Raw genomic sequence first — 57,671 nt, 5'->3', positions numbered from 1 at the left:
CGTCGCTGGCACAGCGCGTGTTTGGTGGAGATCCGGTCGAGGTCGAGGATATCGACTGAGCTTACGCAGAACTGCCGACAGGAAAACGGGGCCAATCGGCCCCGTTTTGCATTTTGACCCTAAAGGGCAAGCTCAGCCAGCTTGTCACCTGCAGACAGGAAACTTGCGGGGTTGCTCGGCTTGTCGTGACGGCGGATTTCGTAGTGAAGATGCGGCCCTGTGGAGCGACCGGTTGAACCGACATTGCCGATCAGATCTCCTGCCAGGACGTGATCGCCTTCGGCCACCTGGATGCGGCTGAGGTGGGCATAACGCGTCACAAAACCGTTGGCATGGCGAATCTCGACCATCTTGCCATAACCGCCCTTCCTCTTTGCACTGAGAACGGTGCCCGGGGCGGAGGAGAAGACACGGGCGCCATAAGGAGCCTTGAAGTCGATGCCGGTATGCATGGCAAGACGTCCCAGAAACGGGTCGACGCGCGGTCCATAACTGCTGGAGACCGAGCCGTTTCGGATCGGCCGTTTGATCGGCAGTCTCAAGGCGGTGAATTTCACGCGGCGCAAGGCGGTCAGCGCGGCATTGGCACGCTCTAGCCGGTCCGGAAAATTCTCTTCGGTGATAGGCTGAAACGGACCGCCCAAAGCGGATTGCTTGCGCAGGGCCTTGTTCACGCCGGGGGTGATTGCGCTGGTAATACCGAGAATTTCCTCGATCCGGCTTTCGGTGGCCACGGTAATGGCGTCGACGGCCGCGGTACTTTCCACGTCCATCTCGGAAATATTGGCTTTTATCGCGTCGAGAGCGGCCTGCTTCTCAGAGTTTTTTTTTAACGCATCCGGCACGCCTGCCTCACCGGAGATCGGCTGTTGCAGGATGGTGAGCGGGTCAAAGCTCTTGCTGGCGCCATCGCGCAGACCGAGCGCCTTGACCGGTTCGTCGATCAACTCGCTCTCGCCGCCAATGGCTGTGTTGTCGTCGCCGCCCAGAGCTGCCAGTCCGCGGGAGTCGAGTGACGGTTTTTGCGGAGGCAGAGGCTTGTCGTTGCTCAGGTAGATGCCAACACTCTCGGCGCGTGCCACGAGGTCGGTGACGATAGCATGGCGTTGACTGAGATCGTGCTGACGACGCAGCACGTCCATGACCTGGATTTCAACCGTCTCCCGATCCACCATCTGGCGGCTTGTCAGCGTCTCGATCTCGGCGCGCAGGCGGTCGATGTGATTCTGGTATTCCAGCACCAGTTCCGTGCGCTCCGCACTGGCTTCCGCGATCATGTCACTACGCATCATGTAGTAACCGATCGTTCCGGCAATGGTGAGGGTAGTCGCCACACAAGCCAGGGCGCCGCATATCAGATGCACGGGTCGCATCGTGTATGTGGTTTTTTTCGCCGCCATTCCGAGCGCCGCTTCTTGCGGTGCTGACCGGGGGCTTGATAAGTCTGCGTCGTTTCTTGGCGCTGTTGCATCATCACTCAGTCACTGTCTGCATTCTGCATGAGAACTGAGTCTGATTAGAATTTGGTAAGGTTAATAATTCGTCTTCATGGGGCCGGAAATTACCCTACGAGAGGCGCAAGAGGCTTGTAAAAACCGGGGGTTAGTCCGGCTTCCGAACGCGCGCGGTCGTTGAAGGGAGGCTTCAGCGCTCCGCGGAAATGCCGTCGCACATACTCATGGAAGGCCGGTTCGGGCCTGATTCCCTGGCGGTCACACAAGAATCGGAACCATTTGGCGCCGAAAGCAACGTGGTTTTTCTCATCCCTGTAGATGATGTCGAGACACCTGGCGGTGTCCTCGTCGCCGATCGAGCGCGCCTTTTCGATCATCGGGGGCGTGATGTCGAGGCCGCGGGCCTCCAGGACAAGAGGTATGATGGCCAGTCTGGCGGCAAGGTCATGACCCGTGTCTTGTGCTGCCTGCCACAGACCGTCATGAGCGGGCAAGTCGCCATAGCTTGCGCCAAGTCTGGCAAGCCGGTCCTGGAGCATGGCGAAATGTTTCGCTTCTTCCAGTCCGACCCGCACCCAGTCATCGTAATAGGATCTCGGAAGGCGGATCGCGGCAAAACGACCGATCAGGTCCCAGGTGAGGTCAACGGCGTTGAGCTCGATATGAGCGAGGGAATGGATCAGCGCCAGACGGCCTGCGGTGCCTGTCAGGCTGCGCTTGGGCATGTCCCTTGGCGCTCGCAACTCAGGTTTGCCGGGGCGGCCCGGGCGATCCGGCATGGCACCGTCTTTCGAGGGGCTCCCGAGCGCGAGCTTGCGCTGAAACCATGCCTTGGACACGGCATAGGCGAGACGGACTTTTTCCGCCGTATCACCAGAGGCTACGATCGCCCGTGCGCCGGCGACGAGGCTGGAAGCCGGACAGGTTTCTTCAGATGATTGCATGGTCATGGATCCCGGATCGCCTGTCAGGCTTCGTCTTCAGAGGGCTCGGGCTGCCTCCAGGACCGCTTCGGCGTGGCCCGGAACCTTCACCTTGCGCCAGATCTGGGCGATTTTTCCGTCCGCGTCCACCAGAAAGGTTGAGCGTTCCACGCCCATGTATTTCTTGCCATACATGTTTTTCTCCACCCAGACGCCATAGGCCTGCGCGGTGCCGGTTTCCGTGTCAGCGCCCAGACGAAGATTGAGATCATGCTTGGCAATGAACTTGTCGTGTTTTGCGGCCGTATCGGGCGAAAGTCCGATGACGGTGATGCCCAAACTGTCGAAGTTGCTGCGAAGCGAGGTGAAAGCGATCGCCTCCTTGGTACAGCCCGGGGTGTCGTCCTTGGGATAGAAATAGACCACGGCGGGTTTTCCCTTCAGGGCGCTGAGTGTCACGCGCTCGCCACCATTGCCTTCAAGATCAAAATCCGGTGCGCTGTCTCCAATGGCCAATTCGCTCATCATGCCTTCCTTCTGTCAAAGTTTGTGCGTTAATGCCGGTTTGCGTTGCTTCCCGAACCACCGCTGTCGCTTTTTCTGGTCCAATCGCGGTATCATGAAAAGGTGAGCGACTCACGCAGGGTTGCGAAGGGTTAGCGCAAAGTCCCGTTTTGAATCAAACCGAAACGCCTGTTTTACGCATGCAGGCAGAGAACTGGATTGACGGATTTGCCACAAAAGGGCGGATTAGAAGCTGCAGATAAGACCAGGCCGCAAAAACGCAGGCGTCTGCGTTTGCGATGGCTGGTCGCTGTACTTCTGATTTCGGTCGGCGCCGGGCTGGTTGCGCTGTTCGCATCCGGACCTGTTCGTGTCCCCCTGCTGGGCAGCCTTCTGGCCCACCAGGGAACGCGCGGACCTGTCCAGCTTTCTGTTGCACACGCCAGCCTCGACTTTACCGCTCCGGATGGAATCAATGTGCTGATTTCGGATGTGGAGGCAGAGATTGGCGGGGCTTCTCCCGTCAGGATCAGCCTGCCGGAACTGGTCGCCCCGCTCGACAGGGATGCTCTTCTCGGCGGCAACATCCACTTCAGCTGGCTTGATCTGAAAAACCCTGAGGTCAGAGTGGGGCTGCCCGGCGGCCCGGCAAAGGTTCCGGAAATGGAACCGCTCATGGAAGCGATCGATCGGGTCAGCGATGTCATCGACGATCAGTTTGCCCGCCGTGCCTTGCGGTTCGTGCGTATCCGCAACGCTTCGGTGGAACTGTCCGGCAAATCGCTCCGGCGTTTTGACGGTATCGATGCCGATATCTTTCGCAGCGAGAACAGGGCGATACGCGCATACGCCAAGGTGACCGGGAACGTCTCGACCTGGCGCATGGAACTGGCACGCAGCGCACCGGAAGGTGGCAGCCAAAAGAACATCGGTGTCGTGGTCAACGGAATTACATTGGCCGAGCTGCTGGGGCCCGATGCGACTGTGGCGCAAGGCAAGGGGTTTGGGTTGCCGGCCTCGGCCAAAATTGAAAGCCGGCTGACAGCGGATGGAAAGTTTCTGACCGCAAATGCCGTAGCACGTGTCCGCAACGGCTGGTTCCAGATGGGCAAAACGCTTGTCGCCTTTGACGATGCTGCGGTTTCCTTGTTGTTCCGCCAGGGGCGCAACGACATCGAGATTACCAGGTCTCATATCATTCGCGGAAACACGCGGATCTTCCTGAACGGGGGGATCGCTCCCGTGGAGGGAGACAATGCCGAGTGGAGGATTTTTCTGGACTCCGAGAATCCGCAATTCGGATCAGCGGACGTGCCGGAAGCGCCTCACATGATGGACGGTATTCAGGTCCGCGCGCGCTTCGACCCACAAAAGCGGCTCCTGTCCATCGACAGGTTCACCGCACGGTCTGGCAAAGCTGTCGCCCATGGCGTGGCCTATCTCGAGATTACGCCCGAGGGGCCTTACCTCGCGCTGGCCGCAGAAGGTGAGCAGATCCCGGTCGCCGTTGCCAAGCAGCTCTGGCCGATCACGCTGGTACCGCCGGCGCGGAAATGGGTCAATGAACGGCTCAAGGCCGGGTTGATCGAAAAGGTTTCCTTTACAGGGGCGGTTCGTCCTCCAGCGTTCGATCATCGCGATCCGAACCCGGGCTGGTCAGGCAACGATATGCGCCTGGACATGACCTTTTCCGATGCGGCCGTGACGCCGGTCGGCGATATTCCGGAAGTCAGTGGTCTCAACGGCACGCTTGTTGTTCAGGATGAGACATTGACGGTAACGGCCCGGGACGGCGGGGCGACGGCGTCCACGGGCGGTCCTGTCCAGGTCCCGCAAGCAGTCTTCAAGATCTTGAGGCTGCCATTGCGGGACGGAAAACTGGCCGAGATTTCGACTAGGATCGAGGCTGCTGCCCTTGATCTTGGTGCTGTGATTAACAGTGCACCTTTCAAGGTTCTTGAAAAGGCCGGACTTGTGGCAGGCGGCGTCGAGGGTGACGGACAACTCGATATTGCCGCAAGTTTTCCGCTCGAAAAGACGATCGATATCGCCAAGATCGATTGGCAGGCAACCGGCAACCTGACCGACTTCACGGATGCAAATCCGATCCTGGGGCATACTGTGGCCAAGGCGGACCTTTCACTGGTCGCGGACCGTGATCAGGTCGCAATTACCGGCCGGGGTATCCTGGATGGCCTGAAGGCGGACATTGACCTTGTCGTGCCGCTAGGGGAATCCGGGATTGCGGCCCGGCAGGATGTTGTGGTCAGGGTCTCGGCCAAGCAGCTCAAGGACAAGGGCATCGACCTGACCGCCTTCCTGGACGGCGCCATGACCTTGAGCGTCGCAAAGGCGGCCGAGGGGCAGGATTTTGTAATCGACCTGAAACAGACTGACCTGCGCCTGAAGGCACTTGGCTGGCAGAAGGCCAAGGGCGTTCCGGCAACCGCGTCATTCCGGCTGGTTGAGACGGATACCGACCGAAAGATTCAGGGCTTCAGGCTGTCCTCGGAGGGCGTCGATGTTGCCGGCAACATGAACCTGTCCGAAAAGGGCGATCTCGTCAGCGCCTCCTTCGACACTTTCCGTCTGCGTCCCGGAGACAATGTTGAAGTAGAAATTCAGAAGGCCTCCGACGGCCGTTACGACATCATATTCACCGGTGCGTCCTTTGACGGTCGCGGTCTAGTGCGCAACATGCGTGACCCCGGTGGCAGCAAGGGCGCTGGCGATTTTTCGGAAGGTGCCCGGATTGCTGCGACCATCGACAAGGTGACCGGTTTCAACAATCAGTCGATCGACCAGTTCAGCGGTCAGGTGGAAACCGGTGCAAAAGGTCTGATGTCCGCGGATCTGAAAGGGCTGGTCAACGGACGTTCGAAATTCGAGTTCGTCGTTGCCGACCAGGGCGGAGCCCAAACGGCAAATGGCCGCTTTGAAGACACGGGAGCGACACTGCGTTTTCTCGATCTTTACGAGCGCATGCAGGGCGGCGCCGGATCGCTCAGTGTTGCGATGGCGGATGAGGACAGCTGGGTTGGTGAATTCAATGTGCGGTCCCTGCAGATCACGGAAGATCCCGCCATCAAGCGGATCCGTGAACGGGACCGGTCGAAGTTTAACCAGGACGGATCCGTCGCCAGCACACGCGAAGCAAGCGGCAACGCAAGTTTCGACACGCTCGTGATCAATTTCGCCCGCGAAGGCGATCAGTTGACCATCAGTCGGGGGGCTTTGCAGGGCAATGCGCTTGGCGGAACCGTCAGCGGAACCGTCGACCTTGCGCAGCAGACCATGAGCCTGACGGGCACCTTTGTGCCGATCTACGCTCTCAACAACTTCTTTGCCAAGATCCCGCTTTTGGGATTTGCGCTTGGGGGCAATTCCGGGGAGGGGTTGATCGGTGTGACCTACAAGTTGTCGGGATCCGTGTCCGACCCGGTCCTTTCCGTCAATCCGATCTCCGCGATCGCCCCGGGTATCTTCCGCAAGATGTTCGAGTTCCAGTCCAACTAGCTGCAGAGTTTCCGTTTAAAGAAAAAGGGCCGCAATGCGGCCCCTTCACCTATTATCCTGTCGGCCTCGGAACGCCGAGGTTGCCTAGACTGGCTTCAGCAAGACATGTTTCTTCTTGCCCAGGGACAGTTTGATGATGCCGTCATCGGTCAGGTCGGCGGTGGTGAGCTGGCGCTTGTCGTTTTGCTCGCCCTGGTCGTTGATCTTGACCGCACCGCCCTTGATGTTGCGGCGAACGTCGCCGTTTGAGGCGCACAGACCTGCAGTGACGAAGGCAGACAGAACCCCAAGGCCTGTTTCCAGCTCTGCCTTTGCGATTTCAACGGTTGGCAGCCCTGCGGCGGACTGGCCCTCCTCGAAGGCCTTTCGCGCCGTTTCAGCCGCAGCTTCCGCCTTTTCACGGCCGTGGATCAGCGCTGTCGCTTCGGTGGCCAGCACTTTCTTCGCATCGTTGATTTCAGAGCCCTGAAGCGCGGCGAGGCGGGCGATTTCGTCCATGGGCAGAACCGTGAACAGTTTGAGGAAGCGTTCAACATCAGCGTCCTCGGTGTTCCGCCAATACTGCCAGTAGTCATAGGCGGAAAGCTGTTCCTCGTTGAGCCAGACTGCGCCGGCTGCCGTCTTGCCCATCTTTGCTCCCGACGAGGTGGTCAGGAGGGGCGAGGTGAGAGCAAAGGCATCGACTTCCGTCAGACGCCGCACAAGGTCAGTGCCTGACAGGATATTGCCCCACTGGTCGGAACCGCCCATCTGCAGGCGGCAGCCCGTGCGGCGGTAGAGCTCCAGATAGTCGTATCCCTGGAGCAGCATGTAGTTGAACTCCAGGAAGGACAGGTGTTGCTCGCGTTCCAGCCGCAAGCGGACCGAATCCCGCTGGATCATCTGATTGACAGAAAAATGTCGGCCGATGTCGCGCAGGAAATCGACATAATTCAGCTTCAGCAGCCAGTCGGCGTTATCAAGCATCAGGGCATCGTTCGGGCCGTCACCGAAGGTGAGCAGCTTTTCGAAAACCTTCTTGATCCCGGACTTGTTTTCCTCGATCAGCTCTTCGGTGAGCATCTTGCGCGATTCATCCTTGCCGGACGGATCTCCGACGCGGGTGGTGCCGCCACCCATGAGGGCAATCGGCCGGTGCCCGGTCTTCTGGAACCAGTGCAGCATCATGATCGGCACCAGCGAACCGGCATGCAGGCTCGGCGCGGTGCAGTCGAAACCGATATAGGCTGTTACGGTTTCCCGGGCGCATAGCGCGTCCAGTCCTTGCGGATCTGAAATCTGATGAATGAAACCGCGCTCTGAAAGAACGTTTAGAAAGTCCGATTTGAACTCGCTCATGCCTGCCTGTCCGTGCTGTTTGCCATTTGGCGTCCTCGGCGTCGTGCTCTAGCGCGTGCAGCCGGTCTTGTAAATTGCAGCTGGCTGGAAATCAGCCCATTGCAGACGCGAAGCCAAAGCGGATCGGTACAAATGCGTCTGTTGCCAGGGCCGCAAGGAGCAGCAAGGCAAAGGACGCGGCGATCAGCAGCACCTGTACGGGGAGCGACAGCTTCGCCATCTACATGGCCCGGTGGCCGCCCTGCGAGGTCCCGTGATTGTGGGGGGCCATGTCTTCCATCGGCATTTCCGGAGACCGGTGCCCGAGAGCGGGCGTATCCTTGCCGGGCAAGGTCATGCAACCATGTTTCAAATGAGCTGTGACCAGCCAGAAATTGACGGGGTAGGCCGTCACCAGCCCCACGACGGAGGCCAGGCTCATCCGGAACCAGAATTCTGCTGAGAGCGGGTTCTCGGACCCGGGCCACAGGCCGGTGAGGGCAATCATTGTCGGGAGCATGCCTGCCATGACGCAATTCATGGACACGGTTTCGGCGAAAAAGGTCTTGCGAACCGCCTTCCAGTAGTCTCCATCGAACATGGCGCGCATCATCAGCGCCTGAAACACAAACAGCCCGCACAGAAAGCCGGCGGCATATTCGAATGTACTGTCCCAGCCGTTGGTCAGCCCGAGCATCGGGACAATGGCGGCCGCAATGACAATGCCGGTGGCGTCGCCTGCCAGGCAGTGCATCTCGCTGTTGATCGCCTGCTTCCAGGGTTTGTTGGTGAACTGGTCATGCCCTCCGGGGAAAGGCCGCCGGCAGGTCATCAGGAAAAGAAAGCACCCGATGGGGCCGGTATAAGCCACAACAAGTATCCACGCGAGACGTTGGACCCAGCTGGTGACACCGTTGAAGAATGAGTCCCAGATCACGAATGCGAGACTGGCTGCAGTCAGCGAGAACCAGACAATCATGGCGCCTTGCAACATGATTTCACCTCCAAGGTCGCCGGATTGAAGCGGTGTACGATCGTCAGCTGGATTATCGATTGGCGAATATGTTTCGAGCGGGTCAGGAGCCGCGGACCTTTACGCAGACGAATTTCAATTCGCTTTGCTCCCAGGCCAGCCGCATGCCATCGGACAGGGTGCGCGGAACGGCTTCCGACAGGGCGGCTTCACAGTCTGCTTCACTTTGAAACGTGCCCTGATCGGCAACCGCCCAGCTGTTCGGGCCGACGAGCAACTGAACGGAAACAGCCATGATCACCCACATGAAAAATTCTCCGGAAAAAACGACTTCGGTTCGTCCTGTTTAACACATTCGCGCAAAAGTGACCCCGCGTGATTGCGGTCACAGCTCATGCGGGCAATGTGACGTAGGGTTTTCCTATCAGCGGCGAGTAACCCGCTGTGATACTTCGAAAGGACCCCACATGTTCCGCAAGTTCGCAATCGCCGTTTCCGCCGTGGCCGTTCTGGCAACCGCAACCGTTGCCGTGGCTCCCACCCAGGCACATGCCAAGAACCGCGCCGGTGCAGTGGCTGCAGGCGCCATCATCGGTCTGGCCGCCGGGGCCATCATCGCCAATCAGGCCCGCCCGCGATACCACGCCCCGGTTCGCTGCACCTATCGTCCGGTCACCCGCTGGGATCCCTATTTCGGTCGATATGTGGTCGTTGCCCATCGCCGGGTCTGCTACTGATTTTAGAACCTGAACCTGAGAACGAATGGCCTCCTTCGGGAGGCTTTTTCGTGTCCGGTTTGTGTAAGCGCGTGCGCTTGCCTAAGGCGTGATGTTCTCGCCGGCATCCTTGTCGGTCAATCCGTGCACCACGATCTTGCCGCCCCGATCGTCGATTTCGCCTTCAATCAGGCCGAATACGGTCAGGCTCGCGTCGGGTTCAACAATGACCGGGCCCTGAAGAATGCCGTGAAGGTTGACGGTGACACCCCTGCGTATCGTCAGTCCAGCTTCGGCAATGCCGTGAAAGTCCATATCCTCGTCAGCGATGTAGTGGCTTGAACTCACGCCGTTAAATTCTTTCATGACAACTCGCTTTGCCGGAAAAGTTTTTATCAATTCATTGGAAAATATCATCCAGGACCTGTTGAGGCGATTAGACAAACGTCAAAATCGCGGTTTGTCTCAGGGGAGCTGGCAACTTCAACTGCCGCCGGGATCGTCGCTCGTTCAGGGGGCAAGTTCCGTAAAAGAAAGACGGGTGCACAACGCTTGTGAGCCGGGGCAGGCGACGCCAAGCTGTGTTCAAACGATTCCCTTGCCAGCAGGTCCCACATGTCAGCTAACTCCGTATCCCCGTCGCGGTCTTTTCACCTCGTGTGTGGGGCCATGACGCCCGGGCCGGCCAACACGATTGCAGATGTTGCAGGGGTGACGGTAGGCCATAGAACGCTTGAAGAAGGCGACCTGCGCACCGGCTTCACGGCCGTGCTGCCACACGCCGGCAACCTGTTCCGCGAAAAGCTGGTTGCGTCGGTAGACGTCATCAATGGTTTCGGCAAAAGCGCGGGTCTAGTCCAGGTCGAGGAACTCGGTACCCTGGAAACGCCGATCCTGTTGACCAACACCTTTGGCGTGGGCACAGGTGTCAATTCCCTGATCCGCCGCGCAATCTCCGAAAACCCCGAGATCGGACGATCGACCGGGACGGTGAACCCGGTGGTTCTGGAATGCAATGACGGCTATCTGAGCGACATCCAGGCGATGGCCCTGACGGAAGCGGATGCGGAGGCTGCTCTGGCGACCGCTGGCGTCGATTTTGAACAAGGCAGCGTTGGCGCCGGAACCGGCATGAGTGCTTTTGGTTTCAAGGGCGGTATCGGTTCGGCTTCGCGCCAGTTCGAACTGGACGGGCGCATCTTCACGCTGGGCACCCTGGTCCTGGCGAATTTTGGCAAGCCGGGAGATCTTGTCTTGCCAGACGGCCGAACGCCGCATCCGAAATCCTTTGGGCAAACTGAAGAGCGCGGTTCGGTCATCATCGTTCTGGCCACGGATGTGCCGCTCGAAAGCCGGCAGCTGAAACGGGTGGCGAGGCGGGCCGGGGCCGGACTTGCCCGGCTTGGTGCCTACTACGGCAATGGCAGTGGCGACATCGCGCTTGCCTTCTCCACCGCAACCCGTCTCGAACATTTCGAAAAACGCGATCTCATCGTGCGCGATATTCTGCGGGAGGATAAGATTGATTTGCTGTTTCAGGCCTCGGCCGAAACCACGCAGGAGGCCGTTCTGAACGCCATGATCGCGTCGCCGGCAATGCGCGGCCGAGGGCGGAGCAAGCGTGCGAGCCTGGCGGACTGGTTGAGCAGCTTCGCCGAATAACAACTTCTGCTGAAAATTTTTCCATTTATGATACGCTGATCCATATTTTTTAACTTTGGGTCGAAAATTTGATTGTGCTGGCTTTGCCAGCCTGGCCCTGCGGTTATTGGGGAAACACCGTGGCAGAAGAAAGTTCAATACAATTTGACGAGGTCTTCTCTGGTGAACTGAAGGATGTTGTCGCGCGTCGCGAAGCGAAAAATCTTCCGGCTGGTGATGTCGAATTCACCACCCTCAATCCGGACACAAACGAGTCTGAGCAAAACCCCTCTACCAAGCGAGGGCTGATTGGTGTCTCTCTGTCAGGAGGTGGCATCCGGTCCGCTGCTTTTTGCCTTGGTGTGCTGCAAGCCCTGGAAGCCAAGCCCGGCATCTTTGAGCGCATCGACTACCTGTCGACGGTTTCGGGAGGAGGGTATCTCGGCAGCTCGGTGGCTGTCGGGTTGAGCCAGGACGACGACGGTGCTTTTCCGTTTCCGAGCCGGCTTGGCCGTGACGAAGATCTGAGCGTGAGGCGGCTCCGTGACTTTTCGAATTATCTGGTGGCGGGGCGTTTCCCGGACGTTCTGGGCGGAATCGGTGCGGTCTTTATCGGTTTAATCGCCAACGCGCTGCTGGTGCTGCCGTTTCTCCTGCTCTTTGCCGGTCTGACCCTGTTGCTAAGATACGACTGGGATTTCGCATGGCTGGCGTCTGCCAGGGAGCTTTTGCAAAGCTGCAACATTTTCGGCCTGTCGGGCGACTTTGTCGTTACGATATATGCGGCCTTGTTGGCCGTTGGCCTCGCGGTTGTCACGATTGTCTGGTCGTCGATTGGATCCAAGGACGATGCACAGTCGCGCGTAAAAAGGAGGCGGTGGGCCGGGCTGATACTGTTGTTGCCGGTTTTCGTCGCCTTCCTCGAGCTTCAACCTGCCGCCGTTGACTGGTACCGGCAGATATCTTCAGCTGAGGGCGGTGCGTACATCTGGTTCAAGGACTATTTGACGTCGATCCTGGCCGGGGCCAGTGCGCTGTTCGCTGCCGCAGGCAGCTGGATCAACAAGCTGGTAAAGCGCGGTGAGGAAGGCAGCGGCTGGACTGCTCTCACCTCACGGCTGACAGGGAAGGCGCTTTATATTGTCGCCGGATTTGTGGTGCCGCTGTTTCTCTGGATTGTTTATCTGAATCTGACCGTTTGGGGATTGCCGGATACGCCGGACATTGCATCCAATGTACCGATTTGCGCCGATGGCTGCACGTCAAAGCCATCTGCGGTAATTGAAAGCGGTGAGGCTACACACGGCTGGTGGCTGGGAACCGGCCTTGGTTACCTGGCGGCAGGACTTGTCCTGATCATCATCGGCCTGCGCGTCCCTCCAAATGCGTTCACGTTGTATTTCCTCTACCGGGACCGGCTGGCAAAAGGATTTGTCGGGGCACATTTTGAAGAGGACAAAAAGAAAAAGGGTTTCTTCAGTTTTCCCCTTACCAACCTAAATCGGCACAGAAGTCCTGTTGTCCTGATCAACGCCGCTTTGAACATCCAAAGCGACAAGAAACTCAACCAGCGTCGGCGCCACGCGGAGTTCTTCACCTTCAGTCGGCACTATTGCGGCAGCAGGGTGACCGGGTATTGCAAGACTGAAGCGCTGCAAAAAAAGGACCCCAATCTCGACATTGCAACGGCAATGGCGATTTCCGGGGCTGCCGCATCCGCGAATATGGGCAACAAGACCAAACGGCCACTGGTCTTCAGTCTGGCCATACTCAACATCCGGCTGGGCTATTGGTTGCCCAACCCCAAGCAGATAGGTCATGCGGTCAATTCAGTAAAACTCAACGGACTGCGCTGGTTCTATCAGGAGGTCTTCGGATATCTGAACGCCAACAGCGCCAAGATCTATCTAAGCGATGGCGGGCATATCGAAAATCTCGGCATCTACGAGCTCGTCAGGCGCCGCTGCAAGGTGATCTTCGCCGTGGATGGCGAGGCGGACCCGTCAATGAATTTCTCGTCCTTCGTCAAGCTTCAGCAATATCTGCGGATCGACATGGGGGTGCGGATCGAGATGAACTGGGACAAGATCCGCGAGGCGACACGGAAATATGACAGCGAAAAACGATACGCCGAAGCCGGGCCGCATTGTGCCATCGGGATCATTCATTACTCCGGTGACGAGGTTCCGGATGACGAGAAGGAAACCGGTATCCTCGTCTACATCAAGTCCTCGGTGACGGGTGACGAGAACGACTACATCTACGACTACAAGCGGCGTAATCCAGACTTTCCGCATCAGTCGACAGGTGACCAGTTCTTCTCGGAGGAACAGTTCGAAGTCTATCGCGCCCTTGGATTTCACGCTGCAGGAGGTCTTTTCGACGGCAAGGGTGTCGTTCAGGGGCTCAAAGGAGCTGGAACGGCGGTTTTCCGGGATCGGGTGAAGACCGACCTGAAAGATTGCCTGGGTTTCACACCCACGATAAACTGGGCCTGATCAGGGCAACAAAAAACCCCGGCCGTCTGGCCGGGGTTTTCCGTTCTGTCAGGAGCGGTGCTCTTAGACGGAGTAGTACATGTCGAACTCGACCGGGTGCGGGGTCATTTCGAAACGCTCGACTTCTTCCATCTTCAGTTCGATGTAAGCGTCGATCTGGTCGTCATCGAAGACACCGCCGGCTTTCAGGAATTCGCGGTCCGCATCAACAGCTTCCAGGGCTTCACGCAGGGAGCCGCAGACAGTCGGGATCTCTGCGAGTTCTTCCGGCGGAAGGTCGTAGAGGTTCTTGTCCATGGCATCGCCCGGATGGATCTTGTTCTTGATGCCGTCGAGGCCGGCCATCAGGAGAGCGGAGAAGCACAGGTACGGGTTCGCGGTCGGATCCGGGAAGCGCACTTCAACGCGCTTGGCTTTCGGCGACGCGGTGAACGGAATACGGCAGGACGCCGACCGGTTGCGCGAGGAGTAGGCCAGAAGAACCGGAGCCTCGTAGCCCGGCACCAGACGCTTGTAGGAGTTGGTGGACGGGTTGGTGAAGGCGTTGAGGGCCTTGGCGTGCTTCAGGATGCCGCCGATGAAGTAGAGGCAGGTCTCGGAGAGATCAGCATACTGGTTGCCGGCAAAGGTCGGCTCGCCGTTGTTCCAGATCGACAGGTGGCAGTGCATGCCGGTACCGTTGTCGCCGAAAACCGGCTTCGGCATGAAGGTCGAGGTCTTGCCATAGGCATGAGCGACCTGGTGCACGACGTACTTGTAGACCTGCATGTTGTCGGCGCAGCGGGTCAGATGGTCGAATTTCATGCCGAGTTCGTGCTGGGCAGCAGCCACTTCGTGGTGATGCTTTTCGGTCGGAACGCCCATTTCGCCCATGACGGACAGCATTTCGGAACGGATGTCCTGTGCGCTGTCGACCGGCGGGACCGGGAAGTAGCCGCCCTTGGTGCGCGGACGGTGGCCGAGGTTGCCGGTCTCATACTCGGAACCCATGTTGGACGGCAGTTCGGAGCTGTCCAGGACAAAGCCGGTGTTGTACGGGTCGGCGTTGAAGCGGACATCGTCGAACATGAAGAATTCGGCTTCCGGACCGACATAGATGGTGTCGCCGAAACCGCCGGACTTGACGTAGGCCTCTGCCTTTTTGGCAGTCATGCGCGGGTCACGGTTGTAACCTTCGCCGGTGATCGGGTCGACGACGTCGCAGAAGATCGCCATGGTGGACTGGGCAAAGAACGGATCCATGTGTGCGGATTCCGGATCCAGGATCAGCATCATGTCGGACTCGTTGATGGCCTTCCAGCCTGCAATGGACGAGCCGTCGAAGGCAACGCCTTCAGCGAACATGTCTTCGTCGACAAGTGCAACATCCATGGTGACGTGCTGCATTTTGCCCTTCGGATCGGTGAAGCGCAGATCGACGAATTTCACGTCCTTTTCCTGAATCTCCTTCAGGACTTCAGCGGCAGTGGTCATAATGTCCATCCCTTTGATTTTTCGTGTGAACGGTTGGGTTTCGTTCCGGTCCGACAGAGCGTCTCGAAATCTGGCTCTGGAGCTTTCGAACCGGAATTAGGATTACCGGCGGATGCCGGATTGGTGGGTCAGATGGCGTCGATGCCGGACTCGCCTGTCCGGATGCGGACCGCCTCTTCAATATTGGATACAAAGATCTTGCCGTCGCCGATCCGGCCGGTCTGTGCGGCGGAGCGGATGGCTTCGACGGCCTTTTCGACCATGTCGTCGCCCAGGACGATTTCCACTTTCACCTTCGGCAGGAAATCGACCACATATTCTGCGCCGCGATAGAGTTCCGTGTGGCCCTTCTGGCGGCCGAACCCCTTGGCTTCGGTCACCGTGATGCCCTGGAGACCAACCTCCTGCAGCGCCTCTTTGACCTCGTCCAGTTTGAAGGGTTTGATGATCGCCTCGATCTTTTTCATCACCTTGTGTCTCTCTCCACTATGAAGGCCATTTGTCGGCAGGACCTTTTCCAGGTGCAATGGGTCAAAGCGACCCATCGAGCCCAGCAGGGACCGTTGTCCTCTTAAAGCACGATGTGTGCCAACCGTTGGTCGTGATGTTGAAAAAAATGCGAAGCCGGGAAATCCGCCGCAAAAAGTGGCAGAACTCACGGGCCGGTCAATGCATATGGGCGCGCAGACACCTTGGGGTGCATAAAATATAATCAAACAGAACAAAAAATAGGCAGAATTTGTGGTCACTTGCGCATCAGATCTTCCAAACTCGACAAGTTTGACGATCACGGTCACCTTGCAGCTTCGAGCAGGAGAAACCGTCACATGAACTCATCGAAGACCTGGAAACGTGCGGCTTTGCTCACACCGGACGAAATGGCCGAAGCCGACCGGCGCACGATTGCTGCCGGAGTGCCGGGCATTGTGCTCATGGAACGGGCAGGGCAGGCCGTCGCGCGGGTCACCGCAAATCTTGCACCGGACGGGGGCAACATCCTGCTGCTCTGCGGGCCCGGCAACAATGGCGGCGACGGCTTCATTGCCGCCCGGTGCCTGTCAGCGCGTGGTTTTCAGGTGGATGTCCGTCTTGTGAAGCCGGCCAGCGTGCTCAAGGGGGACGCGCTGACAGCTTTTCAACGCATGGGCCTGCCAGATGCTCCAGCGCATCAGGGCGAGGCGCTCACTGACGATCTGTCGCGCGCGCTCTCAAGAGCAGATGTTGTTGTTGATGCTTTGTTTGGTGCCGGGCTCGACAGACCCCTGTCTGGTGCAATTGCGGACTTGATTGCAGCCGTCAATCAAGCCGGAAAACCAGTTGTTGCCGTTGATCTTCCCTCCGGCGTCAACGGCGCGGACGGCGCCGCTCTCGGCACTGCGGTGGCCGCGCGGGAAACCGTTACCTTTTTCAGGCCGAAGCCGGGGCACCTGCTTTATCCCGGGCGTGCGCTCTGCGGCAAGCTGACAGTGGCAGATATCGGCATTCGGGACGAGGTGCTGGACGGGATCCGGCCGGTCGCTTTCGCCAACACGCCAGACCTTTGGCAGGATGCCTTCCCCGTGCCATCGGTCGTGGATCACAAATACACAAAGGGGCATGCCGTGGTGTTTGGCGGGGCGCCTTCGGCGACGGGCGCCGCTCGTCTTGCCGCAGAAGCGGCGCTGAGAGCGGGCGCCGGGCTCGTCACTCTGGCGTCGCCCCCCAATGCGCTGATGGTCAATGCCTGTCACCTGACGGCCGTGATGCTGAAAAAGCTGGCAGGTCCGGAGGCCATTCCCCGCTTTCTTGAGGACAAGCGCCTTAACGCTGCCCTGATCGGTCCGGCTCACGGCGTTGGCGAAAGAACGCGCCATTCGGTCCTGGAGATTTTGAAGACGGACAGAGCGACCGTGCTGGATGCAGACGCCCTTACCAGTTTCGCGGAGGCGCCCGAGATGTTGTTCCGAGAGATCGGGCAGCGCACTAGCCCGGTCATCCTGACACCGCATGAAGGTGAGTTTGTCCGGCTGTTTCCGGATCTTGAAGGCGGCAAACTGCAGCGGGCGCGGGCGGCATCGGCGCGATCCGGCTCTGTGGTTGTTCTTAAAGGACCCGACACCGTTATTGCCGCGCCTGATGGCCGCGCCGCGATCAACCGGAATGCGCCGCCGTGGCTGGCAACGGCGGGATCCGGTGATGTGCTTGCCGGTATTGCCGCCGGGCTGTTGGCCCGGTCCGTGGAAGGGTTTGAGGCTGGCTGTCAGGCAGTCTGGCTGCATGGTGCTGCCGGATGTGAAGCCGGCCCGGGTCTCATCTCGGAAGATCTGCCGGCTGCGCTGAAAGCGCCCATCCGGCGCTTGATGGAGCCGGCCACCAGTGAGCGCTGACGGCCGGTATCCTTTCCCTTTTTACTTGCCGCCGGCCCGGCGGGCGAACTCGTCATTGAAGAAGGACGAGATCTGGCCGTACTTGCCATTGTCGACAATGCGCTGAAGGCCGAGGTTGAAGGCGTCGAGATAGCCGGTCGTGTTGAGCGGATTGTCCTTGTGCGCAAGCAGGTAGATGCGGTGCGGCACCGTGAAGGGGGCCATTTCGACATTTTGACGGATGCCCATTTCCGTTGCCGTCGCAATGCCGGTAAACCGGTTGAGCACGACAAAATCCACTTCCCCTTGCATCAGCAGATTGAAACAGGCGGCGGGCGAGTCCGTTCCGACCCAGTTGTCCGGCGACAGTCCGTTTTCAACCAGCTCAAAGGTGGACCAGCCGGTCGGACGGCACAGGCGTGCGGTTTTCAGATCTTCAAATGTCATTTCCGCCAGATCGGAGCGGCCGATTTCGCGGAAGAAGCCGAGGGTCGTCGTGAGGATGGGCTTCGACTTGTCATAGCTGCAGCGGACCTGCATGTCGGCCGGAAGTCGGTTGCAGGTCTTCCAGAACCCCATGTCCGGCATCGCCCAGCCGAAGGTCAGCTGGTACCGGTTTGCAGGCACCAGTTCCTTGATCTGGGCGTTCCAGTCGTTGATGTGATGAACACGGATGCGATCCCCCAAGCCTGCTTCCTCAAAAGCGGCCTTCACGATCAGGGTTGCCATGCCGCCCTTGGGCCAGTCCTTGGAAACATAAGGCGCCCAATCGTCTCCGGTGACGATGTAGATGATCGAGGGCAAAAGGGCGTCGTCCTGCGTTTCGGCGACAATCTCAGGATCCGGAACAGCGGTTTCGTCGGGCGCGACCGTCACGGAGCCAGGGCAGGGCGGCAGTTTCAAGACCGTGCCGATCGTCAGCACGTTTGGATTGTTGCCGATGGCGGACGCGTTCCCCGGGTGTTCGAAAATGCGCGGCCAATGACCTTCCTCCCCATAGGCCGCCTTGGCGATGCGTGACAGCGTGTCGCCCGACGCGACGGTATGGTCGACGACCCGGCTTGTACAGGTGGTTGCGGCGGCGGGAGCGGCCGCGGCCAGCGGAATGGCGAGGCCGAGCATCGCCAGGAACACGGGAAGGCGGATCATCTTTTTTCTCCTTGGAAGGTCTTCAGCGGGCGAGGCGGAACCCCACCGTTGAATAGGGCGCCGTGGTGGCTCTGCTGCTTCTGTGGGTGAGGCGGGCGGTCTCCTGCGAGAGATTTCCCAAGGGGGCGCCGCGTACCACGCCGAGATTGCGGAAACAGCCGCCGGAGGCCAGTTGCGCGCCCCAGCAATCGGAGACACGTTCTTCTGCATTGTCCAGGATCCCGGCAAGTCCGTTGAAAACCGGTGCATCGGAGACCGGCACCAGGTCGTGCCTCTTTTCCAGCCTTGTTGCGTCGAAGCGGTCGCCCCAGGCAAAGGCAACGGCGTGACGTGTTCCACCCCTGGCGGCCACCACCCATTCGGCTTCGCTCGGCAGGCGGAGAGGTTTGTCGGCGTCGTCGTTCCAGCTGTTCAGCCAGTCGATATAGGTGTTGATCTGCTGCAGCGTCACGGATGTGGCCGGTAAATCGAGGCTGGTTTCATCGAAATAGCGGTCCGGAAATCCGTCCTTGTCACAGGCACCATCTTCCGCGCAGGCAAGCCAGTCGCGTCTGCTGACTTCTGTGCGGGCAATCTGAAAGGGCTTGAGTTCCACCTCCGTGAGTGTGGAGGCCGCGGCAACACCCTCCTGCGGTGCCGTCAGCGCATAAATACCCCCTTGAACGGAGACGAAAACCGGCAGGCGTGGAGCCGGTGTCGGCAACGTTGCTGGTGCCTCCCGTGTCTCGGTACTCGTGCTGGTCACTGCCGGGAGGATCGGTGCCGCGGCATGCTCGCTGGCCGAAGGGCTTGTGCTTGAAACGGCCGGTGGGGGCGGAGAAGCATCTGGTGACGTCTCGGCTTTTGCTGCCGGTGTCTTTTGCAGCTTTGTGGACGGACTGGCCGTGTTTATTGCTGTTGGTTCGGTCGATGGAGTTGAGGCTGGCGTCTGCTGCACGCCGCCCTGTCGGGCGTTGATTGCTTCCTTCAGGGCGGCCCGGGCCTTTGTTTGCAGTTCGGGGGAAAGGTCAGGCCGCACGGTTGACGAAGTCGTCGAAGCGTCATTGTCGGCCGGAGGTGCCGCCGATCCGGGCGATGCATCGGCGAACAAGGACTGAGAATAAGCGATGAACTTGTCCCCAATATCTCCGGCAGACCGGTTGTAGAGGAAGGCTCCGGTCCCGAGCAGTGCGGACAGAGCGAGCGCACCGACGATGTATTTTCTGGTCAGGCTGCCATGAGAGGACAGTGCGGGCGCATCCTGTCTGAGGAAGACCTCCGGCATGTCCGAGAATTCATCGTCTTCGTCGTCCGTCCATCTGATCCGCGGCTGTTTGCGGCTGCCGGCGCCTTTGCGTGATGTAGCCGAAAGTGTGTGCTCTTCTGTGTCGGCAGAATCGTTTTTGGCCAGCCATTTTTGCAGGTCGGGCCTGTCAGCGTCAGACGGCGCGTCCTGTGTGTGGCCTGGGTCAAGCGAACCCGAATTGGCGGAAGTGGATCTGTCCGACATGCAACGACTAAACCCAGATTGCTCAACGGAAGGTGCGGTGGAGGAAGTGTAAATACATTGATATTTTTATCATTCGTATTTTAGCGGTGCTTAGGGTCGATTTAAGGCGGAAATGTGACAAATTCGATTTGTATTGAGTCCAAATGAAGGACTACTTCGAATTGGGCGCAGAGAAATTAAGGTATGACTTGGTGGATTCCATGTGACTTCTGTCACTTGAAAAACATAAAACCTGAGGCAGCGTTCATTATTTTTTCTCCTCCTGTTAATGCTTTTTGGGATCCGAAATATACAAAGGTGCGTGTATTTTTTTCTTCTGCGCAAAGTCGAGTGGCGCGCTGTCATTGGTCTTTGATTGGTTTTTCAAAGAGCTTGTGACCGGACTCTATTTCACGTGTGAAATCTATGATTGAAGCCGCCGGCCCTGAAAACGCTGAAGAGGAAGAGACTGCTTTAAGTGCTTCTCTCGTTGCTGCCATCTGAAAAGATCAGCGGATCATGTGATCTGGGGTGATCGGACTGCTGTGGAGAAGTCGGGCAGGGGCCACGAGGCCTCGCCGCTTTTTCCTTTGACGGGAAAATCAGTGGTGCTATAGAGGCCCCGCTTCAAACGCAGGGCGCCCAAAGCCTTGCGATGCGGATGTGGTGAAATTGGTAGACACGCCAGATTTAGGTTCTGGTGCCGCAAGGCGTGGGGGTTCAAGTCCCTCCATCCGCACCATCTTTATTTGCGCTATCGCGCTTCGCGCTACTTGAGCGCGGTATTGGTTCGCTCCGCTGACCTGCACCATTCTTGTTGGCGCTACCGCCTTTCGGGCTGCTTGAGCGCGGATCTGTTCTATGGCTTTCAATCGGGCCAAAAAGAGCTTCTGGAGTCGCGCGAACTTAAACGGCTTCTAAAGCGTTCAACGCTTGGCCAAGAAGAGTTATAAGCGACGGTCAAACACAATCTTAACTGGCAGCAATCATCATGCAGCTCAAAATTGTTTCTGAGCTGTCTTTCAATGAGAAGTTAAGATGCTGAATTTTCTAAACACTCTTTTTTGGCCACTCAAGATTATGAAAGCCTTTATTGCTTTGGTCATCGGCCTTCTTTGTCTGGTTTTCCCCGGGCAAGTCTTCGTGTCTCGTGTTATTCACGATTTCACCGGGATCGAGACAACCGCTGCCCTGCACAAACAGGTAACCGCCTGCGAAATAACCGGTCGCGGAGAAATGCAACATGAAACACGACTTGTTTACTCCACCTGCCCAGATGCGGTCAGGGTCGCCAAGTCTGATTTCGGGTCCGGCAACTATCGGCTCAGCAAAAAAACCTTTCTGACAATCTCTTTTCCGTTGAAGACCGGCAGAATTGAAGCGGTCGAATTGACCAGCAGTGATCTTCACGTTCGCAAATTGCCTCTTCCGGCGCACTTCAAGGTGGTCTACGACCCAAGCGCACCGAAAAATGTCGAATTGTCTTTTACCTGGCTGGACGCGGGCGCTTACGCGCTTCTGATGTTGGTTGGGCTAGTGCTTCTCTGCTTCGGCACCGCACTCCTGATTGTGAAGAAACCGCTTTGGCAATTCGTGCTCTTGAATTCCTGAGCTGGACATTTGCGTGTCCCCGATCGACTATCACTCGAATTAACAGGTGCAACTGGCATTCTCTCAACATCGTCATGGCGTATGAGTACTCCATGAGAAGGGACACACAGGGGAACCAGGTGACAGGCAATAGGTCTATTCGTCAGGCGACAGCGGGCTTCTGCTATCGGGCAACCATCAACTTACGTCCAGCATACGAAGTACGCCAACGACGTTAACGCCGTGTCTTAGCCTTATGGTCTGTCACTCGCTTTGACGTGCCGTTCGAGCTCATCCGACAGGCGCCGAATCGAGGCAATCGGTTCTCGGGAATGGTGGGAGAAGATCTGCCGGGACTGGATTTTTTTGCGTAAAAACCGACGATTTCAAATTCCGGTATTGGCGTGCGTCTGACGCATTCTTTCGCGGCCAAGCCGGAACATAGAACTTCAGCCAGCTGCTCCCAAAGAAGACTCGTGCCTGCTGGTTCGGGCGGGCGTGCCGGGTTCTGACGCTGCACCTGATTGTTGCCCAGATTGGGCATCAGGGTGTCAGTCACTGTTGAAAACATGATGCCAATCGAGACCCATGTCCGTAACCAAAAAGCTTTTCCTTGGCCTGTTTGTTCTGTCGCTTGCTGCAAGTGGCTCGGTGGCGTTGGCGACTGTCTTGTTCAGTCGCTACAGCCTGCCGGGATCGGCAGATCTGACCGAGGTCGAAAATCGCGTTACGCCAGGCCTGGCAAAACGTCTTGCCAAGCAAGGCCTGGCGCTGGGGTCTCCGGTCCATATACGCGTCTTCAAGGAAAGTTCCGAACTTGAGGTGTGGCTCAGAAGGGCGGGTGGCGACTACGGTTTGTTCCGGACCTATCCGATTTGCAGCTATTCCGGCGCGCTCGGACCAAAGCTGAAAGAGGGCGACAGGCAGTCTCCCGAAGGGTTCTACACGGTGACGCCCGGCCAGATGAACCCCAACAGCCGCTATCATCTTTCGTTCAATATCGGCTTTCCGAACGCCTTTGACCGGTCCCACGGTCGGACCGGCAGCTTCCTGATGGTTCACGGCAATTGTGTCTCGATCGGCTGCTACGCGATGACCAATGCGGGCGTCGAGGAGATTTACCTGCTTGCGAACGAAGCCTTCAAGAAGGGGCATTCAGACTTCGGCGTTCACATTTTCCCGTTTCGGATGACGGCGGAAAACTTCGCGCGCCACAGCGGTTCGAAATGGCTGGGTTTCTGGCAGAACCTGAAGGAAGGGCACGATGCCTTTGAATTCACCCGGGTTCCGCCTGTTGTCGGTGTCCGGGAGCAGACTTACAGTGTCGCAGCGCGGCCTGCGCCTGGATTGCAGACTGCGGCGATGCCGGATGTGAAGCCGCGATCAAACTAAAACGAAGTTCCGCTTCTGAAGCGGCTGGCTTTCAATTTGCCGTCTGCGAAACACGTGAAAACGCCCGCAAATCCGCGCTCTCCCCTTGACACTTTCGGGTCCACGCTTTATCGCGCTCCCATCGTGCGTCCCGGACTCCGTTCGGGGCGATGCATTGCCGTTGGAACGCTCCTGTAAAAAGGGGAGTGCAGGCGGTGCGGCACACGGGATTTTAAATAACGAAACCTCCGGGGCGGATTGCCGCTCGGGATCGAGGACGACAAAACCCATGCAGGTAACCGAAACCCTCTCCGAGGGCCTCAAGCGTGAGCTGAAAATCGACATTCCGGCTGGTGATCTCGCCGCCAAGCTCGACGACTACATGGCCGACCTGAAATCCAAGGCCAACATCAAGGGCTTCCGCCCGGGCAAAGTGCCGATGGCGCATCTGAAGAAGATGTACGGCCGTCAGGCCATGGCCGAGATCCTGTCGAACACCATCCAGGAAACCACCCAGAAGGCCGTTGAGGAGCGCTCCGAGCGCCCGGCACTGACCCCGGAAATCGATCTGCCGGAAGAAGATGCTGAAAAGATCATGGCCGGCGACGCCGACCTGTCTTTCAAGATGACCTACGACGTCCTGCCGGACTTCGACATCGTTGATTTTGCCGGCATCGAGATCGAGCGCCCGGTTGTCGAGATCGCCGAAGACGAAGTCGACGAGCAGGTTGCCGAAATCGCCAAGAACAACACGCCGTTCGACGCGAAGGACGGCAAGGCCGAAGACGGCGACCGCGTGACCATGTCCTACCTGGGCAAGATCGACGGCGAGCCGTTTGAAGGCGGTGCTGACGAAAACGGCCAGCTCGTTCTCGGTTCCGGCCAGTTCATCCCGGGTTTCGAAGATCAGCTGATCGGCACCAAGGCCGGTGACGAAAAGGTCGTTGAAGTGACCTTCCCGGAAGACTATCCGGCGGCTCACCTGGCCGGCAAGGCTGCGACCTTCGACGTTGTCGTCAAGGAAATCGCCGCTCCGGGCGAAGCCAAGGTCGATGACGAGTTCGCCAAGGGTCTCGGCCTCGAATCGCTCGACAAGCTGAAGGAAATCGTCCGCGGCCAGATCGAAGGCCAGTTCGGCCAGATGACCCGTCAGCGGGTCAAGCGCCAGCTGCTCGACAAGCTCGACGATCACTACTCCTTCGAACTGCCGGAAAAACTGCTCGACAGCGAGTTCGATGTCGTCTGGCGCCAGGTCGAAGAAGACATGAAGCGCAACGAGAAGACCTTCGAAGACGAAGACACCACGGAAGAAGAGGCGAAGGCGGAATACCGCAAGATCGCCGAGCGCCGTGTCCGTCTTGGCCTGGTCCTGTCCGAAATCGGTGAAAAGAACAACATTCAGGTCACCGACGAGGAACTGCAGCGTGCGCTCTATGATCGCGTTCGCCAGTTCCCGGGCCAGGAGCAGCAGGTGTTCGAATTCTACAAGAACAACCAGCAGGCTCTCGCGTCCCTGCGGGCGCCGATCTACGAAGAGAAGGTTGTCGACTTCATGCTCGAACTGGCCAAGGTCGCCGACAAGACCGTGACCAAGGAAGAGCTTGAGAAGCTGGTGGCCGAGGACGAGGAAGAAGCCTGATCCGGTTTCTCCCCATGATCCCCAGATGCGGCGCGCGCTTTAACCTTGCATTCACGCCGCATCTGCCATGACTTTGCGTTGAGGGCGACATCCCATATATACGGGATGTCGCTTTTTTCGAGTCAGGCCCAGAATCGATGCGCTTCTGGCCTGTTTCCTGTCCGGAGGTCTTCCGGGCATCATCTCAAGAATATGGATGAGGCATGAAGGATCCTGTCGATATCTACATGAACACTCTCGTGCCGATGGTTGTCGAGCAGACAAACCGGGGCGAGCGGGCCTTCGATATCTATTCGCGCCTTTTGAAGGAGCGCATCATCTTCCTGACCGGTCCGGTCGAAGATCACATGGCAACCCTCGTCAGCGCGCAGTTGCTTTACCTTGAAGCGGAAAACCCGACCAAGGAAATCGCGATCTACATCAACTCGCCGGGCGGTCTGGTGACCTCCGGGCTTGCGATCTATGATACGATGCAGTTCATCCGTCCGGCAGTGTCCACGCTGTGTATCGGTCAGGCCGCGTCCATGGGCTCGCTGCTGCTGGCAGCCGGCGAAAAGGACATGCGGTTCATTCTGCCGAATGCGCGCGTGATGGTGCACCAGCCGTCCGGTGGTTTCCGCGGTCAGGCAGCCGACATCATGCTGCATGCCCAGGAAATCCTGGCCATGAAGCGTCGGTTGAATGAAATCTACGTGAAGCACACGGGTCAGAGCCTGGACCAGGTCGAAGAAGCGCTTGAGCGCGACAACTTCATGACCGCGGAGCGGGCCAAGGAATTCGGCATTGTCGACAACGTGATCACCGATCGCGCGACTCTCGGCGGCGACGCTGAAGCCTGACCAAGCTTACCCGGCTTTAAGCATGGATTGATTTTCCACGGTTTCCGCCGGAAAATCCCCAGGAGATGCCGGGTTTTCATCTTCGCCTTAAACCTATATTGATTTTTACTGGCGAAGCATGATGACATCAGACGTTGAAGGGGCGCCCTGCGTCTCTTCGAGAACCGGTTCCGCCATACTTTGGCCGCAACCGGGCAGATAAGGGGAAAAGTCCCCAGTAACGCGAGGTTGACTACATGACCAAGGCCAGCGGCAGCGATTCAAAGAATACGCTCTACTGTTCCTTCTGCGGCAAGAGCCAGCATGAGGTTCGTAAGCTGATCGCCGGCCCGACTGTTTTCATTTGCGATGAATGTGTCGAGCTGTGCATGGATATCATCCGGGAGGAGAACAAGTCCTCGCTGGTGAAGTCTCGGGACGGGATCCCGACCCCTCAGGAAATTCGCGACGTTCTGGACGATTACGTGATCGGGCAGGGCAGTGCGAAGAAGGTCCTGTCGGTCGCCGTCCACAACCACTACAAGCGCCTGAACCACGCATCCAAGAACAACGACGTGGAACTGGCGAAATCCAACATCCTGCTGGTCGGTCCTACCGGCTGCGGCAAGACGCTTCTGGCGCAGACCCTTGCGCGCATCCTGGACGTGCCGTTCACCATGGCCGACGCCACCACGCTGACCGAAGCCGGTTACGTGGGCGAGGATGTGGAAAACATCATTTTGAAACTCCTGCAGTCGGCCGACTACAATGTCGAGCGCGCGCAGCGCGGGATCGTCTATATCGATGAGGTCGACAAGATCAGCCGCAAGGCCGACAATCCGTCGATCACACGGGACGTGTCCGGTGAAGGCGTGCAGCAGGCGCTTCTGAAGATCATGGAAGGCACCGTTGCTTCTGTCCCGCCGCAAGGCGGCCGCAAGCATCCGCAACAGGAATTCCTGCAGGTCGACACGACCAACATCCTGTTCATCTGCGGCGGCGCCTTTGCCGGTCTCGACAAGATCATTTCCGACCGCGGCACCCAGACCTCGATCGGCTTCCAGGCCCAGGTTCATGCTCCGGAAGACCGCCGCATCGGCGAACTCTTCTCCGAGCTCGAGCCGGAAGATCTGCTCAAGTTCGGTCTTATTCCGGAATTTGTCGGCCGTCTGCCGGTGATCGCGACGCTGGAAGATCTCGACGAGGATGCCCTGGTCACGATCCTGACCGAGCCGAAAAACGCTCTGGTCAAGCAGTATCAGCGTCTGTTCGAAATGGAACAGGTCGAACTCTCGTTCCACGAAGAAGCGCTGAAAGCGATTGCCCGCAAGGCCATCGAGCGCAAGACCGGTGCCCGTGGCCTGCGGTCGATCCTGGAATCGATCCTGCTCGACACGATGTACGAGCTTCCCGGCCTGAAAGGGGTCAAGGAAGTCGTGATTTCACCGGAAGTGGTGAAGGGCGAAGCGCGGCCGCTCTACATCTACGAAGACCGGGAAGAGACGTCGGCCACCAGCGCCTGAGGCGTTCCGGTCGAAGCTCGATATACCCGTGAATAAGTGCCGCTTCCTCGGGAGCGGCATTTTGTTTTTTGAAGGCTTTATGGGCCGGAGCCGCGGTTTTCCACTGGCCCGGTGAGTCGTCAACAGACAAGACCAATGGACACAGTGTGATTGCCTTGACACCGGCAGGTCCGGTGTCCACCTAATAGGTCTTAAGGACGGCTTGTGCGGACCGTCAATGCGCCCAGCAGGGGCATTGCGGTCAGGCCACTCGGACCCTCGGGTCCGGAAGTCGTTTTCCAGTGTTTCGGCTGCCTTTTTGTTGAGTGGGGCCGCGACACGCTGAGAAAGGAAAAAAAATGAGCGACGCAGAAATTCGCGCCACAGATCAGGACAGCACCGCTGTCTACCCCGTCTTGCCCCTGCGCGACATTGTTGTCTTCCCGCATATGATCGTGCCGCTGTTTGTCGGCCGCGAGAAGTCGATCAAGGCGCTCGAAGAGGTCATGACCACGGACAAGCATATTCTTCTGGCGACCCAGATGAATGCGGCCGATGATGACCCGAACCCGGACCAGATTTACAATGTCGGTACGCTCGCAACCGTGCTGCAGCTGCTGAAACTGCCGGACAACACCGTCAAGGTGCTTGTTGAAGGCGGTGCACGCGCGCAGATCGGCGACTATTCCGACCGGACCGACTATTTTGAGGCCTCTGCCACGGTACTTCCGGAGCGGGATGGCGAAAACATCGAAGTCGAAGCCCTGGCGCGGTCCGTCGTCTCGGAATTCGAGAACTACGTGAAGCTGAACAAGAAGGTTTCACCGGAAGTTCTGGGCGCGGTCAACCAGATCGACGACTATTCCAAGCTGGCCGATACGATTGCGTCGCATCTGGCGATCAAGATCCCGGAAAAACAGGAAATTCTCGGCGTGGTCTCCGTTGCGGAGCGGCTTGAGCGCGTGCTCGGCATGATGGAGAGCGAAATCTCCGTCCTGCAGGTGGAAAAACGCATCCGCTCCCGCGTCAAGCGCCAGATGGAGAAAACCCAGCGCGAGTACTACCTGAATGAGCAGATGAAGGCCATTCAGAAGGAACTCGGCGACAGCGAGGACGGCCGCGACGAAGTTGCCGAGCTCGAGGAAAAGATCAAGAAGACCAAGCTGACCAAGGAAGCGCGGGAGCGTGCGGCTGCGGAAATCAAGAAGCTCAAGCAGATGAGCCCGATGTCCGCCGAAGCCACCGTTGTACGCAACTATCTGGACTGGCTGATCGGGATTCCGTGGAGCAAGAAGTCCAAGGTCAAACATGACCTGGCCTTTGCCGAAAAGGTGCTCGACACGGATCACTACGGTCTTGAGAAGGTCAAGGAACGGATTGTCGAATATCTCGCCGTCCAGAGCCGGGCCAACAAGCTGCGCGGCCCGATCCTCTGCCTTGTCGGTCCTCCCGGCGTCGGCAAGACCTCGCTCGGCAAGTCCATCGCCAAGGCGACGGGCCGTGAATTCGTGCGCATGTCGCTTGGCGGCGTGCGTGACGAAGCCGAGATCCGTGGTCACCGCCGCACCTATATCGGCTCGATGCCCGGCAAGGTCATCCAGTCGATGAAGAAAGCGAAGAAGTCCAACCCGCTCTTCCTGCTCGACGAGATCGACAAGATGGGCATGGATTTCCGCGGCGATCCGTCTTCGGCGCTTCTGGAGGTGCTTGATCCGGAACAGAATTCGTCCTTCATGGACCACTACCTGGAGGTCGAATACGATCTGTCGGATGTGATGTTCGTGACCACGGCGAACACGCTGAACATTCCAGGTCCGCTGATGGACCGTATGGAAATCATCCGGATCGCCGGTTACACGGAAGAGGAAAAGGTGGAAATCTGCCGCCGGCACCTCATCCCGAAAGCGGAAAAGGATCACGGTCTGCGTGAAGGCGAATTCTCCATCGAGGATGATGCGCTGCAGTTTGTCGTCCGCCGATACACCCGTGAAGCCGGTGTGCGTAACCTTGAGCGCGAGATGGCAACCCTGGCCCGTAAGGCGGTCAAGGACATCCTGATGAGCGACAAGGAAAGCATCACGGTGACGGTTGAGGTGGTCGAGGACTATCTTGGTGTGCCGCGCTATCGTTATGGCGAAGCGGAGCTGGAAGACCAGGTCGGCGTTGTCACGGGTCTTGCCTGGACCGAAGTGGGTGGCGAACTGCTCACCATCGAAGGCGTGATGATGCCGGGCAAGGGCAAGATGACTGTGACCGGCAACCTGAAGGACGTGATGAAGGAATCGATTTCCGCGGCTGCATCCTATGTGCGTTCGCGTGCGATCGATTTCGGCATCGAGCCGCCGACCTTCGACAAGAAAGACATCCACGTCCACGTGCCGGAAGGTGCGACACCCAAGGACGGTCCGTCCGCCGGTATCGCCATGGCAACAGCCGTGATTTCGACCCTGACCGGTATTCCGGTACGCCGGGATGTCGCCATGACCGGTGAAATCACCCTGCGTGGCCGGATCCTGCCGATCGGCGGTCTGAAGGAAAAACTGCTGGCGGCCCTGCGCGGCGGCATCAAGCTGGTGATGATCCCGGAAGACAACGCCAAGGACCTGGCTGACATTCCGGACTCGGTCAAGAACTCGCTTGAGATCATCCCGGTTTCCGGCATGGAAGAAGTGCTGAAAAATGCGCTGACCCGTTTGCCGGAGCCGATTGAGTGGGATGAAACCGCTCACGAAGCCTCAACCAAGGCGAGTGACAAGGACGACGACACGTCGGGTGTTTTGGCCCACTAACAGCCTTGCTGCATCGCAAAAAACGAAAAGCCTCGGGAAAACCGGGGCTTTTCTTTTGAAAAACCGGTCAAAATGGCTGTTTTCTGCGAAAAAACCCCTTGCGTTTCATGTCAAATCAACCGAATTATCGCCCAACGGCGCTGACAGGAATCGTCGGCACTCTGCCGTTTCTTAGAAAGGTATCTGCTATGAATAAGAACGATCTGATCGCAGCTGTTGCAGAAAAGACCGGCCTCACCAAGGCGCAGGCAGGCGAAGCAGTTGACGCAACTTTTGACGCAGTCACTCAGACGCTGAAAAGTGGCGATGAAGTCCGCATCATCGGCTTTGGCAACTTCACGGTGTCCGCACGCGCTGCCACCGAAGGCCGTAACCCGCGGACTGGCGAAACGATCCAGATCCCGGCTTCTAAGACGCCGAAGTTCAAGGCCGGCAAAGGCCTGAAGGACGCTGTGAACGCCTAAGGCTTTCACACGCGAATTTCTTCGGAAAACCCCGTCTCCGGGATACCGGATGCGGGGTTTTTTGATGTCCGGGACATCAATCCTGGATTGAATGCTGTCGCGGCTGCACGATTTGGGTATTGTTCCTTTAGGGCGGGAAGTCCTTCAGCAGCAAGGGGACCAAATCATGTCTTTGCAAGCCTTGATCAGCCGGCGCCAGCGTGCCCTGTTTGATGCCTGGGTCCAAAATCCGCTGGTTCAGGTTCAGGTAGAACATCCCGAAGCCCTCGGTCCTCTGGTGTTTCTGAACGGGTTTGACGAAGAGGTGGAAACGGAACGGGCCGGGCGGCGCAGCCTCAAGAATGTTGCAATCGTCAGCAAGCCGGGCAATCCTGACAGGAATGCCAGTGTCTGGGTGCGAGCGGGATACGGGTCCTACCAGAAGGCCTGGCTTGGGTTTGTCCATCAGGTTTACGGCATCAAGGCGACTTCCATCGATTTGGCCGGCTACAATATCGATCATCTGCTCAACAAGGCCCGCAGCCCGAACAAGGCAGGCTTCATCCGGGTGGAAGCGATCAACGATGCGGTCAACCAGGCCTGGGGCGGATTGTTTGAGCGCGCGGCCAGCAATCCGGAGTTCAGCGCAAACCGGAACCGGTTGCGCCGGACCATGTCCTGGATCATTGCTGCGAAGCTGATGGATCAGCCACCGCCGCGCGGGCCAGGCGACCAACAGGGAATCGCCAGACTGGTACAGTTCTTCAATCGCAACGGTCTGGCCGCCGATGATCCCCAACGCGGGCTGACAGAGATGCTGGAATTTGCCTACCGGTTCCGATAGTGGCTAGCGAAGAAGCCTTGTGATGGTCTGTGCGGCGTTGACGCCGGACAGATAGGCGCCATGAACGGTTGCCGGAAAGTCGGAGCTGGTGGCTTCTCCTGCAAAAAACAGCCGATCCGAAACGGGGCGTGCAAGCGCGCTACGGTCAGAAAAGTCGGCCCCGGTCGCCAGGTAGGAATAGGACCCGAAGGCATATGGGTCAGCGGCCCAGGCAGAGGAAATACCGCCGGCCAGGGGGGGAAGGGTATTGCCCAGCATGTCGCCAAGGGCGCCATGGGCCGCCTCGATACGCGCCTGTTCGTCCTGCTTTTCCAGCTCACGGGCAAAGGATCCGGCATTGAGGACACCCACGACCGGAGCGCCCGTGGCCGGTTCCAGATTGATCCAGTAGGGGAAGGACTGTGGGGTATCGGACACGCGGATCAGATTGAGTACGTCCAGCGCCGGTACAGGGTTTTCAAGGATGAGGAAAACCTTGTTAAGCAGTCCCATGCCAAGGCGCTGAATGGCGTCGGTCTTCTGGGCTGGCAAAGGCGGGTCGAAGGCAAGCGCGCCTGCCTTCAGGACCCCGAGAGGAACGGTGACAAGAGCGCAGTCCGCTTTGACTTCCTCACGTTCAGTCTGCACCGAGACACCGCCGGCTCCGTGGGAAACCGCGTTTACAGGCATCGACAGACGGATATCCAGTCCCTTTGCCAACCCATGGGCGATGCGGTCATAGCCGTTTGGCAAAATGGCGTCCCTCCCACCAAAGATATTGCCTTCATAAAGGGCCGCGAGCGCAAGGTCCGAGTGGTCGGACGCATATTCCTGTTCAATCAGATAAGTGATGAGAACATCCGCCTCCAGGTCGGTCAGTGCGGCGAAACGTTGGTCCCGGCGGAGACTGGCGACCGCGTCAGCAACAGAGCGCCCATCTGATTTTGCTGCGCTTTGCTCCGCCATATCTTCCAGGGCGATTTCCAGCGCGTCGAAGCGGTCATCCAGTGGGCCAAGCGTGCCGGTCAGATCGACGACGTCGACATCTTCATAATCCCATTCATACAGCGGCTGTGACAGCTCGCGCGCCAGACGCGCGATGGGGTTGCCGCGGGTGCCGTGGATCCAGCTGGCGCCCAGATCCAGGGGGATGTCTGAACTCCGGTCGGTCCAGAGACGGCCGCCGATCCGGTCCCGGGCTTCCAGGACAGTCACCGCATGTCCTTGCCGGGACAGGGCCTGCGCGGCTGCCAGACCTGAAATGCCCGCGCCGATGACGACAATTCTTTTTGCGTCTTCGCCAAGCGCGGGACGGACGGCACCGGGGAGAGCCTGCCACAACAGGCTGAGCGCAGTTGCCTTCATAAAAGTTCGGCGGCAGGGCTGCATGGATGATCCTCCGGCATCTTGGCGAAGCCCCATTTTGCCAGTGGATCGCCCGGTCATCCACAGCAATCGGAGAATGAGTAAATTCTTCCAATTTGCTCTTGCCAAGTCCGGGGCGACACCATACAAGCGTCACACCTTGTTGAGGGCGATTAGCTCAGTTGGTAGAGCGCTTCGTTTACACCGAAGATGTCGGGAGTTCGAGTCTCTCATCGCCCACCATTTCCCGCGAAAACTTGTTTTGACCTGGGTGGCGCCCTTTTGGGGTACCCGTTGCCGCGCATATTGGACACTGGACTGGGTTGAAGAAGACACGTCGACGTTACATCGTCGTAGCAACGTCGTTTTGCAGAGCTGTCGTTCATGTGTGTTTCCGCGAATTGTTGGTCGCTCACAACCCAGGACAAGATCCTATGAAGAACAAAACAGATGTTTCGGTTCGCGCCCAGAACGATGTCGCTGAACGGCCTGCCATGCCTACTGCAATTGAACTTGATGGAGCCTTGCCGCGACCACCTTGGCTCGTGTTCCCAGAAATCGAATGGGGAAGCATTCACTGGCGCATGGGCGAAGGAGAAGAGTACTTGTGGGCCTTTGTCCAGTGGTACTCAGAGATGGATCCTTCCAGCAGGGCGGAGTACCGGGGGAAGTTTCCTCAACCGGCCGACTGGACCGACTTCTACGAAAGTTTCGAGCGAAAGATTTTGGCAGGGCGGCAAGATAAGCCATCAAGCGGGTAGAGTTTGTCTGACTGCAAATCAGATTTGGGCTGGTGCTCGGTTTTCTCGGTCTCCCCATTGGTTCCAATTTCCTGTGCGGGCGAGACCTGCAGATTGAGAACGGCTCCATGTCGGTGTGTTTTCGTTCAAACCGCGCGGACCTGGATGCTGCCGCTGATCGGGTCGGCACCTTTTGGTGCAAATTCAGCTGTAAGAAAAAGTGTACTGAGTGCATACGAATCTGGCTTCTCAAGTCCCCGCTGTCTGAGTAAACTTTTCCGGCTAATAAAAATAATGTCGGAAAAATAAAAGCTTACCTCATGGCGATTCTTGTTTTGATTCAGATGTTGGGCGCGGTAATGCTGCTGCTCTTTGCGGTGCGTATGGTGCGGACCGGGTTTGAGCGCGCATCAGGCCCTTCCTTGCGGCGGGTGATCGGAAAAGCTGCTGCCGGACGCGTTTCGGGCGCTGCTTCAGGCGCCGGGGTTGCCGTCCTTCTGCAAAGTGCGACCGCGGTCGCCATGCTGGCGGCGGGGTTTGCGTCCTCCGGCTTCCTGTCGACGGCTGCCGGCCTGGCTGTCCTGCTCGGCGCGGACCTCGGCTCGGCCCTGGTCGTGCAGTTCCTGAGTTTTGACCTGAACTGGCTCGTGCCGCTGTTGCTGGCCGTGGGCGCCTGGATGTTCCTGAAGATCGACGCGCGCAAGGTCAAACAGACCGGCCGTATCCTGATTGGCATCGCCCTTGTTCTGATTTCGCTGGAAATGATCGGGGAATCGACCGCACCTCTCAAGGAATCACCGTTCATGCCCCAGATCGCTGGCCTTTTGTCGGATGACGCGGTGACGACGCTTCTGGTCGGTGCCTTGCTCGCCTTTCTTCTGCATTCCAGTGTTGCGGCAGTGCTCATGATTGCCGCGTTCGCACAAAACGCCGGATTGCCGATGTCTGCGGCTGTTCCACTCCTCCTGGGGGCAAACGTTGGCGCCGGAGCCGTCGCCATCTGGCTGACGCGTGGACTGGACCTGAACGCCCGGCGCCTGCCGGTCGGGAATTTCGTTTTCAGAACTGCCGGAGCTTTTGCCGCGCTTGGCATTGTGACCGTCATTCCATTGCCACTGGACCAGCTCAGCAAGGAGCCCGCGCAGCAGGTGGTGGCGGTTCATCTCCTGTTCAATCTGGCACTGGTGCTGGTGTGTTTGCCAGTCGTCGGACCCGTAGCCAGATGTGTCGACCTGATGATGTCTTCGAACAGAAAATCGGATGAAGCGGCGAGAGTTGTTCCCCCGTCCGCGCTGGACAACCGGGTGGTCCATGTGCCGCGGCTTGCGCTTGCCAGTGCCACGCGTGAATTGCTGCGCATGGGGGAGCTTGTCGAGACAATGGCGTCTCCGGTCATGATGATGCTGGAGCGAGGAGATCCCCAGGAAATTCAGCGCTTGCAGGAGCTGGACAGGGAGGTCAACAAGATCCACTCCGAGATCAAGCTTTATGTCGCTGCCCTGAACCGCGGCGAGCTGAATGATGAAGAAGCGGAAAGAAGCATGCAGCTCGTCAGCTTTGCCGTGAATATCGAACGGGCAGGGGACCTTGTGTCCAAGAACCTCTTTGAACGCGCTCTCGATCTGCAAAAAAACGGAATTCATTTTTCCGCTGAAGGCAAACGGGAGCTGGAAGACATGCATGACCGGGTTCTTGCCAACATGCGCCTTGCTCTCAATGTGCTTGTGTCCGGAGATGTCGAGTCGGCGCGGGAGCTGATTGCGGAAAAGGACCGTATGCGTGCAATGGAAAGGACCAGCCATGACAGGCACCTGGATCGCCTGAAGACCAATACGCTTGAGAGCATGGAAACCAGCAATGCGCACATGGAAGTCGTTCGCAGCCTGAAGGAAATCAATTCCCTGTTTGCCGCGGTGGCCGTGCCGATCCTGGCCAGGGAAGGGCAGCTCAGAGAGACCCGCCTGGTGCCGGCCGAGTGATGGAGGGGCTCAGCACTCCCGGTATCAGATCATTCAGCCGTGCGGCTCTCGGAACAGTTGATGGTCTGCCGGAGAATTGAGGAGAAGGCGCCAGCTCGAGAATTCGGACAAACTGCGTTTTATTTCCGTAAGTTATCCACATTGAAATGGAGGGCGATAATGGTGGAAAAACCAGCTTGTCGGCCGCTTTGTCAAAAAACGGCAATTTGGATGCATTAGGGCGCTTGACTTCGACAACCAGCCGCCGTACATCAGCGCCACTTCAGGGCGACAGCGCGTCGCCTGACGAAGCGGGTGTAGCTCAGTTGGTTAGAGTGCCGGCCTGTCACGCCGGAGGTCGCGGGTTCGAGCCCCGTCACTCGCGCCACTTCCTCAGCCGAATATGGCTGAAACCGGAAGCGGCGCAAATACCGTGAATGTGCGGGTGTAGCTCAGTTGGTTAGAGTGCCGGCCTGTCACGCCGGAGGTCGCGGGTTCGAGCCCCGTCACTCGCGCCACTCACGGTTTTCCCTTCTGCCTCAGGCAGTTCTCCCTTAAATCTAAAGTGAAATGCGAAGTTTCTTCGCGTCGCCGATTCTTGCAGGCGTGGTCCTGTTGTGTGTCAGTTGGCCTTTCGGCCTTGGCCTTCCAGGAACCGGTGGATTCCGATTCTGTCGACGGGCTGGTAATCCGCCGAGGGTGCGGCATAATTGCCCGCGGCTTGCGCAAAGTTTTTCCCTTGGCGCAAACTGGCTGAAACTAGGGCTTTGTCGGGGGTCGTCCGGAACTTGGTTCAAACATGGCAAGACTTTGACCGCAGTGGGGTCTTGCGTTGCACCAAGTCGTAAGATAAGCGTGCCCTCGCATGTTGGTTTCATTTAGCCGACGGGCACAGCGTGACCTGCCGGTATAATGAGGCAACTGGGGACGCTGCCCCGGCACCGGATCGCCTCCCGATCCGCCTCCAAATGCAAGGACGCGAAAGACATGGATGATCTGTTGCGGGAATATGTCCCGATTGTCGTTTTCATGGGCATTGCCCTTGTAATCGGCCTTGCACTGCTGATTTCGCCCTTCCTGCTGGCCTACAAGAACCCGGACCCGGAAAAGCTGTCTGCCTATGAGTGCGGCTTCAACGCGTTTGATGACGCCCGCATGAAGTTCGACGTGCGCTTCTATCTGGTCTCCATCCTGTTCATCATCTTCGATCTCGAAGTCGCCTTCCTTTTCCCATGGGCAACGGTGTTCGGTGAATTGGGCTGGTACGGGTTCTGGTCCATGATGATCTTCCTGGGTGTCCTGACCATCGGCTTTATCTATGAATGGAAGAAGGGAGCGCTGGAATGGGATTGACCACGACCGAGCCGCTCGTTGCCCCGAAACCGAAGGGCATCATTGATCCGAACACCGGCAATCCGGTGGGCGCCGACGACGCCTTTTTCCTGGAAGTGAACAACGAACTGGCCGACAAGGGCTTCCTTGTCACCTCCACCGACAATCTGATCCAGTGGGCGCGCACGGGTTCGCTGATGTGGATGACCTTCGGCCTGGCCTGCTGCGCCGTCGAGATGATGCAGATGTCGATGCCGCGCTATGACGCTGAACGTTTCGGCTTCGCGCCGCGTGCGTCCCCGCGCCAGTCCGACGTCATGATTGTTGCCGGCACGCTGACCAACAAGATGGCTCCGGCCCTGCGCAAGGTCTATGACCAGATGCCAGAGCCTCGGTATGTCATCTCCATGGGCTCCTGCGCCAATGGTGGCGGCTATTACCATTATTCCTATTCGGTGGTGCGTGGCTGTGACCGGGTGGTCCCGGTAGATATCTATGTTCCTGGCTGCCCTCCGACAGCCGAGGCGCTTCTTTACGGCGTGTTGATGCTGCAGAAGAAGATCCGCCGCACGGGAACGATCGAACGATAAGGATCTGCCGCCGGAAAGGCGGCGGGTTTTAAGACTGCGGGCGACTGTGCTCGCAAAGAATGGCTCCCCGGAGTGAGGCGTTTCAGAACTGGCGCCAAATATCCGGGTGAGGTGGAATTGGTCTGACGACGGTGGTCGCACTTGGCGCAGCTGCCTGGCAGGACCGGTGAATGAGGGCGAACACGATGGACGAGACGTTGAAGGAACTCGCGGAGCATATCGAGCTCGGCCTGGGCGAGTCCCTTGTGTCCTGGAAAGTCGAATACGGCGAGCTGACGCTGACCGTGAACGCGACCAACATCCTCGACGTGATCCGTTTCCTGCGCGACAACAGCTCGTGCAAGTTCGTCAACCTGACCGATATCTGCGGTGTCGATTATCCGGAACGCGAAAAGCGCTTTGATGTCGTCTATCACTTCCTGTCGCCGGTGCAGAACCAGCGCATCCGGGTAAAGGCCGCGACGGACGAAACAACACCGGTGGCATCGCTGACCCCGCTTTTTCCGGGGGCCGAATGGTTCGAACGCGAAGCCTATGACATGTACGGCATCCTGTTCTCCGATCATCCGGACCTGCGCCGGATCCTGACAGACTATGGTTTCGACGGCCATCCGCTGCGCAAGGATTTCCCGGTCACCGGCTTCGTTGAAGTGCGCTATGACGACGAGAAAAAACGCGTTGTCTACGAGCCCGTTCGGTTGAACCAGGAAATGCGCAGCTTTGATTTCATGTCGCCCTGGGAAGGCACGGATTACGTGCTGCCCGGCGACGAGAAAGCAACGACGAGCTGAGGCGGGGCAGGGATGAGCGAGCGGCTTTCAGGTGGATGTCTTTGCGGTGCGGTGCGTTTTTCTGCCACGCCGACGGACGGCGAGATGGGCGTATGCCACTGTGGCATGTGCCGCCGCTGGACCGGTGGCACCTACATGGCCGTCAGCTGTGGCCCGATGACCGGCGTCGAGGTCGAAGGTGAAGAGGCGCTTGGCGTCTACAAGTCCTCCGACTATGGCGAGCGGGTCTTCTGCTCCAAATGCGGCTCCACCTTGATGTGGCGCATGGCTGACGGCTCGCATGTGTCGATGTCCGCGCAGGCCTTCGACGACCCTTCCCAATTCAAGTTCACTTCCGAGATTTTCGTTGACGAGCAGCCGGGCAACTATTCCTTCGCGAATGAAACCCGCCGCATGACCGGCCCGGAAGTGATCGCCTATTTCACGCAGCAAATGCAGGAACCTCAAAATGGCTGAGGCTCAGGTCCGTAACTTCAACATCAACTTCGGTCCGCAGCACCCGGCGGCCCACGGCGTCTTGCGCCTGGTCCTGGAGCTTGACGGCGAGGTGGTGACCCGTGTCGATCCGCATATCGGTCTGCTGCACCGGGGAACCGAGAAGCTGATCGAGCAGAAGACCTATCTGCAGGCCGTTCCCTATTTCGACCGCCTCGACTACGTGGCGCCGATGAACCAGGAACATGCCTTTGCCCTTGCGGTCGAACGCATGCTCGGCATCGAAGTGCCGAAACGGGGGCAGCTGGTCCGGGTGCTTTATTCGGAAATCGGCCGGATCCTCTCACACCTCTTGAACGTCACCACGCAGGCCATGGACGTCGGCGCGCTGACACCGCCGCTGTGGGGCTTCGAGCCGCGCGAAGAGCTGATGGTGTTCTATGAGCGGGCCTGCGGCGCGCGCATGCACGCAGCCTATGTGCGCCCGGGCGGGGTGCACCAGGATCTGCCGCGCGACCTTCTCGACGACATCTGGGATTTCTGTGATCCGTTCCTGCAGACTTGCGACGACATCGAAGGCCTTCTGACCGACAACCGTATCTTCAAGCAGCGTAACGTCGATATCGGCGTTGTGGACCTGGACGATGCCTGGGCCTGGGGTTTCTCCGGAGTGATGGTGCGCGGTTCGGGTGCTGCCTGGGATCTGCGCAAGTCGCAGCCATACGAATGTTATTCGGAACTCGATTTCGACATTCCGATCGGCAAGAACGGCGATTGTTACGACCGCTATCTGATCCGCATGGAAGAGATGCGCCAGTCCGTCAGGATCATGAAACAGTGCCTGGAGAAGCTGACCGTAGAAACCGGTCCGGTTTCCTCCACGGACGGCAAGATCGTGCCGCCGAAGCGGGGCGAGATGAAGCGTTCGATGGAAGCGCTGATCCATCACTTCAAGCTCTATACCGAGGGCTATCACGTCCCGGCCGGCGAAGTGTACGCCGCCGTCGAGGCGCCCAAGGGCGAATTCGGCGTCTATCTGGTTGCCGACGGCACCAACAAGCCCTATCGCTGCAAGATCAAGGCGCCGGGTTACGCGCACCTGCAGGCGATGGATTTCCTGTGCAACGGCCACATGCTTGCCGACGTCTCGGCCGTGCTTGGTTCGATGGACATCGTGTTCGGTGAGGTCGACCGCTGATGCGGGTGGCTCACCACAAATTTTCGACCCTGGCAGCCGCCCGTCCGGCTCCGGTCACTGTGACAGAACGGGGATAACACCATGGCAGTTCGCAGACTTGCCGCGGAACAACCAGACAGTTTCGAATTCACCGAGGTAAACCTTACCTGGGCGAAGAAGCTGATTGATCGCTATCCGGCCGGCCGCCAGGCTTCCGCGGTGATCCCGCTGTTGTGGCGCGCACAGGAGCAGAATGACGGCTGGGTGAGCGAGCCGGCGATCCGCTATATTGCAGACCTTCTGGAGATGCCGAACATTCGTGTGCTGGAGGTCGCGACCTTCTACACCATGTTCCAGCTGCAGCCGGTCGGCAAGAAGGCCCATATCCAGGTCTGCGGAACGACACCGTGCCAGCTGCGCGGGTCCGAAGACCTGATCAAGATCTGCAAGTCGCGCATTGCCAAGCACATGCATGAAATCTCCGAGGACGGCATGTTCTCCTGGGAAGAGGTCGAGTGCCTCGGCGCCTGCGTCAACGCGCCGATGGTGCAGATCTTCAAGGATACCTACGAGGACCTGACCGAGGACAGCTTCAACAAGCTGCTCGACGACATTTCCGAGGGCAGGGACGTGACCCCGGGCCCGCAAAACGGTCGCCGTTTTGCCATGGCCGAAGGCGGTCTGACCTCCTTGACCGAACTGGACGACGATACCAAGGGCGAACTGCCGGTCCCGCACGTGGTCGACGGCTCGGAAAAGGCGTCTCATGCTTTTGCCGGCGGACCGATCAATGCCGGTGGCAACGATTATGACGGCGTGCCGACGCCGGCCGAAGACGCGGTTGCGAAGGTAAGGGCAGCCCATGCTGCCAAGTCCGGCAAGGCGGAAGAGGCTCCGGCACCGAAGAAGGCTGCTACCAAGCCCGCTGAAAAGGTCGAAAAGGCTGCCAAGAAGGCTGACGAACCGAAGCCGGCTTCCAAAGCCAAGCCGAAAGCGGCTCCGGCTGCAGACGCCGAGGTTGCCGAAAAGGCGCCCGAGCTGCTGAAGGAAGCCCGCGGCGGCAAGCCGGACGATCTGAAAAAGCTGAAAGGCGTCGGGCCGAAGCTGGAAGCAACACTGCACGAGCTCGGCTTCTTCCATTTCGACCAGGTCGCCAGCTGGGGACCGGAAGAGGTGGCCTGGGTCGACAGCCGGCTGAAGTTCAAGGGCCGGATCGAGCGGGATGGCTGGATCGAACAGGCCAAGGTGCTCGCCAGCGGCGAAGACACTGAATTTTCCAAGCGCGTGGAAGCCGGTGAAGTGGCCTCCTCCAAGAGCGAAGACTAGGGGGATAAGATGCTGAAGGATCAGGATCGGATCTTCACCAATATCTACGGTCTGCATGACTGGGGTCTGGACGGCGCGAAGAAGCGTGGCCAGTGGGACAACACCAAGGCGCTTCTGGACAAGGGCCGCGACTGGATCATTCAGGAAATGAAGGATTCCGGGCTGCGCGGCCGTGGTGGCGCGGGCTTCCCGACGGGCCTGAAATGGTCGTTCATGCCCAGGGAATCGGATGGCCGGCCGGCCTATCTCGTCGTCAATGCCGATGAATCCGAACCGGGCACCTGCAAGGACCGCGAGATCCTGCGCCACGATCCGCACACGCTGGTCGAAGGCTGTCTGGTCGCCGGTTACGCCATGGGCGCGATTGCTGCTTACATCTATGTACGTGGCGAATTCATCCGTGAACGTGAGCGCCTGCAGGCGGCGATCGACCAGGCCTACGATGCCGGCCTGATCGGCAAGAACAACAAGAACGGCTACGATTTCGACATCTACGTTCACCACGGCGCCGGTGCCTATATCTGCGGCGAGGAAACGGCGCTGCTGGAAAGCCTGGAAGGCAAGAAGGGCCAGCCGCGCCTGAAGCCGCCGTTCCCGGCCAATGTCGGTCTCTACGGCTGCCCGACCACGGTGAACAATGTGGAATCGATCGCGGTTGCGCCGACCATCCTGCGCCGCGGCGCGGCCTGGTTCTCCGCACTTGGTCGTCCGAACAATACCGGCACCAAGCTCTTCTGCGTCTCCGGTCACGTCAATCAGCCCGCGACCTTCGAAGAAGAGCTCGGCGTTCCGTTTTCGGAAATGATCGACAAGCATTGCGGCGGTATTCGCGGTGGCTGGGACAATCTCCTGGCGGTGATTCCGGGTGGATCTTCCGTGCCGTGCTGCACGGCCGACGAGATCAAGGACGCGCCGATGGATTTCGACACGCTGCGTGGGCTCGGTTCCGGCCTTGGTACGGCGGCCGTGATCGTCATGGACAAGTCCACGGACATCATCAAGGCAATCGCCCGGCTCAGCTACTTCTACAAGCATGAAAGCTGCGGCCAGTGCACGCCGTGCCGGGAAGGCACCGGCTGGATGTGGCGCGTGATGGAACGCATGGTGAAGGGCGAATCCTCCTACGAGGAAATCGACATGCTGTTCAAGGTGACCAAGCAGGTCGAGGGCCACACCATCTGTGCGCTCGGGGATGCGGCCGCCTGGCCGATCCAGGGTTTGATCAAGAATTTCCGGCCGGTCATCGAGCAGCGCATCGACGACTATGTCGCCAAGTCGAAGGCGTCTTCGACCATGGTGGCGGCTGAGTAAGCGGAACGGGATTTGGAGAGCAACGGATGACGAAGCTCATCATCGACGGCAACGAAGTGGATGTCCCGGCGGATTACACGCTGCTTCAGGCTTGTGAAGAAGCGGGTGCCGAGGTTCCGCGCTTTTGTTACCACGACCGGCTGTCGATTGCCGGCAACTGCCGCATGTGCCTGGTGGAAGTGAAGGGCGGACCGCCCAAGCCGACCGCCTCCTGCGCCATGGGCGTGAAGGACCTGCGTCCGGGCCCGAACGGCGAACCGCCGGTGGTCGAGACCAAGTCCGAGATGGTCAAGAAGGCCCGCGAAGGGGTGATGGAGTTCCTGCTCATCAACCACCCGTTGGACTGCCCGATCTGCGATCAGGGCGGTGAGTGCGACCTACAGGACCAGGCGATGGCCTATGGTGTCGACGGGTCACGGTTCCATGAGAACAAGCGCGCGGTCGAGAACAAGGAAATCGGCCCGCTGATCAAGACGATCATGACGCGCTGCATTCACTGTACCCGCTGCGTCCGTTTCACCACGGAAGTCTGCGGCGTCACCGACATGGGCCTGATCAGCCGCGGCGAAGACGCGGAAATCACCACCTATCTCGATGCGGCCCTGTCGTCTGAAATGCAGGGCAATGTCGCCGATCTTTGCCCGGTGGGCGCGCTGACCCACAAGCCGTACGAATTCCATGCCCGTCCCTGGGAGCTGACCAAGACCGAAAGCGTTGACGTGATGGACGCGGTCGGGTCTGCGATCCGCGTCGACAGCCGCGGCAAGGAAGTCATGCGGGTGATGCCGCGCCTCAACGAAGAGGTCAACGAGGAGTGGATCTCCGACAAGTCCCGCTACATCTGGGACGGTCTGAAGACCCAGCGTCTCGACCGGCCCTACGCCAAGAAGGACGGCAAGCTGCAGCCCGTTTCCTGGGGCGAAGCCTTCCAGATCATCGCCGACAAGGTGAAGGGCGCTTCCAGTGACCGGATCGGTGCACTGGCTGGCCAGATGGCGGGCGTTGAAGAGATGTTCGCCCTGAAGAGCCTGATGGAAAAGCTCGGCGTCACCAATATCGACAGCCGCTTCCCGGGCTCGCCGCTGCATCCGAAGAACGGCCGCGCCAGCTACCTCTTCAATTCCACCATTCAAGGCATCGAAGATGCCGACGCGATCATGCTGATCGGCACCAACCCGCGCCAGGAAGCACCGGTGCTGAACGCCCGGATCCGCAAGCGCTGGACCCGCGGCGACCTGCATGTCGGCCTGATCGGTGAAAACGCCGACCTGACCTTTCCGGTGACCTATCTCGGCGCCGGCCCGGACAGCCTGAAGCAGTTTGTCGAACATGCTCCGGCCAAAGCCGAGCGGCCGATGTTCATTGTCGGCCAGGGCGCGCTCAACCGTCCGGATGGTGCGGAAGTCATGGCGACCATCGCCGCAGCCGCCAAATCGCTTGGCGTGATCAAGGACGGCTGGAACGGTTTCAACATCCTGCACACCGAAGCCTCTCAGGTTGGTGCGCTGGATCTCGGTTTTGTCCCGGGCGAAGGCGGCAAGGACACCGGAGCCATGCTCGAGCCGGGGGCAATGGACATCCTGTTCCTGCTGGGCGTCGACGAGGTCGAGGTTCCCGAGGGCGCTTTTGTCGTCTACCAGGGCACCCATGGCGACCGAGGTGCACACCGGGCCGACGTGATCCTTCCGGGAGCGGCCTACACCGAGAAGTCCGCGATCTACGTCAACACCGAAGGCCGCGTCCAGATGGCCGACCGCGCCGCGTTCCCTCCGGGTGAAGCGCGCGAGGATTGGGCGATCCTGCGGGCACTGTCCGCGACCCTGTCGCAGACGCTCGACTTCGACTCGCTCAGCCAGTTGCGCGGCAAGCTCTTTGAAGCTGTCCCGCACATGGCCTCGATCGACATGATCGAGGCTGGCTCCGCCGCTGACATTGAACAGCTGGCCAATGCCAAGGCAAAGATGGACAGCGCCGGCTTTGCCAACGTGATCCGTGATTTTTATCTGACCAACCCGATCGCCCGCGCCTCCAAGGTGATGGCCGAGTGTTCGGCGCTCGCGAAGTCGCGGGCGGCAGAAGCTGCAGAATAAGGGGTAGGGGACCGAAATGGTTGAGTTCTTTACGACGACCTACCTGGGGCAATTCCTGGTGATGGCACTGCAAAGCGTGGTGCTGATGGTCGTGCTCCTGGTGATTGTCGCCTACATCTTGTACGCCGACCGCAAGATCTGGGCGGCCGTGCAGATCCGGCGCGGTCCGAACGTGGTCGGTCCCTGGGGCTTGCTGCAGAGTTTCGCCGATCTTCTGAAATTCGTTCTGAAGGAGCCGGTCATTCCGGCAGGCTCCAACAAGATCCTGTTTCTGCTGGCGCCGCTGGTCTCCGTGCTGCTCGCGCTCAGTGCCTGGGCCGTGATCCCGGTCGCGGACGGCTGGGTGATCTCGAACATCAATATCGGCGTCCTGTTCGTCTTCGCGGTGTCTTCGCTGGAAGTCTACGGCGTCATCATCGGTGGCTGGGCGTCGAACTCGAAATATCCGTTCCTGTCGGCGCTGCGCTCGGCGGCGCAGATGGTTTCCTATGAGGTGTCGATCGGCTTCGTGATCGTGACCGTTCTGCTTTGTGCCGGTACGTTGAACCTCTCCGGTATCGTGATGGCGCAGCAGACGGGTCTTGCGACCTGGCTCGGCGTGCCGTGGCTCGCCTTCCTGAACTGGTACTGGCTGCCGTTGTTCCCGATGTTCGTGGTCTTCTTCGTGTCCGCCCTGGCCGAGACCAACCGTCCGCCGTTCGACCTTGCCGAAGCGGAATCTGAGCTGGTTGCCGGCTTCATGGTGGAATACGGCTCGACCCCGTACATGATGTTCATGCTCGGTGAATATGTCGCCATCTGCCTGATGTGCGCCCTGATGACGATCTTCTTCATGGGCGGATGGCTGCCGCCGTTCGATTTCGCACCCTTCACCTGGGTGCCGGGCGTGGTCTGGTTCGTGCTGAAGTGTTTCCTGGGCTTCTTCATGTTCGCCATGGTGAAGGCCATGGTGCCGCGCTACCGCTATGACCAGCTGATGCGTCTGGGCTGGAAAGTGTTCCTGCCGCTGTCGCTTGGCATGGTCGTCGTTGTCGCAGCCGTTCTGATGATCATGGGCTGGGCTCCGGGCGCGGCGTGAGCATCTCGCTCGCCGGTGTGATCGGCGCCGCCGTCGGCCTCTATATGGGCTGGCTCGACTGGAAGATCCTGAAGGGCATGCTTCAGGCGGCGGAAACGAAGAACAGACAGGCTGGCGGCGACGGTGGCGTCGCAGCCAGGTACAAGGCGCTCTGGAGCGCACTGATTTTTGGAGTTCCGGTGATCGGCTTTCCGATCATTGGCTATTTGGCCGGCAACATGCTGGCTGGTTGAGGAAAGAGAGGCAAAAAGCGATGGGACTTAGTCAAGCCGTCAAATCGCTGTTCCTGCAGGAGTTCGTGTCCGCCTTCATTCTGGCGATGCGTTACTTCTTCAAGCCGAAGCCTACGGTCAACTATCCGTTCGAGAAGGGGCCGGTGAGCCCGCGCTTCCGCGGCGAGCACGCTTTGCGCCGCTATCCGAACGGCGAAGAACGCTGCATTGCCTGCAAGCTGTGCGAGGCCATCTGCCCGGCGCAGGCCATCACCATCGAGGCAGGTCCGCGCCGCAATGACGGCACTCGCCGGACCACCCGCTACGACATCGACATGGTCAAGTGCATCTATTGCGGCTTCTGCCAAGAAGCCTGTCCGGTGGACGCGATCGTGGAAGGGCCGAATTTCGAATTCGCCACGGAAACCCGCGAAGAGCTTTACTACGACAAGGAAAAGCTGCTCGCGAACGGGGACCGCTGGGAACGCGAGATCGCCCGCAACATTGAAATGGATGCTCCTTACCGCTAGGAGCTACCCGAACTTCAGATTTCAGCCCGGCAATCCGGCCGGGCCCCGCACTTCCGGCCGAAAGGCCACACGACAGGCAGGTCTTTGCAATGATCCTGAAAGCCCTCTTTTTCTACCTGTTTGCCGGCGTCACCCTGGCGTCCGGCTTCATGGTGATCGCGTCCCGCAATCCGGTGACGTCGGTCTTGTTCCTGATCCTGGCCTTCGTGAATTCCGCTGGTCTGTTCATCCTGCTTGGTGCTGAGTATCTGGCCCTGCTGCTGATCGTTGTCTATGTCGGCGCGGTCGCGGTGCTGTTCCTGTTCGTGGTGATGATGCTGGATGTCGACTTCGTCGAGCTTCGCCAGGGTTTCCTGCAGTATCTGCCGGTCGGTGCGCTGGTCGGCCTGATCCTGATGGTCGAACTGCTGATGGGGCTCGGTGCCTGGATCATAGCGCCGGAGGTGCTGGGACACGGGTCCGAACCGACGCCGGTTATTGCCGGGGTGCCGGGCGCCGAGGGCGTCACGAACATCCAGGCGCTCGGCTCGGTGCTCTACACCAAGTACATCTATTTCTTCCAGGTCGCTGGCCTGATCCTTCTGGTGGCCATGATCGGGGCAATTGTGCTGACCCTGCGCCACAAGCCGAATGTCAAACGTCAAAGCATTCCGGAGCAGGTTGCGCGCAACCGCGAAACCGCCATCGAGGTCCGGAAAGTGGAGAGTGGCAAAGGTATCTGACGCCAAGGCGTCATTCGAGAATGTCCTGGTACATGCACGCTCCTCCGTGCGGTGCCAGGTTGGGGTAAACGAGGGGAGCACGGCGAGGCGCCCATGGAAATCGGTCTGTCGCACTATCTGTCGGTCGCGGCGATCCTGTTCACGATCGGGATCTTCGGGATCTTTCTGAACCGGAAAAACGTGATTGTCATTCTGATGTCGATCGAGCTGCTGCTGCTCTCGGTGAACATCAACTTTGTCGCTTTCTCGTCGTTCCTCGGCGACATGATGGGGCAGGTGTTCACCATGCTGGTCCTCACCGTGGCGGCCGCCGAGGCGGCTATCGGTCTGGCGATCCTGGTGGTCTTCCACCGGAACCGCGGCTCCATCGCCGTGGAAGACGTCAACGTGATGAAGGGATAGGAACCGATGTATTCCGCAATTCTGTTCCTGCCGCTGATCGGCTTCCTGATTGCCGGCCTGTTCGGCCGCGCCATCGGCGCCAAGGCCTGTGAGTATATCACCAGTGGCCTCCTGATCATTGCAGCGCTCCTGTCCTGGATCGCCTTTTTCGGCTTCTGGCTCGGCGGCGCCCAGGGCGGCACCTACGATCTCTTCCGCTGGATGAATGTCGGCGCCCTGAACGTGTCCTGGTCGCTCAAGATCGACACGCTGACCGTCGTCATGCTTGTGGTGGTCAACACGGTGTCGGCGCTCGTGCATGTCTATTCCATCGGCTACATGCATCACGACCCGCACCGGCCGCGCTTCTTCGCCTATCTGTCGCTGTTCACCTTCGCCATGTTGTCGCTGGTCACCGCCGACAACCTGCTGCAGATGTTCTTCGGCTGGGAAGGCGTGGGCCTTGCCTCCTATCTCCTGATCGGTTTCTGGTACCAGAAGCCGTCCGCAAACGCGGCGGCGATCAAGGCCTTTGTCGTCAACCGGGTGGGTGACTTCGGCTTCGCCCTCGGCATCTTCGGTGTGTTCTACGTTTTCCAAACGATAGAATTCGAGACGATTTTCCGTGACGCACCTTCTTTCATCGCTGGTCAGGGGAAATACACAGACCTGTTGTTCCTCGGGTACGAGCTAGATCGGCAGACCGTGTTGACGGTTATCTGCCTGTTGCTCTTCATGGGCGCCATGGGCAAGTCGGCGCAGTTCCTGCTGCACACCTGGCTGCCGGACGCGATGGAAGGCCCGACGCCGGTTTCCGCGCTCATCCACGCCGCGACCATGGTGACGGCCGGTGTCTTCATGGTGGCGCGCCTGTCGCCGCTGATGGAACTGTCGCAAACCGCGCTGACCGTGATCGTCTTCTTCGGGGCAACCACGGCTTTCTTCGCCGCAACGGTCGGTCTCGTTCAGAACGACATCAAGCGCGTGATCGCCTATTCGACCTGTTCCCAGCTCGGCTACATGTTCGTGGCGCTCGGGGTCGGAGCCTACTCGATCGGCATTTTCCACCTGTTCACGCACGCCTTCTTCAAGGCACTGTTGTTCCTTTGCGCCGGTTCCGTCATTCACGCGGTCTCCGACGAACAGGACATGCGCAAGATGGGCGGACTGCGGAAGCACATCCCGATCACCTACTGGACGATGATGATCGGCACGCTGGCGCTGACCGGTGTCGGCATTCCGTTCACACATCTCGGTTTTGCGGGTTTTGTTTCCAAGGACGGCATCATTGAAGCGGCCTTCGGCAGTTCAATGCTTGAACATGCCAACCCGATGGCGCTTTACGGCTTCTGGCTGACGGTGATTGCCGCTGCGCTGACCTCCTTCTATTCGTGGCGTCTGACCTTCATGACCTTCCACGGCAAGCCGCGCGCTCCGGTGGACGTCATGAAACACGTGCATGAATCGCCGCTGGTCATGACCGTGCCGCTGTTCATCCTGTCGGTCGGGGCCGTTCTCGCCGGCATGGTGTTCTACAACTCGTTCTTCTACTCAGAAGAGGCTTACGAGGCCTTCTGGAACGGTGCTTTGCCGGCCTTCGCCGACCTCCATGTGCTACACGCCATGCATGATGTGCCGGCCTGGGTGCGTGTGTCACCATTCGTCATGATGGTGCTTGGCTTCCTGGTTGCCTACCAGTTCTACATCCGCTCTCCGGAAATGCCGAAGCAGCTGGCGGAGCGCCATTCCGGCCTCTACCAGTTCCTGCTAAACAAGTGGTATTTCGACGAGCTGTACGATTTCCTCTTTGTCCGGCCCGCGCAGTGGCTCGGCCGCATGCTCTGGAAGAAGGGCGACGGCACCGTGATCGACGGCTTCGGCCCTGACGGTATCTCGGCGCGCGTTCAGAACGTGACGTCCTGGGTCGTCCGACTGCAGACCGGATATCTCTATCACTATGCATTTGCGATGCTGATCGGGGTGGCTCTGCTCATCACCTGGTCGATGTTCACCGGTGGCAGCACCGGCGGGGGTGCTCACTAATGATTGACTGGCCAATTCTGTCACTCACAACCTTCTTGCCGCTGCTCGGCGTGCTCTTCATCCTGCTGGTTCCGGGTGATGACGAGGGCAGCAAGAAGAACATCCGGATGGTCGCGCTGGTGACCACGTCGGTCACCTTCCTGCTGTCGCTGTTCATCTGGGGCAACTTCGATTACGCCAATCCGGGCTTTCAGTTCATCGAGGAGAAGGACTGGCTGCCGAGCGGCATTGCCGCGCATCTGGGTGTTGAAGACATCAAGTACCGCATGGGCGTCGACGGCATCTCGATCCTGTTCGTGATCCTGACCACGTTCCTGATGCCGTTCTGCATTCTCGCCTCCTGGGAGAGCATCCAGAAGCGCGTCAAGGAATACATGATCGCCTTCCTGGTGCTGGAAACGCTGATGATCGGCGTGTTCTGCGCGCTGGATCTGGTGGTCTTCTACGTCTTCTTCGAGGCCGGCCTGATCCCGATGTTCCTGATCATCGGCGTCTGGGGCGGCGCACGCAGGGTCTATGCTTCCTACAAGTTCTTCCTCTACACGCTGCTCGGCTCGGTGCTGATGCTGATCGCGATCATGGCGATGTACTGGACCGCGAAAACGTCGAACATCGCAGAGCTCGTCGCCAGCAACGCCTTCCCGGCGGAAATGCAGACCTGGCTATGGCTTGCCTTCTTCGCCAGCTTCGCGGTGAAGATGCCGATGTGGCCGGTGCATACCTGGCTGCCGGATGCGCACGTGGAAGCCCCGACGGCAGGGTCTGTCATCCTGGCAGGCATCCTTCTGAAACTCGGCGGCTACGGCTTCCTGCGGTTCTCCCTGCCGATGTTCCCGATTGCGTCGGACATGTTCGCGCCGATGATCTACACGCTCTCGGTGGTCGCGATCATCTACACCTCTCTGGTGGCGCTGGCGCAGGAAGACATCAAGAAACTGATCGCCTATTCGTCGGTCGCCCATATGGGCTACGTCACCATGGGCATCTTCACGATGACCGAACAGGGCGTTCAGGGCGGGATCTTCCAGATGCTGTCGCACGGCATCGTCTCCGGTGCGCTCTTCCTGTGTGTCGGCGTGATCTATGACCGCATGCATACCCGTGAGATCTCGGCCTATGGCGGCCTGGTCAACCGGATGCCGAAATATGCGGTGGCGTTCCTGATCTTCACGATGGCCAATGTCGGCCTGCCGGGCACGTCCGGTTTCGTCGGTGAAATCCTGACGCTGATGGGTGCGTTCCAGGTCAATACCTGGGTGGCGTTCTTTGCAACGACCGGTGTGATCCTGTCGGCAGCCTACGCGCTTTACCTCTACCGCCGTGTCGTGTTCGGCGCGCTGGAGAAGGAAAGCCTCAAGTCGATGCTCGACCTGAACCTCCGGGAAAAGGCGATCCTGCTGCCGATGGTGGTGCTGACGATCTTCTTCGGCTTCTACCCGATGGCCATCCTGGACGTGACCCAGGGCGCGGTCGACAATCTCATCAATCACTATACCGCAGCGCTTGAAGCGGCTGGGGGCACCCAGCATGCAGCGGCGGCCGCCGCCGCGGCGCACTAAGGTTTCGAGGACGAGACAGAGCCATGTCAGATATGAGCCAACTGCCAGATCTCATGCCGGTCCTGCCGGAGATCATCCTGGCCCTCGGAGCAATGATGCTGCTGATGATCGGCGCCTTTGGTGGCAAGGGTGTCAGCTACGCCGTCTTCGGCGGCGCCATGGGCCTGCTCGGCGGCACCTTCCTGGTGCTGCTGTTCGTACCGACCTTTGGGGAGACCTTCGGCGGATCCTTCGTTCTCGATGATTTCGCCTATCTCCTGAAGCTTCTGGTATTGATGGGGTCGTTCTTCGCCATTGCGATGTCCTGGGCCTATGCCAAGAGCCAGTCCTTCGATCATTTCGAGTATCCGATCCTGATCGTGCTGGCGACGCTCGGCATGATGCTGATGCTGTCGGCCAACGACATGATCGCGCTTTACATGGGCCTGGAGCTGCAGAGCCTGTCGCTCTACGTGGTCGCCGCCATCAACCGCGACAGTGTCCGGTCGACGGAAGCAGGCCTGAAATACTTTGTTCTCGGCGCCCTGTCGTCGGGCATGCTGCTTTACGGCATGTCGCTGGTTTACGGCTTTTCCGGCCAGATCTCGTTTGCCGGTATTGCCGAGGTCCTGTCTCATGAAGGCGCTTCGCTCGGCCTGGTCTTCGGCCTGACCTTCATTCTGGCCGGCCTTGCCTTCAAGATTTCCGCCGTTCCGTTCCACATGTGGACGCCGGACGTTTATGAGGGCGCTCCGACACCGGTCACCGCCTTTCTGGCTGCCGCACCGAAGGTGGCGGCCATGGGCATGATGGTGCGGATCGTCATCGACGCGTTCCAGCCGGTCACCAGTGACTGGCAGCAGATCGTCGTCTTTGTCTCCATCGCCTCCATGGCGCTTGGCGCCTTTGCCGCGATCGGTCAGCGCAACCTGAAACGCCTGATGGCCTATTCCTCGATCGGTCACATGGGCTATGCGCTGGTCGGCCTTGCGGCCGGCACTCAGACGGGCGTGGAAGGCGTGATCTTCTACATGATGGCCTATCTCGGCATGACGCTCGGCGTCTTTGCCTGCATCCTCTCCATGCGCCGCAAGGATGGCATGGTCGAGGAGATCAGCGATCTGTCCGGCCTCTCGCAGACCAATCTGCCGATGGCCATCCTGCTGGGCCTTCTGATGTTCTCGCTTGCCGGCATTCCGCCGCTGGTCGGCTTCTTCGGCAAGTGGTACGTCTTCGTTGCAGCGGTTGAAGCTGGCCTCTATCCGCTGGCGATCATCGGTGTGCTGATGTCGGTTGTCGGCGCCTATTATTATCTCCGCATCGTCAAGATCATGTTCTTCGACGAGCCGGTTGAAGGTTTTGAGAAGATGCCGGCGGAGCTGAAGGTCGTGCTCGGCCTGTCCAGCGTGTTCGTGATCTTCTTCTGGCTGGCACCGGGACAGGTCGTCAATGCAGCCAGCGCAGCAGCGCAGTCGCTGTTCTGACCGGTCACATGACAGCAAGATCCGAGGAACGTCCGGCGCCAGGTGCGCCGGACTTTCGCTTTGAAGAGCATGACAGTGTCGGTTCGACCAACTCGCTCTGTTTTGAACGGGCGCAGATCGGACATCCCGGCCAGCTCTGGATCAGGGCGGACCAGCAGACAGAGGGCAGGGGGCGGCGTGGCCGCGACTGGTCCTCTCCCGGCGGAAACCTCTTCACCAGTCTGCTGCTGATCAATCCGCAACCGGCCGATCGGATCGGTGAACTGCCGCTTGCAGCAGCTGTTGCGCTTGCCGAAGCCGTTGACAAAGCCGCCGGGACACTGCAACTGGTATCGCTGAAATGGCCGAACGATCTTCTGGTTGAAGGCGCGAAGCTGTCGGGTATCCTTCTGGAAGCCGAGACGCTCTCCGACGGACGGCAGGCTGTCGTGATCGGGTTCGGCGTCAATTGTGTGACCCATCCGCAGCTGTCGCTTTATCAGGCAACGGATCTGAGGAGCCTGGGTTTTCAGGTCACTGCGGAACGGTTGTTTGAGTGTCTGTCCGCTGCAATGGCCGACACTTTGGCACGCTGGCAACTGCCAGGCGGTTTTGACAGTATTCGCAGGGACTGGCTCAAGCGGGCGGCCCATCTGGGCAAGACCATTACGGTCAGAACGGCTCAGGAAGAGATTACCGGCATTTTTGCCGATCTGGATGCGCGCGGCCATCTGGTTGTGAAACTGGATGATGGCCGCCAGCGCACGCTATATGCGGGCGACGTGTTTTTACCAGGGCGTTGAGCGCCACGCTGCAGGCCCGCGGCATGTTGAAGGAGCAATCCATGGCTTCGGCCAAGATGACAGACAATGACATCGTGTTTCTGCCGCTGGGTGGGGTCGGCGAAATCGGAATGAATCTCGGGCTTTATGGCTTTGGTCCGGAAGATGACCGAAGCTGGCTGATCGTCGATTGCGGCGTGAGTTTCGCCGGTCCGGACCTTCCGGGCATCGACGTGGTCGTACCGGATATCAAGTTTCTGGAAGACGAGGTCGACAATATCGTCGGCATGGTGATCACGCACGCCCACGAAGACCATTACGGCGCCATCCTGCACCTGTGGCCTTATCTGAAGGTGCCGGTCTATGCGACGGCCTTCACGGCAGGTCTGCTGGCGGCAAAGGCGGAAAGCGAGCCGGGGGCGGAAGAAGTTCCGGTCACCGTTGTGCGCCAGGGCGAGCGGCACAAGATCGGACCGTTTGACGTGGAGTTCGTCGCGATGGCGCACTCGATCCCGGAGCCCTGCGCGCTTGCGATCCGCACACCTGCCGGTCTTGTGCTGCACACCGGCGACTGGAAGATCGACCTGACCCCTGGTGTCGGCAAGCCGATCGATCTGGACCGGCTGGCGGAGCTTGGCCGGGAAGGGGTGATGGCCCTGGTGTGTGACAGTACCAATGCTGTCCGCGACGGGGTGAGCCCGAGCGAACAGGATGTGGCCGAAGAACTGAAGAAAGTGATGGCTCGCGCCAAGAAGCGGATCGCCGTTACCACCTTCGCCTCCAACGTTGCGCGGATCCGGGCAATTGCCGAAGCGGCGGCCGCCAATGAGCGGGATATTGTGGTTGTCGGCCGCTCGATGCACCGGGTGATCGAGGTGGCCGGGGAGCTGGAATATCTGGACGGTCTGCCCCAGTTCCATGACGAAGAAGCCTATGGCTACCTGCCGCGGGAAAAGACCGTGCTGCTTTGTACAGGCTCGCAAGGGGAAAGCCGGGCAGCGCTTGCCAGGATTGCGGCTGGCGATCATCGCAATGTTGCGCTCACCAAGGGCGACATGGTGATCTTCTCCTCGCGCACCATTCCGGGCAACGAAAAGGAAGTCGGCGCGGTCATGAACAATCTTGCCGACAAGGATGTCGAGATTGTCACCGACCGGGATGCGCTGGTTCATGTCTCAGGTCACCCGCGCCGCGGTGAACTGGAGCAGCTCTACAAGCTCGTTCAGCCGAAGGTCGTTCTGCCCGTTCATGGTGAGCCGCTGCACCTTGCCGCCCATGCCGCCTTTGCCAAGGCACAGGGTGTTCCGGAAGTGGTGCGTGGCAAGAACGGCGACGTTGTCCGCCTCTCCGCAGGCCGGGCTGGGGTCATCGACGAAGCTCCGTCCGGCATTCTGGTCAAGGATGGTGATATTCTGGACGACCCGGAAGTCACTGGCGTCAAGGAACGGCGCAAGCTCTCCTTTGCTGGTGCGGCGATCATCGCACTCGTGGTGAACCGGAAGGGCGAACTTCTGACCGACCCGCTGATCACGTTGCTTGGCCTGCCGGACACGGATGACGATGGCGAGCCCATGGAAGAGATCGTTTCCAAGGCCGTGATCGGCGCCGTGACGAGCATCCCGAAGGCGCGGCGCAAGGACAAGGATCTGGTGGGCGAGGCCGCCCGGCGCGCAGCCCGGTCCGAGATCCTCGACGTGTGGGGCAAAAAGACGCTCTGCAAGGTGATGGTGTCGCAACTATAGTCAACTACGAAGCCTGGCTTTGATGGGGTAAAACCCGGAAGCTCTCGTCCAGACCAGGGCCAGAAGGTACGTACCGAAGGGACCGCTGCTTGTTGAAGCGCGTGGTGCCGATCGTTCGCGACAGACCTGCGGCTTTTCTCAGGGCGAGCTTTCAACCTGCTTTAGCGACCAGGAGGATCCTGGTCCTGCAGTCAATGGCGTTTTGTGGAGGTGAATGCATGATCGGACGGCTCAATCACGTGGCGATTGCAGTGTCGGACATTGAAGCGGCGACCGCTGTCTATAGGGACACGCTCGGCGCCGAGGTTTCAGCGAAGGAAGAACAGCCGGATCACGGTGTGAGCACGGTGTTCATCAATCTGCCGAATACCAAGATCGAGCTTTTGGAACCCCTCGGGGAAAACTCCCCGATTGCAAAGTTCCTGGAAAAAAATCCGTCCGGGGGCATTCACCATGTCTGTTACGAGGTCGACGACATTCGCGCGGCCCGCGACAAGCTGATGGCAGAAGGTGCGCGCGTGCTCGGCGATGGCGAGCCGAAGATCGGCGCTCATGGCAAGCCCGTGCTGTTCCTGCATCCCAAGGACTTTCTCGGCACGCTGACGGAACTGGAAGAGGCCTGATCAATGTCCGTGGTGTATGCTCTGGCGGTCTTTTTTCTGATCTGGTGGATCGTCCTGTTTGCCATCCTGCCTTTCGGCTTGCGCCGGACCCAGGAAGAGGCCGGGGAGGTGCTGCCCGGTTCCGAGCCGAGTGCTCCGGAACGGCCCCAGTTCCTGAAGGTGATCGTTATCACGACCATCGTCGCGTCCGTGATCTTCACTGCCTATGTGAGCCTCAGAAACTCGGGATTCGGACTGGATGACATTCCGTTTCTGAACCCGCCGGGGAACAGCTACAGCCAGCCGGGAAGCTGATTCCCTGGCCCCGGCCTTTTGCGAGCCAGCCCAAGACGATTTCTGAAAGACTGAAGACAAGAAAAAAGGCAGAGCCGAAGCTCTGCCTTGAATAGTTCCGCGTCTAAATTTGACCCTTGAACCCGTACCGGTCGATTGTTCAACCTGGCCGGGCGGCTGCGGACCGTAAAGGTGCGCCTGAGGGTCCTTCCTCCCAAGACTCAGACCGCGATGTCCTTGAGCCTCCTGACATTTCTGCCAAGGCATCTTGTTGTTATGGGAATGGAACCTAGCTGATTGATTCAGGCTTGTCACCTATTTGTCGTGCACAGCTCAATTTTTTTGCTTGTCTATTTCCTCAGCGGTAATTTCTACTAAATTCTTCGTATTTAGACATGTAATCAATTAGCTGGCAAATGTCAGGAGGGGCCTTGTTTTTTGGCCAATTCGACACGCCGAAATGCAAAACCGGCGCGGAAAATCGCAAAGGGCTTGTTTTTGTGCGCCGCATGCGCTTTGACTGCGCACCAAACAGGCGATGCCAACTTCAAGAGAACCTTCATGCGTCTTTCCCGCTACTTCCTTCCCATCCTGAAAGAAACGCCCAAAGAGGCGGAAATCGTGTCGCACCGGCTGATGCTGCGTGCCGGCATGATCCGCCAGCAGTCAGCCGGTATCTATTCCTGGCTGCCGCTTGGACTGAAGGTGCTGCGCAAGATCGAACGCATCGTTGAGGAAGAGCAGGCAAGGGCAGGGGCCGTGCAGCTGCTGATGCCGACCATCCAGTCGGCGGATCTCTGGCGCGAAAGTGGCCGCTATGATGCCTATGGCAAGGAGATGCTGCGCATCACCGACCGGCATGAGCGCGACATGCTGTTCGGGCCGACCAACGAGGAGATGATCACCGACATCTTCCGCGGCTACGTGCGCTCCTACAAGGACCTGCCGCTCAACCTCTACCATATCCAGTGGAAGTTCCGCGACGAGGTGCGTCCGCGCTTCGGCGTGATGCGTGGCCGCGAGTTCCTGATGAAGGACGCCTATTCCTTCGACCTCGACAAGGAAAGCGCGCGCCATGCCTATAACCGCATGTTTGTCGCCTACCTGCGCACGTTCGAGCGCATGGGTCTGAAGGCCATCCCGATGAAGGCCGATACCGGCCCCATCGGCGGCGACATGAGCCATGAGTTCATCATTCTTGCCGAAACCGGCGAAAGCGAAGTCTTCTGCGACAAGTCGCTCCTGGAGATGCCCACGCCGGCGGAAGACACGGATTTCTTCTCGGATCTGACGCCGATCGTGACCGAGTGGACAACGCCTTACGCCGCCACCGACGAAATGCACGACGAGACGGCCTTTAATGCGCTGCCGGAGGAGACGCGCGTTTCAGCCCGGGGCATCGAGGTTGGCCACATCTTCTATTTCGGCACCAAGTATTCCGAAGCCATGGGCGCGAAAGTCGCCACCGCCGAGGGCACAGAGGTTCCGGTGCACATGGGCTCCTACGGTGTTGGCGTTTCACGCCTTCTTGGTGCCTTGATCGAAGCCAATCATGACGACAACGGAATCATCTGGCCGAAGTCGGTTGCCCCGTTCCATGTCGGGCTGGTCAATCTGAAACCGGGTGATGAGCTGACGGACGCCGCGTCTGAAGACCTTTATGCCAAGCTGGAGGCAGCGGGCATGGAAGTTCTTTACGACGACACCGATACGAGGGCAGGTGCGAAGTTTGCGACGATGGACCTGATCGGCCTGCCTTACCAGGTGGTGGCGGGACCGCGAGGGCTGAAAGACGGCCTTCTTGAAGTCAAGGACCGCGCAACTGGGGAAAAGGAAATGCTTTCCCCGGAAGCCGCCTTGAACAAGCTGACCGCGGCATTGACGGACTAAAGCCATCCGTCGATGCTTTGGCATAGGGATTCGGCGCGTTTTAAACGGCGCGCCGCCGGGGCATGGCTGAAATGGATGGACAATGACAGCGGTAGACACGGCGGATATTGACGACGGTCGCAAGCCGGCGGATACGACGCGCCCTTTTTCTCCCTTCGAATGGATGATTGCCGGCCGCTATCTGAGGTCGCGGCGACGGGAAACCTTTATCTCCGTGATTGCCGGCTTTTCCTTTGCCGGGATTATGCTCGGGGTTGCGACACTGATCATCGTCATGGCGGTGATGAACGGCTTCCGCACGGAGCTGCTTAGCAAGATCCTTGGTAT

General features: G+C 59.1%; 51 protein-coding genes and 4 tRNA genes (2 of these 55 cut by a window edge). 42 read left to right on the top strand and 13 right to left on the bottom strand.

The features are described from left to right. Positions 1-59 (top strand): peptide chain release factor 2 gene (gene prfB / locus CHH27_RS07110; RefSeq protein ID WP_157738763.1); it begins 1,073 nt to the left of the window's first position. Within the gene, positions 1-59 belong to an annotated coding region that runs on past the window's edge; the region does not span the whole gene. A 60-nt stretch (positions 60-119) separates the two neighbouring features. Here the strand turns inward: prfB and CHH27_RS07105 are convergent. The 3 genes from CHH27_RS07105 to bcp all read right to left on the bottom strand — a co-directional run bounded on the left by CHH27_RS07105 (position 120) and on the right by bcp (position 2,902). Next, on the bottom strand, positions 120-1,400 hold the full coding sequence (locus CHH27_RS07105) for a M23 family metallopeptidase (protein ID WP_208988650.1): 1,281 nt from the start codon (positions 1,398-1,400) through the stop codon (positions 120-122). Between the two features lie 161 nt (positions 1,401-1,561). After that, on the bottom strand, positions 1,562-2,398 hold the full coding sequence (locus tag CHH27_RS07100; protein WP_094074575.1) for a ferritin-like domain-containing protein: 837 nt from the start codon (positions 2,396-2,398) through the stop codon (positions 1,562-1,564). Positions 2,399-2,434: 36 nt separating this feature from the next. Further along, complete coding sequence (gene bcp / locus CHH27_RS07095) at positions 2,435-2,902, bottom strand: thioredoxin-dependent thiol peroxidase (RefSeq protein ID WP_094074574.1); 468 nt, start codon at positions 2,900-2,902, stop codon at positions 2,435-2,437. 273 nt (positions 2,903-3,175) lie between these two features. Here bcp and CHH27_RS07090 point away from each other — a divergent pair, with 273 nt between their 5' ends. Next, positions 3,176-6,397, top strand: a complete 3,222-nt coding sequence (locus CHH27_RS07090; protein ID WP_208988646.1) for an AsmA-like C-terminal domain-containing protein — start codon at positions 3,176-3,178, stop codon at positions 6,395-6,397. 84 nt (positions 6,398-6,481) lie between these two features. Here CHH27_RS07090 and tyrS read toward each other — a convergent pair whose 3' ends face one another. The 4 genes from tyrS to CHH27_RS07075 form a co-directional block, all read right to left on the bottom strand. Continuing rightward, positions 6,482-7,735, bottom strand: a complete 1,254-nt coding sequence (gene tyrS / locus CHH27_RS07085) for a tyrosine--tRNA ligase (RefSeq protein WP_094070968.1) — start codon at positions 7,733-7,735, stop codon at positions 6,482-6,484. 91 nt (positions 7,736-7,826) lie between these two features. Continuing rightward, entirely contained in the window at positions 7,827-7,955 is a 129-nt protein-coding gene (locus tag CHH27_RS28465) for a hypothetical protein (RefSeq protein ID WP_256386422.1), read from the bottom strand. Then, on the bottom strand, positions 7,956-8,708 hold the full coding sequence (locus CHH27_RS07080) for a DUF4396 domain-containing protein (protein ID WP_094070967.1): 753 nt from the start codon (positions 8,706-8,708) through the stop codon (positions 7,956-7,958). Positions 8,709-8,790: 82 nt separating this feature from the next. After that, a complete protein-coding gene (locus CHH27_RS07075) occupies positions 8,791-8,994 on the bottom strand; it encodes a hypothetical protein (RefSeq protein ID WP_094070966.1) in 204 nt (67 codons plus the stop codon). Between the two features lie 160 nt (positions 8,995-9,154). Here CHH27_RS07075 and CHH27_RS07070 point away from each other — a divergent pair, with 160 nt between their 5' ends. Then, positions 9,155-9,424, top strand: a complete 270-nt coding sequence (locus CHH27_RS07070) for a tyrosyl-tRNA synthetase (RefSeq protein WP_094070965.1) — start codon at positions 9,155-9,157, stop codon at positions 9,422-9,424. Between the two features lie 81 nt (positions 9,425-9,505). On the opposite strand, the gene CHH27_RS07065 is transcribed toward CHH27_RS07070, so the two are convergent. Further along, the gene (locus CHH27_RS07065) at positions 9,506-9,769 is read right to left on the bottom strand and encodes a hypothetical protein (RefSeq protein WP_094070964.1); all 264 of its coding nucleotides are present in this window, start codon (positions 9,767-9,769) and stop codon (positions 9,506-9,508) included. Between the two features lie 249 nt (positions 9,770-10,018). Here CHH27_RS07065 and CHH27_RS07060 point away from each other — a divergent pair, with 249 nt between their 5' ends. Together CHH27_RS07060 and CHH27_RS07055 are read left to right on the top strand one after the other, a co-directional pair. Continuing rightward, entirely contained in the window at positions 10,019-11,065 is a 1,047-nt protein-coding gene (locus CHH27_RS07060; RefSeq protein ID WP_094070963.1) for a P1 family peptidase, read from the top strand. A gap of 119 nt (positions 11,066-11,184) precedes the next feature. Then, positions 11,185-13,542, top strand: a complete 2,358-nt coding sequence (locus CHH27_RS07055; RefSeq protein ID WP_198338368.1) for a patatin-like phospholipase family protein — start codon at positions 11,185-11,187, stop codon at positions 13,540-13,542. Between the two features lie 63 nt (positions 13,543-13,605). Here the strand turns inward: CHH27_RS07055 and glnA are convergent, their stop codons facing one another. Both glnA and CHH27_RS07045 read right to left on the bottom strand, forming a co-directional pair. Further along, positions 13,606-15,015 (bottom strand): type I glutamate--ammonia ligase, encoded by a 1,410-nt coding sequence (glnA, locus tag CHH27_RS07050; protein WP_094074570.1) that lies wholly within the window; start codon positions 15,013-15,015, stop codon positions 13,606-13,608. Between the two features lie 128 nt (positions 15,016-15,143). Next, positions 15,144-15,482 carry a P-II family nitrogen regulator gene (locus CHH27_RS07045; protein ID WP_094074571.1) on the bottom strand — a complete coding sequence of 113 codons (339 nt, stop codon included), beginning with the start codon at positions 15,480-15,482 and terminating at the stop codon, positions 15,144-15,146. Positions 15,483-15,842: 360 nt separating this feature from the next. Between CHH27_RS07045 and CHH27_RS07040 the strand changes: the two genes are divergently transcribed. Continuing rightward, positions 15,843-17,381, top strand: a complete 1,539-nt coding sequence (locus tag CHH27_RS07040; protein WP_208988644.1) for an NAD(P)H-hydrate dehydratase — start codon at positions 15,843-15,845, stop codon at positions 17,379-17,381. Between the two features lie 21 nt (positions 17,382-17,402). Here the strand turns inward: CHH27_RS07040 and CHH27_RS07035 are convergent, their stop codons facing one another. Next, positions 17,403-18,509, bottom strand: a complete 1,107-nt coding sequence (locus tag CHH27_RS07035; RefSeq protein ID WP_094070962.1) for a LysM peptidoglycan-binding domain-containing protein — start codon at positions 18,507-18,509, stop codon at positions 17,403-17,405. Positions 18,510-18,531: 22 nt separating this feature from the next. Further along, positions 18,532-19,773: an SUMF1/EgtB/PvdO family nonheme iron enzyme gene (locus CHH27_RS07030; protein WP_157738759.1), complete on the bottom strand. Its 1,242-nt coding sequence runs from the start codon at positions 19,771-19,773 to the stop codon at positions 18,532-18,534. Between the two features lie 861 nt (positions 19,774-20,634). Here CHH27_RS07030 and CHH27_RS07025 point away from each other — a divergent pair. From CHH27_RS07025 to CHH27_RS06985, 9 genes are all read left to right on the top strand, one after another. Then, positions 20,635-20,719 (top strand) — tRNA-Leu (locus tag CHH27_RS07025). 296 nt (positions 20,720-21,015) lie between these two features. Further along, a complete protein-coding gene (locus tag CHH27_RS07020) occupies positions 21,016-21,588 on the top strand; it encodes a hypothetical protein (RefSeq protein ID WP_157738757.1) in 573 nt (190 codons plus the stop codon). A 567-nt stretch (positions 21,589-22,155) separates the two neighbouring features. Beyond that, the gene (locus CHH27_RS07015) at positions 22,156-22,959 is read left to right on the top strand and encodes a murein L,D-transpeptidase family protein (RefSeq protein WP_198338367.1); all 804 of its coding nucleotides are present in this window, start codon (positions 22,156-22,158) and stop codon (positions 22,957-22,959) included. 268 nt (positions 22,960-23,227) lie between these two features. Then, entirely contained in the window at positions 23,228-24,577 is a 1,350-nt protein-coding gene (gene tig, locus CHH27_RS07010; protein WP_094070959.1) for a trigger factor, read from the top strand. A gap of 203 nt (positions 24,578-24,780) precedes the next feature. Continuing rightward, positions 24,781-25,416, top strand: coding sequence for an ATP-dependent Clp protease proteolytic subunit (locus CHH27_RS07005; RefSeq protein WP_094070958.1), 636 nt, complete (start codon positions 24,781-24,783; stop codon positions 25,414-25,416). A gap of 236 nt (positions 25,417-25,652) precedes the next feature. Further along, positions 25,653-26,918 carry an ATP-dependent Clp protease ATP-binding subunit ClpX gene (clpX, locus tag CHH27_RS07000; protein ID WP_094070957.1) on the top strand — a complete coding sequence of 422 codons (1,266 nt, stop codon included), beginning with the start codon at positions 25,653-25,655 and terminating at the stop codon, positions 26,916-26,918. Positions 26,919-27,256: 338 nt separating this feature from the next. Beyond that, positions 27,257-29,686, top strand: coding sequence for an endopeptidase La (lon, locus tag CHH27_RS06995; protein WP_094070956.1), 2,430 nt, complete (start codon positions 27,257-27,259; stop codon positions 29,684-29,686). A gap of 188 nt (positions 29,687-29,874) precedes the next feature. Further along, positions 29,875-30,150 (top strand): HU family DNA-binding protein, encoded by a 276-nt coding sequence (locus CHH27_RS06990; RefSeq protein ID WP_094070955.1) that lies wholly within the window; start codon positions 29,875-29,877, stop codon positions 30,148-30,150. 166 nt (positions 30,151-30,316) lie between these two features. Further along, a complete protein-coding gene (locus CHH27_RS06985) occupies positions 30,317-30,973 on the top strand; it encodes a hypothetical protein (protein WP_094070954.1) in 657 nt (218 codons plus the stop codon). Positions 30,974-30,976: 3 nt separating this feature from the next. Here the strand turns inward: CHH27_RS06985 and CHH27_RS06980 are convergent, their stop codons facing one another. Then, the gene (locus CHH27_RS06980) at positions 30,977-32,317 is read right to left on the bottom strand and encodes an FAD-dependent oxidoreductase (RefSeq protein ID WP_157738755.1); all 1,341 of its coding nucleotides are present in this window, start codon (positions 32,315-32,317) and stop codon (positions 30,977-30,979) included. Positions 32,318-32,484: 167 nt separating this feature from the next. Here CHH27_RS06980 and CHH27_RS06975 point away from each other — a divergent pair. The 27 genes from CHH27_RS06975 to CHH27_RS06845 all read left to right on the top strand — a co-directional run. Further along, positions 32,485-32,560 (top strand) — tRNA-Val (locus tag CHH27_RS06975). Between the two features lie 191 nt (positions 32,561-32,751). Continuing rightward, a complete protein-coding gene (locus tag CHH27_RS06970) occupies positions 32,752-33,078 on the top strand; it encodes a hypothetical protein (protein ID WP_094070952.1) in 327 nt (108 codons plus the stop codon). A gap of 299 nt (positions 33,079-33,377) precedes the next feature. Then, complete coding sequence (locus CHH27_RS06965; RefSeq protein WP_094070951.1) at positions 33,378-35,036, top strand: Na/Pi cotransporter family protein; 1,659 nt, start codon at positions 33,378-33,380, stop codon at positions 35,034-35,036. A gap of 290 nt (positions 35,037-35,326) precedes the next feature. Continuing rightward, positions 35,327-35,403, top strand: a tRNA-Asp gene (locus CHH27_RS06960). Between the two features lie 53 nt (positions 35,404-35,456). Continuing rightward, positions 35,457-35,533 (top strand) — tRNA-Asp (locus CHH27_RS06955). Positions 35,534-36,002: 469 nt separating this feature from the next. Next, positions 36,003-36,368, top strand: coding sequence for an NADH-quinone oxidoreductase subunit A (locus tag CHH27_RS06950; RefSeq protein WP_094074568.1), 366 nt, complete (start codon positions 36,003-36,005; stop codon positions 36,366-36,368). Next, positions 36,359-36,937 carry an NADH-quinone oxidoreductase subunit B family protein gene (locus tag CHH27_RS06945; RefSeq protein ID WP_094070950.1) on the top strand — a complete coding sequence of 193 codons (579 nt, stop codon included), beginning with the start codon at positions 36,359-36,361 and terminating at the stop codon, positions 36,935-36,937. The genes CHH27_RS06950 and CHH27_RS06945 overlap by 10 nt, the downstream gene beginning before the upstream one ends. Before the next feature lie 185 nt (positions 36,938-37,122). Further along, entirely contained in the window at positions 37,123-37,728 is a 606-nt protein-coding gene (locus CHH27_RS06940) for an NADH-quinone oxidoreductase subunit C (protein ID WP_094070949.1), read from the top strand. Between the two features lie 12 nt (positions 37,729-37,740). Continuing rightward, a complete protein-coding gene (locus CHH27_RS06935) occupies positions 37,741-38,184 on the top strand; it encodes a GFA family protein (protein WP_094070948.1) in 444 nt (147 codons plus the stop codon). Beyond that, positions 38,177-39,361, top strand: coding sequence for an NADH-quinone oxidoreductase subunit D (locus CHH27_RS06930; RefSeq protein ID WP_094070947.1), 1,185 nt, complete (start codon positions 38,177-38,179; stop codon positions 39,359-39,361). The genes CHH27_RS06935 and CHH27_RS06930 overlap by 8 nt, the downstream gene beginning before the upstream one ends. Positions 39,362-39,442: 81 nt before the next feature. Beyond that, a complete protein-coding gene (locus tag CHH27_RS06925) occupies positions 39,443-40,666 on the top strand; it encodes an NADH-quinone oxidoreductase subunit E (protein WP_094070946.1) in 1,224 nt (407 codons plus the stop codon). 9 nt (positions 40,667-40,675) lie between these two features. After that, positions 40,676-41,977: an NADH-quinone oxidoreductase subunit NuoF gene (nuoF, locus tag CHH27_RS06920; RefSeq protein ID WP_094070945.1), complete on the top strand. Its 1,302-nt coding sequence runs from the start codon at positions 40,676-40,678 to the stop codon at positions 41,975-41,977. Positions 41,978-42,003: 26 nt separating this feature from the next. Then, the gene (gene nuoG / locus CHH27_RS06915) at positions 42,004-44,067 is read left to right on the top strand and encodes an NADH-quinone oxidoreductase subunit NuoG (protein ID WP_094070944.1); all 2,064 of its coding nucleotides are present in this window, start codon (positions 42,004-42,006) and stop codon (positions 44,065-44,067) included. A 16-nt stretch (positions 44,068-44,083) separates the two neighbouring features. Continuing rightward, entirely contained in the window at positions 44,084-45,145 is a 1,062-nt protein-coding gene (gene nuoH, locus CHH27_RS06910; protein ID WP_094070943.1) for an NADH-quinone oxidoreductase subunit NuoH, read from the top strand. Beyond that, positions 45,142-45,378 carry a hypothetical protein gene (locus CHH27_RS06905; RefSeq protein WP_094070942.1) on the top strand — a complete coding sequence of 79 codons (237 nt, stop codon included), beginning with the start codon at positions 45,142-45,144 and terminating at the stop codon, positions 45,376-45,378. The genes nuoH and CHH27_RS06905 overlap by 4 nt, the downstream gene beginning before the upstream one ends. Positions 45,379-45,398: 20 nt before the next feature. Continuing rightward, complete coding sequence (gene nuoI, locus CHH27_RS06900; RefSeq protein WP_094070941.1) at positions 45,399-45,887, top strand: NADH-quinone oxidoreductase subunit NuoI; 489 nt, start codon at positions 45,399-45,401, stop codon at positions 45,885-45,887. 89 nt (positions 45,888-45,976) lie between these two features. After that, positions 45,977-46,609 carry an NADH-quinone oxidoreductase subunit J gene (locus CHH27_RS06895; protein WP_094070940.1) on the top strand — a complete coding sequence of 211 codons (633 nt, stop codon included), beginning with the start codon at positions 45,977-45,979 and terminating at the stop codon, positions 46,607-46,609. A 93-nt stretch (positions 46,610-46,702) separates the two neighbouring features. Beyond that, the gene (nuoK, locus tag CHH27_RS06890) at positions 46,703-47,011 is read left to right on the top strand and encodes an NADH-quinone oxidoreductase subunit NuoK (RefSeq protein ID WP_094070939.1); all 309 of its coding nucleotides are present in this window, start codon (positions 46,703-46,705) and stop codon (positions 47,009-47,011) included. Positions 47,012-47,017: 6 nt separating this feature from the next. Continuing rightward, a complete protein-coding gene (gene nuoL / locus CHH27_RS06885) occupies positions 47,018-49,033 on the top strand; it encodes an NADH-quinone oxidoreductase subunit L (protein WP_094070938.1) in 2,016 nt (671 codons plus the stop codon). Further along, entirely contained in the window at positions 49,033-50,592 is a 1,560-nt protein-coding gene (locus tag CHH27_RS06880; RefSeq protein ID WP_094070937.1) for an NADH-quinone oxidoreductase subunit M, read from the top strand. The genes nuoL and CHH27_RS06880 overlap by 1 nt, the downstream gene beginning before the upstream one ends. Before the next feature lie 23 nt (positions 50,593-50,615). Next, a complete protein-coding gene (nuoN, locus tag CHH27_RS06875) occupies positions 50,616-52,055 on the top strand; it encodes an NADH-quinone oxidoreductase subunit NuoN (protein ID WP_094070936.1) in 1,440 nt (479 codons plus the stop codon). Between the two features lie 8 nt (positions 52,056-52,063). Beyond that, positions 52,064-52,837 carry a biotin--[acetyl-CoA-carboxylase] ligase gene (locus tag CHH27_RS06870; protein ID WP_094070935.1) on the top strand — a complete coding sequence of 258 codons (774 nt, stop codon included), beginning with the start codon at positions 52,064-52,066 and terminating at the stop codon, positions 52,835-52,837. Positions 52,838-52,878: 41 nt separating this feature from the next. Continuing rightward, on the top strand, positions 52,879-54,558 hold the full coding sequence (locus tag CHH27_RS06865; protein WP_094074567.1) for a ribonuclease J: 1,680 nt from the start codon (positions 52,879-52,881) through the stop codon (positions 54,556-54,558). Positions 54,559-54,776: 218 nt separating this feature from the next. Continuing rightward, a complete protein-coding gene (gene mce, locus CHH27_RS06860; RefSeq protein ID WP_094070934.1) occupies positions 54,777-55,181 on the top strand; it encodes a methylmalonyl-CoA epimerase in 405 nt (134 codons plus the stop codon). 3 nt (positions 55,182-55,184) lie between these two features. Further along, positions 55,185-55,475 carry a DUF1467 family protein gene (locus tag CHH27_RS06855; protein ID WP_094070933.1) on the top strand — a complete coding sequence of 97 codons (291 nt, stop codon included), beginning with the start codon at positions 55,185-55,187 and terminating at the stop codon, positions 55,473-55,475. Positions 55,476-56,015: 540 nt separating this feature from the next. Continuing rightward, complete coding sequence (proS, locus tag CHH27_RS06850; protein WP_094070932.1) at positions 56,016-57,344, top strand: proline--tRNA ligase; 1,329 nt, start codon at positions 56,016-56,018, stop codon at positions 57,342-57,344. 82 nt (positions 57,345-57,426) lie between these two features. Further along, positions 57,427-57,671, top strand: the 5' portion of a protein-coding gene (locus CHH27_RS06845; protein WP_094070931.1) for a lipoprotein-releasing ABC transporter permease subunit. 1,060 nt of this gene lie beyond the right edge of the window; the window shows 245 of its 1,305 coding nt (coding positions 1-245); the start codon lies at positions 57,427-57,429; its stop codon lies beyond the right edge, outside the window.

The organism is Labrenzia sp. VG12 (genome assembly GCF_002237595.1).
Lineage (GTDB): Bacteria > Pseudomonadota > Alphaproteobacteria > Rhizobiales > Stappiaceae > Roseibium.
The sequence above is the reverse complement of the archived record's forward strand: the minus strand, read 5'-3'. Positions and strand labels throughout refer to the sequence as shown.

Bases quoted from the DNA above. Each gene is read 5' to 3' on its own strand.
- CHH27_RS07105 (WP_208988650.1), bottom strand. From the start codon at position 1,400: ATGGCGGCGAAAAAAACCACATACACGATGCGACCCGTGCATCTGATA.
- CHH27_RS07100 (WP_094074575.1), bottom strand. From the start codon at position 2,398: ATGCAATCATCTGAAGAAACCTGTCCGGCTTCCAGCCTCGTCGCCGGC.
- bcp (WP_094074574.1), bottom strand. From the start codon at position 2,902: ATGAGCGAATTGGCCATTGGAGACAGCGCACCGGATTTTGATCTTGAA.
- tyrS (WP_094070968.1), bottom strand. From the start codon at position 7,735: ATGAGCGAGTTCAAATCGGACTTTCTAAACGTTCTTTCAGAGCGCGGT.
- CHH27_RS28465 (WP_256386422.1), bottom strand. From the start codon at position 7,955: ATGGCGAAGCTGTCGCTCCCCGTACAGGTGCTGCTGATCGCCGCGTCC.
- CHH27_RS07080 (WP_094070967.1), bottom strand. From the start codon at position 8,708: ATGTTGCAAGGCGCCATGATTGTCTGGTTCTCGCTGACTGCAGCCAGT.
- CHH27_RS07075 (WP_094070966.1), bottom strand. From the start codon at position 8,994: ATGTGGGTGATCATGGCTGTTTCCGTTCAGTTGCTCGTCGGCCCGAAC.
- CHH27_RS07070 (WP_094070965.1), top strand. From the start codon at position 9,155: ATGTTCCGCAAGTTCGCAATCGCCGTTTCCGCCGTGGCCGTTCTGGCA.
- CHH27_RS07065 (WP_094070964.1), bottom strand. From the start codon at position 9,769: ATGAAAGAATTTAACGGCGTGAGTTCAAGCCACTACATCGCTGACGAG.
- CHH27_RS07060 (WP_094070963.1), top strand. From the start codon at position 10,019: ATGTCAGCTAACTCCGTATCCCCGTCGCGGTCTTTTCACCTCGTGTGT.
- glnA (WP_094074570.1), bottom strand. From the start codon at position 15,015: ATGACCACTGCCGCTGAAGTCCTGAAGGAGATTCAGGAAAAGGACGTG.
- CHH27_RS07045 (WP_094074571.1), bottom strand. From the start codon at position 15,482: ATGAAAAAGATCGAGGCGATCATCAAACCCTTCAAACTGGACGAGGTC.
- CHH27_RS07040 (WP_208988644.1), top strand. From the start codon at position 15,843: ATGAACTCATCGAAGACCTGGAAACGTGCGGCTTTGCTCACACCGGAC.
- CHH27_RS07035 (WP_094070962.1), bottom strand. From the start codon at position 18,509: ATGATCCGCCTTCCCGTGTTCCTGGCGATGCTCGGCCTCGCCATTCCG.
- CHH27_RS07030 (WP_157738759.1), bottom strand. From the start codon at position 19,773: ATGCCGGAGGTCTTCCTCAGACAGGATGCGCCCGCACTGTCCTCTCAT.
- CHH27_RS07020 (WP_157738757.1), top strand. From the start codon at position 21,016: ATGCTGAATTTTCTAAACACTCTTTTTTGGCCACTCAAGATTATGAAA.
- CHH27_RS07015 (WP_198338367.1), top strand. From the start codon at position 22,156: ATGTCCGTAACCAAAAAGCTTTTCCTTGGCCTGTTTGTTCTGTCGCTT.
- tig (WP_094070959.1), top strand. From the start codon at position 23,228: ATGCAGGTAACCGAAACCCTCTCCGAGGGCCTCAAGCGTGAGCTGAAA.
- CHH27_RS07005 (WP_094070958.1), top strand. From the start codon at position 24,781: ATGAAGGATCCTGTCGATATCTACATGAACACTCTCGTGCCGATGGTT.
- clpX (WP_094070957.1), top strand. From the start codon at position 25,653: ATGACCAAGGCCAGCGGCAGCGATTCAAAGAATACGCTCTACTGTTCC.
- lon (WP_094070956.1), top strand. From the start codon at position 27,257: ATGAGCGACGCAGAAATTCGCGCCACAGATCAGGACAGCACCGCTGTC.
- CHH27_RS06990 (WP_094070955.1), top strand. From the start codon at position 29,875: ATGAATAAGAACGATCTGATCGCAGCTGTTGCAGAAAAGACCGGCCTC.
- CHH27_RS06985 (WP_094070954.1), top strand. From the start codon at position 30,317: ATGTCTTTGCAAGCCTTGATCAGCCGGCGCCAGCGTGCCCTGTTTGAT.
- CHH27_RS06980 (WP_157738755.1), bottom strand. From the start codon at position 32,317: ATGAAGGCAACTGCGCTCAGCCTGTTGTGGCAGGCTCTCCCCGGTGCC.
- CHH27_RS06970 (WP_094070952.1), top strand. From the start codon at position 32,752: ATGAAGAACAAAACAGATGTTTCGGTTCGCGCCCAGAACGATGTCGCT.
- CHH27_RS06965 (WP_094070951.1), top strand. From the start codon at position 33,378: ATGGCGATTCTTGTTTTGATTCAGATGTTGGGCGCGGTAATGCTGCTG.
- CHH27_RS06950 (WP_094074568.1), top strand. From the start codon at position 36,003: ATGGATGATCTGTTGCGGGAATATGTCCCGATTGTCGTTTTCATGGGC.
- CHH27_RS06945 (WP_094070950.1), top strand. From the start codon at position 36,359: ATGGGATTGACCACGACCGAGCCGCTCGTTGCCCCGAAACCGAAGGGC.
- CHH27_RS06940 (WP_094070949.1), top strand. From the start codon at position 37,123: ATGGACGAGACGTTGAAGGAACTCGCGGAGCATATCGAGCTCGGCCTG.
- CHH27_RS06935 (WP_094070948.1), top strand. From the start codon at position 37,741: ATGAGCGAGCGGCTTTCAGGTGGATGTCTTTGCGGTGCGGTGCGTTTT.
- CHH27_RS06930 (WP_094070947.1), top strand. From the start codon at position 38,177: ATGGCTGAGGCTCAGGTCCGTAACTTCAACATCAACTTCGGTCCGCAG.
- CHH27_RS06925 (WP_094070946.1), top strand. From the start codon at position 39,443: ATGGCAGTTCGCAGACTTGCCGCGGAACAACCAGACAGTTTCGAATTC.
- nuoF (WP_094070945.1), top strand. From the start codon at position 40,676: ATGCTGAAGGATCAGGATCGGATCTTCACCAATATCTACGGTCTGCAT.
- nuoG (WP_094070944.1), top strand. From the start codon at position 42,004: ATGACGAAGCTCATCATCGACGGCAACGAAGTGGATGTCCCGGCGGAT.
- nuoH (WP_094070943.1), top strand. From the start codon at position 44,084: ATGGTTGAGTTCTTTACGACGACCTACCTGGGGCAATTCCTGGTGATG.
- nuoI (WP_094070941.1), top strand. From the start codon at position 45,399: ATGGGACTTAGTCAAGCCGTCAAATCGCTGTTCCTGCAGGAGTTCGTG.
- CHH27_RS06895 (WP_094070940.1), top strand. From the start codon at position 45,977: ATGATCCTGAAAGCCCTCTTTTTCTACCTGTTTGCCGGCGTCACCCTG.
- nuoK (WP_094070939.1), top strand. From the start codon at position 46,703: ATGGAAATCGGTCTGTCGCACTATCTGTCGGTCGCGGCGATCCTGTTC.
- nuoL (WP_094070938.1), top strand. From the start codon at position 47,018: ATGTATTCCGCAATTCTGTTCCTGCCGCTGATCGGCTTCCTGATTGCC.
- CHH27_RS06880 (WP_094070937.1), top strand. From the start codon at position 49,033: ATGATTGACTGGCCAATTCTGTCACTCACAACCTTCTTGCCGCTGCTC.
- nuoN (WP_094070936.1), top strand. From the start codon at position 50,616: ATGTCAGATATGAGCCAACTGCCAGATCTCATGCCGGTCCTGCCGGAG.
- CHH27_RS06870 (WP_094070935.1), top strand. From the start codon at position 52,064: ATGACAGCAAGATCCGAGGAACGTCCGGCGCCAGGTGCGCCGGACTTT.
- CHH27_RS06865 (WP_094074567.1), top strand. From the start codon at position 52,879: ATGGCTTCGGCCAAGATGACAGACAATGACATCGTGTTTCTGCCGCTG.
- mce (WP_094070934.1), top strand. From the start codon at position 54,777: ATGATCGGACGGCTCAATCACGTGGCGATTGCAGTGTCGGACATTGAA.
- CHH27_RS06855 (WP_094070933.1), top strand. From the start codon at position 55,185: ATGTCCGTGGTGTATGCTCTGGCGGTCTTTTTTCTGATCTGGTGGATC.
- proS (WP_094070932.1), top strand. From the start codon at position 56,016: ATGCGTCTTTCCCGCTACTTCCTTCCCATCCTGAAAGAAACGCCCAAA.